Origin of the sequence: Rahnella sp. CJA17(1/100) (assembly GCF_963881615.1) — a bacterium.
GTDB classification, from domain to species: domain Bacteria; phylum Pseudomonadota; class Gammaproteobacteria; order Enterobacterales; family Enterobacteriaceae; genus Rahnella; species Rahnella aceris.
In genome coordinates, this window is the sequence record NZ_CAWOJA010000018.1 from 1 (window position 1) to 49,245 (window position 49,245).

The following is a 49,245-nucleotide window of genomic DNA, read 5'->3' on the forward strand; positions in this document are numbered from 1 at the left end:
AGGAGACAGGAGGTCAGCGAGGCTTTGAACTTCATCGGGGGCAGTAAGATTGATAATACCGAGAGCTTGTGAAAGTTCCATTTAAAAAGGGTCCATGATGAGCATGAACCCTTTTTACACGAGCCACAGGATCGGTCAACTGATCCTTAAACGATCGGCATTACGCTCAGGGCGTCCGTTTCTGTTTCTGGCGTTGCGGTCAGGCAATCTGTTTTTTACTGAGGCTGAGCATAAACAGCACCGCAGCGCACAGCACGACAGAAGGGCCAGCAGGCGTATCATAGAATGCAGAGAACGTCAGGCCGCCGGTCACCGCAATGATGCCAACCGCCACCGCGACGCAGGCCATTTGCTCAGGCGTTTTAGCGAAGCGTCGCGCTGTCGCGGCGGGGATAATCAGCAACGAGGTGATGATCAGCGCGCCGACGAACTTCATCGCCAGACCGATCGTCAGCGCTGTTACCAGCATCAGGACGATACGTGTGCGTTGCAGTTTTACGCCATCAACATGAGCAAGTTCCGGACTGATGGTCATGGAAAGCAATGCCCGCCATTGCCAGCACAGCACCGCAATCACCACCGTCACGCCAGCACCAATCATCCAGATGTCGCTGTAGGTCACTGACAGCAAATCACCAAACAAATACGCCATCAGATCCACACGTACGCCGGACATCAGGCTGACCACCACCAGACCGAGTGACAGGGCGCTGTGCGCCATAATTCCGAGCAGGGTATCGACGGCCAGATGCGGTTTACGCTCGAGCACCACCAGTAACACGGCCAGCAATAACGTGACGGCGATAACGGTATAGAAAGGATTTACATTAAGCAGCAAGCCAAACGCTACGCCGAGCAGAGAGGCGTGGGCCAGCGTATCGCCAAAATAGGACATGCGGCGCCAGACGACAAACGAGCCCAGCGGACCGGCGGCAATCGCCAGCAATACACCCGCCAGCCAGCCGGGTAATAACAGCGCGATCATGCGTCACGACCTCCGGTGTTGCGCAAAATTATCTTTCCCTTTAAATCATGACGATGGTTGTGGTTGTGACGGTAAATCGCCAGTTGCTCGGCGCCACGGTTACCGAACATCGCAATAAATTCCGGATGCGTAGAGACCACTTCCGGCGAGCCGGAACAGCAGATGTGCTGGTTCAGGCACAGCACTTCGTCCGTTTTCGCCATCACCAGATGCAAGTCATGCGACACCATCAGCACCGCGCACCCCAATTCGCAGCGCAGGCTGTCGATCAGGTTGTACAGCGCCAGTTGTCCGTTGACGTCAACACCTTGCGTCGGTTCATCGAGCACCAGTAACTGCGGGCTGTTCATTAACGCACGCGCCAGTAAAACACGCTGATTTTCGCCGCCGGAGAGTTTTTGCATCGGTTGATCCAGCAGGTGCGCAGCCTGTACGCGTTTGAGCGCGGGCAGAATATCGCTTTTCTTCACACCGGGTTTCAGTCGCATAAAGCGGCTGACGGTCAGCGGCATGGTGGGATCAAGATGAATTTTTTGCGGAACATAGCCGATACGTAAACCGGGTTCGCAAGTCATCGTGCCTTCTGTCGGCGCAATCAGGCCAAGCACAACGCGCACTAATGTGGATTTCCCTGCGCCATTCGGGCCGAGAAGGGTCAGAATTTTCCCCGGTTGCAGGCTTAGCGAGATGTTGGACAACACGCGTCGCGAACCGAAAGTCACTGAAATATTTTGGAGCGTAGCTAATGTGGGCATGTCATAGGGTCTTGCAGAACAAATCGGATGTTATAATATTGCGTTTCGCTAAAAATAACCAGTTTTCCCCCAACCTGAAGATGAGTTCACTCAGCATGATACAGAAAAAAAGCGTTAAACGGATGTTTCTGGCAGCCGCAATATTGAGTTCAGGCGCGGTTTTCAGCACGCAGGCCGTGGTTCTGGCTTCCGTACGCCCGCTGGGTTTTATCGCATCAGCCATTGCCGATGGTGTTATGCCGACGGAAGTGTTGCTGCCGGACGGCACATCTCCACATGATTTCGCCTTACGCCCTTCGGATATTGCACGCATGCGTAGCGCCGATCTGGTGGTGTGGGTGGGGCCGGAAATGGAAGCTTTCATGACCAAATCTGCGGCGCAGTTGTCGCCGAACCGTCAGGTGGCCATCGCGACGTTACCGGCAGTGAAACCGCTGCTGATTAAGGGCAGTGATGATGACGAACATGAGGCTGATCATGACCATGATCACGATGACGCTGATCATCATCATGGCGAATACAATATGCATGTCTGGCTGTCGCCGGAAATTGCCCGCGAGGCTGCTATTGTGATCCATAACAAGCTCGTAGCGCTGGTTCCGCAAAAAAAGCAACAATTAGATGCAAATTTATCTCATTTTGAAGACACCTTGACAAAAGCTGACAAAAACCTTGGTAGTATTCTGCAACCTGTTCAGGGTAAGGGATATTTTGTTTTTCACGATGCCTATGGCTACTTTGAAAAACACTTCGGCCTTTCGCCACTTGGTCACTTTACGATCAATCCCGAAATTCAACCCGGTGCACAGCGATTACATCTCATTCGAACACAGTTGGTTGAGCAAAAAGCGACCTGCGTTTTTGCTGAGCCACAATTCAGGCCGGCCGTCATAACGGCTGTTGCCCAGGGAACAAAAGTGCGTATGGGCACATTGGATCCTCTGGGGAGCAGCATTGCACTGGGTGCGGACAGCTATGTGAACTTTTTGTCACAGCTGACGAACCAGTACCTGAGCTGCCTGAAGTAAGCTAAAAGGACAGAATTTAAGTGCAGCTGATAGCCCGATCTATCGCTCTGGCGTATAGCAACCTTCCACGGCCCCATCGCATTATGCTGGGGTCTCTTACCGTCGTCACACTGGCTGTGGCCGTATGGAAACCGTTAGCTTACCACCCGGACAATGACCTTTCTGATACCCGACCGCTGGTTAAAAATATCACACTTGATAATCAGCAACTGCGTTCACTGCTTCCTGAAGCCAGCGAACCCATCGACCAGTCTCCCCCCGCTGATGATGACATTCCGCAAGATGATCTTGACGATAAAACTGTCAATGAAGCGGGCGTGCATGAGTATGTGGTTTCTACCGGTGATACCCTCAGCAGCATTCTGAATCAGTACGGCATTGATATGTCGGAAATTGCTGCGCTTTCTGACGCCAACCGTGATTTACGTAACCTGAAAATCGGCCAGCAGATTTCCTGGACACTTAACGATGCCGGCGATTTACAGCGTCTGACGTGGGAAAAATCACGTCGCGAAACCTATACCTTTGACCGTTCCGGCAATACCTTCAAATCGTCTCTGGAAACCCTGAAAGGGGAATGGAAAGACTCCGTATTGAAAGGGACGCTGAACGGCAGTTTTGTCACCAGTGCCAAAGCGGCAGGGCTGAGCAGCGCTGAAGTCAGTGCTGTCATTAAGGCGCTGCAATGGCAACTCGATTTCCGTAAATTGAAGAAAGGCGACGACTTTGCAGTACTGATGTCCAATGAAGTGCTGGACGGTAAGAACGAGCAAAGTGAATTGCAGGCAGTGCGTATGCGCACTGGCGGTAAAGACTACTACGCCGTGCGCGCCGAAGACGGTAAGTTCTATGACCGTACCGGCAGCGGGCTGGCGAAAGGTTTCCTGCGCTTCCCGACGGGCAAACAGTACCGCGTTTCGTCTAACTTCAATCCGCGTCGTCTGAACCCGGTGACCGGGCGTATTGCGCCGCACCGTGGCGTCGATTTCGCCGTACCTGTCGGTACGCCTGTTCTGGCGGTGGGTGATGGCGAAGTGGTTGTTGCCAAGAACGGCGGCGCTGCGGGTAACTATGTGGCCATTCGTCATGGTCGTCAGTACATGACCCGTTATATGCATCTGCGTAAACTGTTGGTGAAACCCGGTCAGAAAGTGAAACGGGGGGATCGCATCGCGCTTTCCGGCAATACTGGTCGCTCAACCGGCCCGCATCTGCACTTTGAAATGTGGATTAACCAGCTGGCTGTGAATCCGCTGACGGCTAAACTGCCGCGCACCGAAGGGCTGACAGGTAAAGATCGCAGTACTTACCTGGCCACCGTTCGTCAGGTTGTTCCTCAACTGAAGCTGGACTGACCTTCAGGATCCCCTTTTGCGCTTAATGTTGTGAGGCAGTGATTTATTGCAAAATAAATCACTGCACTTATCATTAAGGCAGAATTTGTCATAAGAGCCTGAGCATGCAGCCAGAAAAAGAAAAACGATCTACCGTAGAATTTATTCCGCAGTTTCAGAAAGCCTTCTATTATCCGCGTTACTGGGGCGTCTGGCTGGGCGTCGGAGCGATGGCCGCAATGGCGTATCTGCCCGCAAAGGTTCGTGACCCTATATTAGGCAGTCTTGGCCGCCTGGCCGGAAAGTTTGCGAAAGGCGCACGTCGTCGTGCGCAAATTAATCTGCTGTACTGCCTGCCGGAAACCTCTGAAGCGGAGCGTGAACATATCATCGATGAAATGTTTGCCACCGCGCCACAATCCATGGTGATGATGGCTGAACTGGCGATCCGTGACCCCAAAAAAGTCATGCAGCGCGTTCACTGGCACGGCAAGGAAATTGTCGATCAGATGCATGCCGAAGGTAAAAATGTGATTTTTCTGGTGCCACACGGATGGGCTGTGGATATTCCGGCGATGCTGATGGCCGCTGACGGACATCCGATGGCCGCCATGTTCCATAATCAGAAAAACCCGCTGACCGATTATCTGTGGAATACCGTTCGCCGTCGTTTTGGTGGCCGGATGCATGCGCGTAATGATGGCATCAAGCCGTTTATCAGTTCGGTGCGTCAGGGATACTGGGGCTACTATCTGCCGGATCAGGATCACGGTGCTGAGCACAGCGAGTTCGTCGATTTCTTCGCGACCTACAAGGCGACATTGCCTGCGGTAGGACGCCTGATGAAAGTGTGCCGTGCGTCGATCATACCGTTGTTTCCGGTGTATAACGGCCACGAACAACGTCTCGATATTTATGTGCGCCCGCCAATGGATGATCTGGCAACTGCCGATGATAACCGCATTGCGCGCCGGATGAATGAGGAAGTGGAAGTGCTGGTCGGGCCGAATCCGGAACAGTACACCTGGATCCTCAAGTTGCTTAAAACCCGCAAACCGGGTGAGCCTGAGCCCTATTCACGCAAAGAGCTTTATCCCAAAAAGTAACGGTAAAAAGATTTGAAAAAGCTGAGGCTCACACCTCAGCTTTTTTTTATGTTTTTTCAGGGACACGCTTGAGAAACACGGCAATCAGCAATGTGCCGGTGACACCGGAAATCATGCCTGCCAGCATAAAAATGCCGTTACCCAGTGCGAAATATAACTGCTTTGCCACTTCTATACCCGCCGCAAAAACCACAATGGTAAGCAGCCCAAGTGCAGCGGCGACCGTGCCTTTACCGGTCGGGCTGGAAAACAGCGTCAGGCGGTAAAGCCCGGCATTTACCAGTCCCGAGCCCAGCGCATAGAGACTCAGCCCGCCAATCATCCAGCCCCAGGCATGTACCATAAACAGCGCGGCATAGGCACTGACTGCCAGACCGAGAACTATCGGCGCGAGACCGAGCCAGACAGGCGTGCGGATATTCACTTTGCCACTGAGTTTGCTGAGCGTGATGTTACCGATAATCAATCCGGTAAATACCGGCACTTGCCACCATCCGTACTGTAACGGCGTCATTCCGCCATCCTGAATCAGTAATACCGGTGACTGCGCCACCCAGGCCAGCAACGGCAGGGTGATCAACCCGATAGACAGCGAACCGAGCACCACGCCTTTGTTGGTGAAAACTTCGCGGTAATCGGTCAGTAGCCTGCGCATTGAAAAACGCTCCCCGCGACCGCTGGCGGTTTCCGGCATACTGCGCCACAGCCCCCAGAATGAGAATGCAGAGACCAGTGAGAATAACGCAAACATGGCTTTCCATGGTGCGTAATGAATAAACGCCGCGCCAGCCAGCGGCCCGAGCAGGGGAGCGATCAGCGTGATGTTCGCCATCAGCGCCATCAGTTTAACGCTCATTGTTTCACTGAACGCTTCCTGAATGGCGGCATAACCTACCGCGCCGATAAAGCACAGGCTCATCCCCTGTAAAAAACGCATCAGAATGAACTGTTCAATGTTTCGGGTGAAAACCGTCAGCAGACAGGTGACGGTGAAAAAGGCCACGCCTGTCAGCAGCACCGGCCTGCGGCCAAGGCGGTCGGAAAGCGGCCCGAGCAACCATTGCAGCAAAATACCGCCGCACAAATAAGCGGTTAGCGAGGTTGAAACCCAGTCGGCACTTGCGCTGAAATCACTGATCACCTGCAGCATACCCGGCTGGATCATATCGTGGGCAATATAGGTGGCGAACTCGAATAGCACCAGTGACAGCGGGAACAGACACTGGCGGAAATTCAGCCGCGAAGCGGGTTCGGAAACGGACGACATAACCTTAATTCTCCGGGTCTTAAAATCGAAAAAGCGCGGCCTGTGAAAGCCGCGCTACTATTCATGGCATTAAAGCTTCATCAGATTAAACCGGGTTTTCAGTAGCGGTTAGCATAGGCCGCAATCGGGTTTTCCAGCGTGCCGGCGAATTTCAGGTTCTGCGCCGGATCTGACAGGTTGATCATCTGCTGGTTATTCGCCAGTTGCAGACGGTTCAGGCATGAGTGCGTAAACTCGGCGCCAAACATGTCATAGCGGGCAAATTTCTCCGACAGTTCCGGATACTGAATCTGATAGTCGCGTACCACTTCGGCTACCACCTGCCAGAACTGCCCGGCAGGATAATTGCCATGTTCTTCCAGAATACGGGCGATAAAGCGGAATACCCCGGCAAAGACGTCAGTGAAAATCGACAAAATTTTAAGATTTTCCGGTACGTCCACCGCCAGACGTTTGGCTTTTTCCGGCAGGCTGGCGTCGGGGTTCATCACCGCAATTTCCTCGGCGATATCCTTCATGAAAGCATTCACCGGAATATTGTTTTCGAACCGCAGGATCAGGTTTTCGCCATGCGGCATAAACACCAGGTCGTACTGATAAAAGCAGTGCAGCAGCGGGCTGAGATAGGCGTGCATGTAGCGTTTAAGCCAGTCGCCGGTGGCCAGACCGGATGATTTGATCATCTCGACAATCAGCGCATCGCCGTGTTTATCGGTGTGCAGCAGGGCGGCCATGGTCATCAGACGCTGATTTGGCTGCAACAAGGCGACCGGGTTTTCGCGCCACAACGCCGCAAACATTTTCTTGTACGCGCTGTCGCCTTTGATGGCTTGCTCGAAATAGTGATTGTGGTAACCGAGTGACGCCACTTCCTGCAAAATGCTGAAACCGGTGGATTGCAGATACGCATCGTTTTCGACCAGATCCGCCAGCCATTCATTAATGCCCGGAGTGGTCGCCATATAGTAAGGTGAAAGCCCGCGCATAAAACCCATGTTCAGGATCGACAGCGCCGTTTTAACGTAACGTCCTTTCGGACGGCTGGCATTGTAGAAGGTGCGGATTGACTGTTGTGCCAGATAGTTATCATCACCTTCACCGAGATAAATCAGAAACTGACGGGCGATATCCGGTGCGAAGACGGTCAGTAATTTGTTCTGCCACTGCCACGGATGTACCGGCATGAAGTAGTAATTTTTCGGGTCGACACCTTTATCAACCAGCTTTTGCGTGAAAGCACAAATCTGCGCTTCACCCAGTTCTTCCGCGATCAGTTTTTCATACGGTAAACCTTCGACACTGGCGAAATGTGCTTTGTCATGATGAACCGCCACCCAGACCAGTTGCAGTGGATTGGCCGCTTCCGGCGCGTAACGGACATAATCACCGGCATCAAAACCGATACGGCCGTTGTTGGCGATAAAGCTCGGATGGCCTTCGGTCATGCTGGTTTCGACGGTCTGGAAATCGGCCTGCGACAGTTGTTTCGCTGTGGTGTGATTGTTTGCCAGTTTGTAGGCACTGCTGTAAAGCGTGCTGCTGATTTCTTCCAGATAGGTTGGCAGCATGGCCTGGGAAATACCAATTTGCTCCGCGAATTCAATGATAAATTTAACCGCGTCCAGCGGCTGCGGGATAAAATTATCCAGGCGCTGAATGCTGTCGAGATCAATCATCCAGTCATTCAGAGGCAACTGGCGGGCACGGAAGCGATATTCTATTTCCGAGGCCGGTACTGCCAGCTGATAGTCAGTCCAGGTGCCGGTCGTTTTCAACGACTGCGGCGCGAGCAGACGTTCATGGGTCAGTTCCGCCAGGCATTTACGCAGCAGCAGGGCATTCGCTTTTGCCCAGATTTCCGGTTGCAGGTGCTCACCGGTTTGCAGATTTGCAGGAGTCATGGTGTGTTTTTCCTTCTGGCTTGCCTGAAAAAAATCTTCACGCTGGCAAAATGCCAGCCATGCAGTTTTATGTGTCAGTTGAATTTGTTTCTGATAGCGGAAACCGGCGCGCTTATTCAGCTTGTGAATCTTTTCGTTACGAACATCTGGCTCGACCACTACGCGGCGGACTTCGGGCTGGCTGAACAGGTATTCCATCACGGCCGAGAACACCTGCCAGCTGAAGCCTGACACCGGTTTTTCAGCCGGTGACAGCAGAATATGCATGCCCATATCGCCGGGCTGGACGTCGTAATGTTCATGCAACGGGTCATCCTGAACCGGATAGCATTCGATGAGAAATTGCGGCTGACCGTCTATTTCGCCCATCAGCGCCGCCAGCGGTTTACCGTGAGTCAGGTTGCGATAGAAGCTGTCGACTTCTGCGAGGGTACTGTTCTGCATTCCCCAGAAATGTGCGTAGGGCTGCGTCATCCAGTTATGTAAAACGGCGGCATCTTTCTCCAGCGCCAGGGGGCGTAAAGACAGTTTTCCTGCGTCGCGCTGGCAGGAGAACACGGCGGTTGAAATGGCATCAGACATGGGTAAATTCTCCGTTAGTTTGCGCCAGGGATGCGGGACCCAAAGGTCTGGAAGGCGATGGATTTCTCCAGCGGATACACTTCAGTGCCGAGCATCTCGCGGATTATGGTGCTGTTGCGATAGCACGCCATGCCCAGATCCGGAGTGACGAAGCCGTGCGTATGCAGCTCGGCGTTTTGTACGAAAATCTGGTTGTGCGCATCGATGCTGTAATTGCGGTTGACGGCGTAACGACCCGCGTCATCCCACTGAATACGGTTGTAAATGCCTTCAACAAACTGCGGTGGCTGATAGCCGTAACCCGTTGCGAGGATCACGGATTCCGTGCGGTGTTGGTATTCCTGTTGTTGTTCGTGGTGGAGCAGGGTCATTTCCAGTTCGCCGCTGCGGCAGCGGGTCAGTGCTTTCAGTTCCGAATGTGTATACAAATCGACATTCAGCGGTCCGTCGAGACGTTTGACGTACATCAGATCATAAATGTCGTTGATCAGACTGATGTTAATGCCCTTATACAGGCATTTTTGTTCACGATTGAGCTGATCGCGCTTGCTCATTGGCAGCGCGTGGAAATAATCGATGTATTCCGGTGAGGTCATTTCCAGCGTCAGTTTGCTGTATTCCAGCGGGTAGAAACGCGGGGCGCGGGTCACCCAGGTCAGGTGGTAATCGTGCTTATCGATATCAGAGAGCAGGTCATAGTAAATTTCTGCGGCACTCTGGCCGCTGCCGACCACGGTAATGGATTTCGAATTCTGTACCTGCTCTTTGTTCGGCAAATAGGCCGAAGAATGATGCACGTTCCTGCCGGCATCCCGCGCACAGGCGGGTATCCACGGCGACGGTCCTGTGCCGAGAACCAGCCTTTTGGTGCGGTAGATCTGCTTTTCGCCGCTTTTGGTTGAGCGCGTTTCAACCAGATAGCATTCCTGCACGGCATCCCAGGTGACCAGTTCCACGCGCGTGGAGAATTGCAGGCTGGTCAGTTGGCTGCATGCCCACTGGCAATACTGATTGAACTCTTTACGCATCATGAAGAAGTCTTCACGGATGTAGAACGAGTAAAGTTTCCCCTGTAATTTCAGGTAATTCAGGAAGCTGTAAGGGCTGGTCGGATCGGCGAGAGTCACCAGATCTGCCATGAACGGCGTCTGTAAATGCGCGCTTTCCAGCATCATACCGGTGTGCCAGTCAAAGCTGTCATTCTGGTCTAAAAACAGACCGTTCAGCTCTTTCACCGGTTCAGTCAGACAGGCCAGCCCGAGGTTAAACGGGCCGATGCCCACGGCGATGAAATCATACGTTTGGTCGTTTGAATGGATATTCATGGTGCGGCTCCTTTTACCGGTTTTTCGCGGCGCTCAGCGTGCTGGCAGTCAGTTCTTTGCCGTAATGCGTGATCAGGCTGAGCACATCGGCAACGTCTTCCCTGGTGGTGGTGGGGTTCAGTAAGGTGAATTTCAGATACTGACGCTGATGCACTTTGGTACCGGCGATAACGGCGCTGCCGTCGCGGAAAATGGCCTTGCGGATCCCGGCATTGATTTCGTCAATCTGTTCATGACTCATGGAGATACGCGGCACAAAACGGAATACCAGCGTGCTCAGTTCCGGTTTATGCAGCACTTCGATATTCGGATTTTGTTCCATCATCTGATGCGTTTCTGTTGCGCGTGCCAGCAGCACATCGAACGATTCTCCCAGTGCTTGTTGACCCATAATGCGCAACGTCAGCCACATTTTGAGGGCATCAAAACGTTTGGTGGTCTGGATACTTTTGTTCACCAGATTTGGCGTGCCTTCCAGTTTCGCACTCAGCGGATTCAGGTATTCAGCGTGGTGCGTGACGTGCTCCAGATGGCTGTGATCGTTAACCAGGAATGCGCTGCAGCTCACCGGCTGGAAGAAGGATTTGTGATAATCCACGGTAACGGAATCGGCCAGATGGATCCCTTCAATGCGCTGGCGATGCTGAGGTGAAACCAGCAAACCGCAGCCGTACGCGGCATCAGCATGCATCCAGATTTTTTCCTGGCGGCAGATTTCAGCGATCTCATTCAGCGGGTCAATGCTGCCAAAGTCAGTCGTACCGGCGGTTGCCACGACCGCAATTGGAATCAACCCTTCATTGTGGCAGCGCTCAATTTCCTGACGGAGCGCGGCAATATCCATACGGAAAGCGCTGTCGCAGGCGACTGGCACCACGGCGTCATAACCCAGGCCGAGCAGGGCAGCGGATTTCTGAATACTGAAATGGCTGACCTGTGAACTGAAAATACGCCAGCGGTTGGCTTCCGGCGGCAGCCCCTGGTACTTGATGCTGTGTTGCGGGCGGGTGCGTTTGCAATGACTGTCTCTTGCCAGCAGCATTGCCATCAGATTAGACTGCGTACCGCCGCTGGTGAAAATACCATCTGACTGTGCGCCAAAACCGATACGGGCGAGTGTCCAGTCAATAACTTTTTGCTCGATGAGTGTGCCGCCTGCGCTCTGATCCCAGGTATCCACCGAGGAGTTGATGGCGCTGATAAACAGTTCCGCCAGTTGGGAAGGTACTACGGTCGGACAGTTGAGATGCGCGAGGTATTTCGGATGGTGGAAATAGACCGCGTGCTGAAGATATAAATCATCCAGTTCTTCCAGCGCCAGCCGCGTTCCGTCTAAAGGTTTGGTCAGGTCAATATGGCGAAATTGCTCGGCTAATTCAGCCGGAGAAACGCCGGAAAAAGGTTTCTCAGTATGGTTAATATGGGATTTAATTAATTCGAGGCCTTGCTCAATCAGGGTCTGCCATTCAGAAGTGCTGTTCTGGTTAAAAATATAACCTTTATTTTTGCTTATATTCGCCTGAGTGATTGTCAGGTCTTGAGTGCCGGATTGCATTAATTCCCAGTTATTTATCTGGCTCATTCTGGATCCTTTTGGTTAGTCCTTTTCATCCTCAGCAGGCGTGGGGCGGCCACCCGGATAAAGTCAGGATTTAGCAGTGAACGTAAGCATCAGCAGGCAGGGCTGATGGCCATGCCTGTAAAGTGTATAGTTTAATATTTTATGTTATAAAAAATAAACAGTGATATGTCTTGTTTGGATTCCTTAGTGCGGACTTATACAAGGTTTTAACGATTGAGAATCATTATAAATGCAAATCATTATCATTCAACAACGACATTGAACATTTGCCCATAACAGAACTTTTTGATTGTTTAATGTGATGTATGTCACATAAATTTCTGAAGGATAAGTTCGGAGTACACATTCCTATGAGATGAATCTGTATTTGTTATACGTTTGCTGACTTAAAAGAAGGGTTGTCTTGCGATAAAAAGTTATATTTAAGCGCAATGTTTGTAGGTGTAATGAATTTTCATCACGCAATGTTTTATGCAGTGAACCTGATTATTTCAAACGAATGGCAAAATAATGATCAAATTAAGACTGTTCACTGACCTGCAGGAGGGGGTAATAGATTCAGGGGCAGGACGAAAATAAAAAAGGCCGATCACGATGATCGGCCATATGTTTATATCTTATTACATTTAACTATTATTCAACACGCAGTATACGGCTGGTATTGGTGGTACCGACGGTGCTCATGACATCACCCTGGGTGATGATCACCAGATCGCCTGACAAAAGGTAACCTTTATCACGCAGTAAATTCACGGCATCCTGTGCGCCCGCTACACCGTCATTTGCGCTGTCGAAGAAGACAGGGGTAACGCCGCGGTAAATCGCGGTCAGATTCAGTGTGTGTTCGTGGCGCGACATGGCAAAGATCGGCAGGCCGGAGCTGATACGTGACAACATCAGCGCGGTACGCCCGGACTCGGTCATGGAAATGATCGCCGTGACCCCTTTCAGGTGGTTTGCCGCGTACATGGCGGACATTGCAATGGCTTCTTCGATGTTATCGAATTCCACGTCCAGGCGGTGTTTGGAAACGTTAATGCTTGGGATTTTTTCTGCGCCCAGACATACGCGCGCCATGGCTGCCACAGTTTCAGCAGGATATTGACCCGCAGCCGTTTCCGCTGACAGCATGACCGCATCTGTGCCATCGAGCACGGCGTTCGCTACGTCCATCACTTCTGCACGGGTTGGCATCGGGTTAGTGATCATCGATTCCATCATCTGGGTCGCAGTGATCACCGCGCGGTTCAGCTGACGTGCACGACGAATCAGTTTTTTCTGGATACCCACCAGCTCAGGGTCGCCGATTTCAACGCCCAGGTCACCGCGGGCCACCATCACGACATCGGATGCCAGAATGATGTCATCCATTGCTTCATCTGACGCCACCGCTTCAGCGCGTTCGACTTTAGACACGATTTGCGCATTACAGCCTGCATCGCGTGCCAGACGGCGCGCGTAGTTAAGATCTTCGCCGGTGCGTGGGAATGAAACTGCCAGATAATCTACGTCCATTTTGGCCGCAGTAATAATGTCTGCTTTATCTTTCTCAGTCAGCGCTTCGGCAGAAAGACCTCCGCCCAGCTTATTGATGCCTTTATTGTTAGACAGCGGGCCGCCCACGGTCACTTCCGTGAACACTTTCATGCCCTGAACTTCGAGCACTTTCAGCTGCACACGGCCGTCATCAAGTAACAGAATATCACCCGGCACCACATCAGCAGGGAGACCTTTATAGTCGATGCCGACTTTTTCTTTATCGCCTTCACCCTTGCTCATGTTGGCATCGAGCAGGAATTTGTCACCGATATTGAGGAAAACTTTACCTTCCTTGAAGGTCGATACACGGATTTTCGGACCTTGCAGATCGCCAAGAATCGCGACGTGGCGGCCGAGACGCGCGGCTATTTCACGCACTTTGTTAGCGCGAAGAATGTGATCTTCAGCGGTTCCGTGGGAGAAATTCATACGCACAACGTTCGCACCAGCAGCAATGATCTTCTCAAGATTATTGTCGCGGTCAGTTGCAGGGCCGAGCGTGGTAACAATCTTCGTTCTTCTGAGCCTTCTGGACATGCCTAACTCCGTTAACTGATGAAACATGGTAATGCAAAAAAACAGCGAGCCCACATTGGGTTTAGGTGTAATTGTAATACAAAAGGGTTTCACCTGTGTGACCCGCTGACCTCATGTCTGACATTTACCCTGCGCACTTTGCGCGTAGATTTCCCGCCAGACTCCCTATTAAATCAATGATGATTTGTTCATATATTCTATGAATGATTTGATGTGCCGACTCGCATGACGAGCTTACTCCGGCAGGTTAGGGACGACCATTCCCTTATCAAAGCGCGATTCTTTCAACGCTTCTTTGACCCGCTTCAGGTTATCTCTGAATTTTGCACCACGACGCAGCGTAAACCCGGTAGCCAGCACATCAATCAACGTCAACTGAGCGATTCGAGAAACCATCGGCATGTAAACGTCGGTATCTTCCGGAACATCCAGTAACAGAGCCAGCGTGGCCTCATGCGCCAGTGGCGTATTAAAGGACGTGATGGCAATGACCGTAGCGTCGTTTTCGCGGGCAAGTTGCGCCAGCTCGACCAGATTTTTGGTGCGGCCGGTGTGGGAAATCAACACCACCACATCGCCTTCGCTGGAATTCATGCAACTCATGCGCTGCATGACGATGTCATCGAAATACACCACGGGAATGTTAAAGCGGAAGAATTTGTTCATGGCATCATGCGCCACTGCGGCCGATGCGCCCAGCCCAAAGAAAGAAATCTTTTTCGCCTGGGTGAGTAAATCGACTGCGCGGTTGATGGCAGCGATATCGAGAGTATTTTTCACCTGATCGAGGCTGGCCATAGCGGATTCGAAAATTTTGCTGGTGTAAGCGCTGACGCTGTCGCTTTCATCCACGTTACGGTTCACATAAGGTGTGCCGTTTGCCAGACTTTGTGCCAGATGTAATTTAAAATCTGGAAACCCTTTTGTGTCGAGGCGACGGCAAAAACGGTTTACAGTAGGTTCACTGACGTCCGCCATGCGGGCGAGAGTGGCAATACTGGAGTGGATTGCAATGTGTGGGGATGCCAGGATCACTTCGGCGACTTTGCGTTCTGACTTGCTCAGAATGTCAAGGTGGGTCTGGATTTTTTCCAACGTATTCATAAGCATGACACTCATAGGTTTCAACGATTTCTTTGAAAAGAGGAAATCGTGTTGATTTGATGAAAATATACTACGCGCTTAATGCTGTTGGCAGCGTCAGTCAGGCGAAAAAACGCTTTTTTTGTCAGAGTTTGACCGGGATCTAACTTTCAGTATGGTAAATTCTGTTCAGTTTTGTCATAAAATTACAGAATGTGGTGGGTTTTGCTATCCGCTGAGACATTTATGATAAAAACAAGCTTTTCCGCAGAGTTATCCCCCTGTCAGAACATGGTTTACGGCTCACGGACAATCAGAGTACATTGTTGCTGAAATAAAATTACAATATGTACCCGAGATAATTCGAGTTGCAGCTCACGCACAGCAACCAGAAATATGTTAGGTATTCCTGCATTGAGGAGAAGAACATGGCGGTAACTCAGACAGCCCAGGCTTGTGATCTGGTAATTTTCGGTGCAAAGGGCGATCTTGCGCGCCGTAAGCTGTTGCCTTCCCTGTATCAGTTAGAGAAAGCGGGTCACATTCACCCGGACACCCGCATCATCGGTGTCGGACGTGCGGAATGGGACAAAGCGGCCTATACCGAAGTGGTCAAAGAAGCTCTGACCACCTTCATGAAAGAAAAAATTGATCCGGAACTGTGGGATAAGCTCAGCGCCCGTCTTGATTTCTGTAACCTTGATGTCAACGATGTGAAGCATTTCAAAGTGCTGGGCAAAATGCTTGACCAGCAAAATCGCGCCACCATTAACTACTTTGCGATCGCGCCAGGCCACTTCGGTGCGATTTGCCGCGGTCTGGGCGAAGCAGGGCTGAACAAAGAACCTGCGCGCGTCGTGATGGAGAAACCACTGGGACACTCTCTGGAGTCTTCTCAGGTTATCAACGATCAAGTCGCGGAATACTTCGCTGAGTCCCAGGTTTACCGTATCGACCACTATCTGGGTAAAGAAACGGTACTGAATCTGCTGGCACTGCGTTTCGCTAACAATCTGTTTGCCAGCAACTGGGATAACCGCACCATTGATCATGTGCAGATCACGGTCGCTGAAGAAGTCGGTATCGAAGGCCGCTGGGGTTACTTTGATGACGCCGGTCAGATGCGCGACATGATCCAGAACCACTTGCTGCAAATTCTGACCATGATCGCCATGTCACCTCCGGCTGATCTGAGCACCGACCGTATCCGTGACGAAAAAGTGAAAGTGCTGCGCTCACTGCGTCGTATCGACCAGTCAAACGTGCGTGAAAACACCGTGCGCGGCCAGTACACAGCCGGTTTCGTACAGGGCAAAAAAGTCCCTGGCTATCTGGAAGAAGAAGGTGCGAAAAAAACCAGCAGCACCGAAACTTTCGTGTCTATTCGTGTGGATATCGACAACTGGCAGTGGGCGGGCGTGCCATTCTACCTGCGCACCGGTAAGCGTCTGCCGAGCAAATGTTCTGAGGTCGTGGTGTATTTCAAAAACCCGGCATTGAACCTGTTCCGTGATTCTTACCAGCAGTTGCCGCAGAACAAACTGACTATTCGTTTGCAACCGGACGAAGGTATCGAGATCGAAGTGCTGAACAAAGTGCCGGGTCTTGAGCACAAACACCGTCTGCAAACCACCAAGCTGGATCTGAGCTTTACTGAAACCTTCAATGAACAGCATATTGCCGATGCTTACGAGCGTCTGCTGCTGGAAACCATGCGTGGAATTCAGGCGCTGTTCGTCCGTCGTGACGAAGTGGAAGAAGCCTGGAAATGGGTCGACTCCATCATGAACGCATGGGCTGCGGAAAGCGAAGCACCAAAACCGTATCAGTCAGGGACTTGGGGGCCGGTAGCTTCCGTGGCGATGATCACCCGCGACGGCCGTTCCTGGAACGAGTTCGAGTAACGAATAATTTATTGAGTCATTACTCCCCAAAATAATTGGAGTTGCAGCAAGGCGGCAAGTGAGTGAGTCCCGATGAGCTGACATGAGTCAGTGATTCGGGTGAACAAGCGCAGCCAACGCCGCTGCGGCTTCAAGTATGACGGGGAGAGTAGTATCGTCCAATCGGGTGTGGTCGGTTACTGGCAGGGTTTAAATTCTGCTGGTCCCTGTGGCAGGGGCGCGCCATCAATCACAACGGTGCCTGCGGGCATGAATGGAGAACAAGATGAAAAACTGGAAAACAAGCGCGGAACAAATTCTGACCTCAGGGCCGGTTGTTCCTGTGATTGTTATCAACAAACTGGAGCATGCGGTTCCGCTGGCTAAAGCGCTGGTTGCGGGTGGCGTCCGTGTGCTGGAAGTGACGTTGCGCACCCCATGCGCGATGGATGCGATCCGTGCCATTGCTCAAGAAGTGCCGGACGCTATCATTGGCGCAGGTACGGTACTCAATCCTGAGCAACTGGCTGAAGTGACCGAGGCGGGTGCCCAGTTTGCGATTAGCCCTGGCCTGACTGATGCTTTGCTGAAAGCAGCCAATGCCGGTTCTATTCCTTTAATCCCGGGGATTTGTACGGTATCCGAACTGATGATGGGTCTGGATGCTGGTCTGCGTGAATTTAAGTTCTTCCCGGCTGAGGCCAATGGCGGCGTGAAAGCGTTGCAGGCGATTGCCGGTCCGTTCCCGCAGGTGCGTTTCTGCCCGACTGGCGGAATTTCGCCAGCGAACTACCGTGATTACCTGGCGCTGAAAAGCGTGCTGTGTATCGGTGGTTCATGGCTGGTGCCAGCCGATGCGCTGGAAAGCGGTGATTACGCACGCATTACTGAGCTGGCGAAAGAAGCGGTCGCCGGTGCAAAGATCTAAAACAGCGACGTGCTGAAAATGAAAAACCTCCCGCGGGAGGTTTTTTTATGTCTGCTGATCAGTGCTTAGCGTGCGGCAATGATCTTGATTTCAATTTTGTATTTCGGATTCATCAGGTTAGCCTGAACCGTGCAGCGTACCGGTGCATTGCCCGGTGATATCCAGGCATCCCAGGCTTCATTCATCGCCGGGAAATCTTCTTTATTGACCAGAAACAGTGTGGCATCGAGAATTTTGCTCTTATCCGAGCCCGCTTCCGTCAGCGCAGCATCGATAATGGCCAGCGTTTCTGCGGTCTGGTCTTTTGCATTCGCGTCCAGATTTTCCGGCACTGCCGTGTAATAAATGGTGTTGTTATGGATAACGATGTCGGACATCCGTGGCTCAGGTCGGATACGCTCGATGGTCATATTATGGCTCCAGTTAGTCACTTTTTTATGATGCCGCTAAGGGTATCACAAAGGATGAATACGTTGGATTGGCAGATGGCGGTGGTAGTCGGGGCGAGGGATTGGCATAATCACTGCTGATCCGTACAGGTAGAGAGACAGAGTGACAGACGATTTCGCAACAGACGGCGCACTGGCGCAGAAAATTGAAGGTTTTAAACCCCGTGAACCTCAGCGTCTGATGGCGCAGGCTGTCAGCAAAGCCATCAGCGGTAAGCAAGGGCTGGTGGTGGAAGCCGGTACTGGTACCGGTAAAACCTACGCGTATCTGGCACCGGCATTGCGCTCCGGCAAAAAAGTCATTATCTCCACCGGTTCGAAAAACTTACAGGATCAGCTTTATTCCCGCGATTTGCCCAAAGTTGCCAGCGCGCTGAATTTCAAGGGCCGTCTGGCGCTGCTGAAAGGGCGCTCAAACTATTTGTGTCTGGAACGTCTGGAGCAGCAATCGCTCTCCGGCGGCGATCTTGCCAGCCAGGCGCTCAGCGAACTGGCGCATCTGCGTCACTGGTCGAGCAGCACGGAAGAGGGCGATATCAGCACCTGCACCGTGGTACCTGAAGACAGCTTTGTCTGGCCGCTGGTGACCAGTACCAACGACAACTGTCTGGGGAGTGACTGCCCGCTTTACAAAGAATGTTTCGTGGTAAAAGCCCGCCGTAAGGCGATGGACGCCGATGTGGTGGTGGTGAACCATCATCTCTTTATGGCGGACATGGTGGTGAAGGAGAGCGGCTTTGGTGAGCTGATCCCCGAAGCTGACGTGATGATTTTCGACGAAGCCCATCAGATCCCTGACATCGCCAGCCAGTATTTTGGCCAGCAGGTCACCAGCCGCCAACTGCTTGATATGGCAAAAGACATTACTATTGCTTACCGCACGGAAGTCCGTGACTCTGTGCAGTTGCAGAAAAGCGCTGACCGGCTTAGCCAGAGCACGATGGATTTCCGTCTGGCGCTCGGCGAGCCCGGTTTTCGCGGCAATCTTCGCGATGTTCTCAGTCAGCCTGCCATTCAGCGTGCCTTACTGTTGCTCGATGACGCGCTGGAACTTTGCTACGACGTGGTTAAATTGTCCCTCGGCCGTTCTGCGTTGCTGGATGCGGCTTTCGAGCGCGCCACGCTTTACCGCAACCGTCTCAAACGCCTGAAAGACGTGTCGATCCCCGGTTACAGTTACTGGTACGAATGTAATTCACGCCATTTCGTCCTGGCGCTGACTCCCTTGTCGGTGACCGACAAATTCAGCGAGATGATGAAAGAAAAACCGGGGGCGTGGATTTTCACCTCGGCAACGCTTTCGGTGAACGATCAGCTGCATCATTTTACTGAGCGTCTGGGGCTGGATGAGGCAGAAACGTTGCTGCTGCCGAGCCCGTTCGATTACGCCAAACAGGCGCTGTTGTGCGTTCCGCGTTTTCTGCCTGAATCAAATGTGCAGGGCAGTTCGAAACAGCTGGCGCGGATGTTGCGCCCGCTTATCGAAGCTAATAAAGGCCGCTGTTTTTTCCTGTGTACGTCTCACAAAATGATGCGTGAACTGGCGGAAGAATTCAGGGCCAGCCTGACGCTGCCGGTTTTGTTGCAGGGCGAAACCAGCAAGGGCCAGTTGCTGGCGCAGTTTGTCGAAGCCGGTAACGCCTTACTGGTCGCCACCAGCAGTTTCTGGGAAGGCGTGGACGTGCGCGGTGACGCGCTGTCGTGCGTAATTATCGACAAACTGCCGTTCACGTCGCCTGACGATCCATTGCTCAAAGCCCGTATTGAGGATTGCCGTCTGCGCGGCGGAGATCCGTTCAATGACGTACAATTACCGGATGCTGTCATTACGCTTAAACAGGGTGTCGGACGTTTGATCCGTGATACGGATGATCGCGGGGTGATGGTGATTTGCGATAACAGGCTGGTAATGCGTCCGTATGGTGAAGTTTTTCTCAACAGCTTGCCGCCGACGCCACGCACGCGAGATCTGACGCAAGCGATCCGCTTTTTACAAAACGCTGAAGAGCAGAATTAGCCCTTTGTTTATGCTAAGATGCCGCCCCGAAAAAGGCTCTTGTACCCGTCATATTTCACGTTGCAGATGCGTTGACTGCGCGCGAGGTATTGAGGGTATAACTTATTAATTTCCCGCCTGAGGTTTGGCATGTCCACGCGAATTTTAGCAATTGATACGGCGACAGAAGCCTGTTCGGTTGCGCTTTACGATCAGGGCGAAACGCTCGCTCATTTTGAACTCTGCGCCCGCGAACATACGCAGCGCATTCTGCCGCTGGTGCAGCAGATCCTCGCCGAAGCGGGGCTTTCCCTGAAACAACTCGACGCACTGGCCTTCGGCCGGGGACCGGGGAGTTTCACCGGCGTGCGCATCGGCATTGGTATCGCGCAAGGCTTATCGCTCGGCGCGGAACTGCCTTTGTTGCCCGTCTCCACCTTACTCACCATGGCGCAGGGTGCTTACCGCCAGACCGGCGCGGAACAGGTGCTGGCAGCCATTGATGCCCGCATGGGCGAAGTGTACTGGGGTGAATTTACCCGCAATACACAAGGTGTCTGGAGCGGTGAAAATACCGAGACGGTCATCAAACCTGAACAACTGATGGCGCGTACCGTTGAGCTAAACGGGCGCTTTGCCACCGTGGGTACGGGCTGGGAAGCCTATCCGCATTTACTGGGTGAATCCCCGGCGGCAGATTTATTTGATGGAAAAATGTTACTGCCGCAGGCGGAAGATATGTTGCCGCTGGCGCTGCAGCTCTGGGAAAACGGTATTCGCGTTAATCCGGAAGATGCTGAACCGACTTACCTGCGTAATGAAGTTACGTGGAAAAAGCTGCCAGGCCGATAAGTCATGGCAACTTGTGCATCAAAAGACGGTCAAAATGAAGAGTTTGCACAGGAGTCATCGTAATGCGTAAGTGGTCTGTTGTTCAGCAGTTATCAGGTGTAACGGGTAAGAAAATGGTGCTGAGTGCTGTTGCACTCAGCGTGTTGGTAATATCAGGGTGTGTCACCGTGCCCGATGAAATTCGTGGGACCACGGCTACGCCGCAAATGAATTTACAGGCCGTGCAGGGCGCGCCGAATTTGTACGTCGGGCAGGAGTCGCGTTTTGGCGGCAAAGTGATTGCCGTAACCAACCTGCAAAACAAGACGCGTCTGGAAATCGCAACTGTTCCGCTGGATGACGGTGCTCGCCCGATTTTAGGGGCAGCATCACGCGGACGCATCATGGCTTACATTAACGGTTTTGTGGATCCGGTGGATTACCGCAATCAGTTAGTGACCGTCGTCGGGCCAATTACCGGCGTGGAAAAGGGCACCATCGGCCAGACGTCTTATGATTTCGTTACCGTTAATGTCAACAGCTACAAACGCTGGCGGATACAGCAACAGGTCGTCATGCCTCCGCAACCTATCGGCCCGTGGGGCTATGGTTTTGGCGGACCGTATGATTCCTGGGGGCGGGGGTTTGGGCCCGGTTGGGGTCCCGGCTGGTATAATACAGCACCGGCCCGGGTCGAAAGCGTCGTCACCGAATAGACCGCCGCCGCCGCGTGGAGCTCCGCCTTCTCATGGCGCGCTTCCCCCGGCAACAGTAAAACCGGCAGCGACGCATTCTGTTGTGCCGCTGCCCGGGAAATGACCTGAAGAGAAGCGTTGTTAAGGCGGCTTAATTGCCGCCTTTTTATTTTCTGCCATGGACGGTTGACAAAGTAAGGGCACAGAAAAAGTGACCCGCCTCTCAACCTCGACATTGTTTGAAACGCAACTGGTAAGCTGAGTTAAAATATTGTTAAAGACGTGATAAAACTCGTCGAATAGAGACGGCAACAGAACATGATTTCAGGAGTGATACCTTGGAAAAGGTTTGGCTAAAACGATATCCGGCAGATGTTCCTGAGAACATCGACCCTGACCGCTACAGTTCGCTGGTCGAGATGTTTGAAAATGCTACGTTGCGTTACGCTGACAATGCGGCATTTATCAACATGGGCGAGGTGATGACTTACCGCAAGCTCGAAGAGCGCAGCCGTGCTTTCGCCGCCTATTTGCAAAATGAGCTTGGGCTCAGGAAGGGCGACCGCGTTGCCCTGATGATGCCGAATCTGCTGCAATACCCGATTGCCCTGTTTGGCGTATTGCGCGCCGGCATGGTGGTAGTCAACGTCAATCCTCTGTATACGCCGCGTGAACTCGAGCATCAGCTCAACGACAGCGGTGCCAGTGCCATTGTGATTGTTTCAAACTTTGCACATACCCTGGAAAAAGTGGTGTACAAAACCCAGGTTAAGCATGTGATCCTGACCCGAATGGGCGATCAGCTTTCTGCGGCGAAGGGGACGCTGGTTAACTTTGTGGTGAAATATATCAAACGGCTGGTGCCTAAATACCACTTGCCGAACGCGATTTCCTTCCGCACCGCCTTACAGCGCGGACGTCGTCTGCAATACATCAAGCCCGATATCATTAATAATGATCTGGCGTTCCTGCAATATACCGGCGGAACGACGGGCGTGGCGAAAGGGGCGATGCTGACCCACCGCAACATGCAGGCGAATCTCGAGCAGGCGAAAGCGGCCTACGCGCCGTTGTTACAGCCGGGACATGAACTGGTGGTAACCGCACTTCCGCTGTATCACATTTTCGCACTGACAGTGAATTGCCTGCTGTTCCTTGAACTGGGCGGTAAAAGCCTGCTCATCACCAATCCGCGCGACGTGCCGGGGATGGTCAAAGAACTCGGGAAATATCCTTTCACGGCTATCAGCGGCGTGAATACATTGTTCAATGCGTTGCTCAATAATGAAGATTTCCGTGAGCTTGACTTCTCCTCGTTGCGTCTTTCTGTCGGCGGCGGAATGTCGGTGCAGAAATCAGTGGCAGAGAAGTGGGAAAAACTGACCGGTAAACATCTGCTGGAGGGTTACGGACTGACAGAATGTTCACCGCTGGTGTCGGGTAACCCGTATGATTTGAAACATTACAGTGGCAGTATCGGTCTGCCAGTGCCGTCCACGGAAGTCCGTCTCGTGGATGATAACGGCCAGGATGTCGGGCCTGGTCAGCCTGGCGAGCTGTGGGTTAAAGGCCCGCAGGTTATGCTGGGTTACTGGCAACGGCCTTCCGCCACCGATGAGGTGCTAAAAGATGGCTGGTTATCGACGGGCGATATCGTTACAGTGGATGAGCAGGGCTTCTTACGGATTGTTGACCGTAAAAAAGACATGATTCTGGTTTCCGGTTTCAACGTTTACCCTAACGAAATTGAAGAGGTGGTTTCACAACATGACAAGGTACTCGAAGTTGCCGCCATTGGCGTGCCGGATGAGTCGTCGGGTGAAATCGTCAAAATTTGCGTGGTGAAGAAAGACCCATCACTGACCAGCGAAGAGCTTCTCGCACATTGTCGTCGGTTATTAACCGGTTACAAAGTACCGAAGATTGTCGAGTTCCGCGACGAGTTGCCGAAGTCAAATGTCGGTAAAATTCTCAGAAGGGAACTTCGTGATGAGCAGCTGAAACCGAAAGCCAGTCCGAAGCAGGATGCGGCATAGCGGATTGCCTGTTCAGTCAGAAAGAGTCAGATTCTTAACGCCGGCGATGTCCGGCGTTATCACGTTATAACGCAGTAATGATTAAGAGAATGATGTTTTGAATTATGAGTTGATCACCACCAATGACGCGCTGGAGCAAGTTTGTCTTCAGGCCAAAGCGCACAGTAAAATTGCGCTGGATACCGAATTTGTCCGTACCCGCACGTATTATCCGCAACTGGGGCTCATACAGTTATTCGATGGCGAACGGCTGACGCTGATCGACCCATTGCCAATCACCGCCTGGCAACCCTTCATTGATTTGCTGGTTGATCCTGATGTCATCAAATTCCTGCATGCCGGCAGCGAAGATCTGGAAGTTTTCCTGAATGCCTTTGGGGTGATGCCTTCGCCGCTGATTGATACGCAGATCCTCGCTGCTTTCAGCGGACGCCCGTTGTCCTGTGGTTTTGCACGTCTGGTGGCTGAAACCACCGGCGTTGAGCTGGATAAAAGCGAATCGCGCACTGACTGGATAGCCCGTCCCCTGAGCGAAAAGCAATGCGTCTATGCTGCGGCTGACGTGTGGTATCTGCTGCCGCTGGCCGATCAACTGATGCGTGAAACACAAGAAGCTGGGTGGATGGATGCCGCGCTGGATGAATGCCTTGCTCTGTGCCGCCGCCGTAAGGAAGTGCTGCAACCGGAACTGGCTTATCTGGAAATCAGTAACGCTTTTCAGTTGCGTCCACGCCAGTTGGGATGCCTGAAGTTGTTAGCCGCGTGGCGCCTGAACCAGGCCCGTCAGCGTGATCTGGCCGTTAATTTTGTAGTCCGTGAGGAGAACCTTTGGCAGGTGGCGCGCTATCAGCCAACGTCGCTGGGCGAGCTGGAAGCGCTTGGTCTGAGTGGCCCGGAGATTCGCTATCACGGGCGTACGTTGCTGGCGCTGGTGGAGGAATCGAATGCACTGGATGAAGCTGAACTGCCCGCACCGATTTTGAACCTGATTGATCAGCCGGGTTACCGCAAAGTCTTTAAGGATATTAAGGCACTTATTCAGACTGTCAGTGAAGAGAGTAAACTGAGCGTTGAAATGCTGGCATCACGTCGCCAGATTAATCAGTTACTGACCCATCACTGGAAGTTAAAAGATAAAGAATCACAACCTGAATTAATCAGTGGCTGGCGCGGGAAGTTGTTAGCTGAAAGACTGAATGAAATTTTGAGCAATTATTGATTCCTTCTTTTAAGAAGGAAAGTGAATACGCGTTAAAAAGAGCGGGCAATTGTCCCGCTCTTTTTATTTTATATTTCCCGATAACGCTTAATCCTAAAATAGCGGCAATCAGGCCAGTCTGGGGATATTAAATTCCAGCCAGAATGAGAGAAGTCTTAATCAAGAATTATCAGGAATAAGCGCAAACAGACAGAAAAAGAACCTGTTTAATGGGGTTATATACAGTGGTTATTTCGGGGCGGGAAGAGAATAGCGGAAGGGAACGAGATAAAAAGCAGTAGCCCCCTGAAAAAACAGGGGGCGCTATGCTGAAAAAAACACCTGCGAACAAGGCAAACAGACTGCTGTCATTTAGGCGTTTCTTCCGATTCTGGCAGGGTGACGTTAAGTTCCAGTACGGAAATATCGTCACCTTTTTGCTCGAACTGAACCTGCAACATTTCTGGGTCAATCTTAATGTACTTACAGATGACTGCCAGAATGTCACGTTTCAGTTCAGGCAGATATGATGGTTCACTATCCCCTCGACGCCGTTCGGCTACGATGATCTGTAGCCGTTCCTTGGCTATATTGGCTGTCGATTTTTTGCGGGACAGAAAGAAATCTAACAATGCCATGGTTTATCCCCCAAAAAGGCGTTTCAGGAAACTCTTCTTCTCTTCCTCAATGAAACGGAATGCACGTTCTTCCCCAAGCAGACGGCTGACAGTATCGTCATACGCTTTCCCTGCATCGGATTCCTGATCCAGAATGACCGGCTCGCCCTGGTTGGACGCGCGCAGTACAGACTGATCTTCCGGGATAACCCCGATCAGAGGAATACGCAGGATTTCCAGCACATCTTCCATGCTCAGCATGTCGCCACGGCTGACACGGCCCGGGTTGTAACGGGTAAGAAGCAGATGTTCTTTGATAGGCTCTAAGCCTTGTTCCGCACGGCGAGATTTTGAAGACAAAATGCCCAGAATGCGGTCGGAGTCACGAACGGAAGAGACTTCTGGGTTGGTGGTGATCACGGCTTCATCGGCGAAATACAACGCCATCAGTGCGCCGGTTTCGATGCCCGCAGGGGAATCGCACACCACGAAATCAAATTCCATTTCGGCTAAATCGTTCAGGATCTTCTCAACGCCTTCGCGGGTCAGTGCGTCTTTATCACGTGTTTGCGAAGCCGGAAGAATAAACAGGTTTTCGGTGCGTTTATCTTTGATAAGCGCCTGATTCAGCGTGGCATCACCCTGGATCACATTAACGAAATCATAAACCACCCGGCGCTCACAGCCCATAATCAGGTCGAGATTACGCAGACCGATATCGAAATCGATAACTACAGTCTTTTTGCCTTTTTGAGCTAAACCGGTAGCAATGGCCGCGCTTGAAGTGGTCTTGCCAACGCCCCCTTTACCCGATGTAACAACTATGATGCGTGCCATGAATGGATTCCTTGTCAAAAGGGCTTAGTTTAAAGGTTGTATGGTTAACACATTATTTAACAGGCTGAGGCGCGCTGCCTGACCGAGATAATCGGCCGGGATTTGATCACTCAACCAGTATTGCCCTGCGATAGAGACTAGTTCAGCGCCTAACTGCGTGCAAAAAATCTGACAATTTGCATCGCCTGCGGCGCCAGCCAGCGCTCTGCCTCGCATCATGCCGTAGATGTGGATATTGCCATCGGCAATCAGTTCCGCACCTGCGCTAACACTGTTGGTCACGATGAGGTCGCTGTTACGGGCATAAATTTGTTGGCCGGATCTGACCGGAGTACTGACAATGCGGGTTTTAGCCGGTGCATTGTCGGGCACGACAGGAACCGGTGGTTCTGCAGCGATACGCTGTGCGCGGCCTTCACTCAGCAGCGGTAAACCGGTGCGGGAAAGTGCGCGTTTTTGCGCCTCATCTTTGCAACCACTGATGCCAACAATGCGAAAGCCTGCAGAAGCGACAGCCTGTTGAATGTCTTTCCAGTTTGCTTCACCGGTCAGTGAGGCAACGTTGATAACAACAGGGGCATTTTTCAAAAAGGCTGGAGCTTGCTCCACTTTTTCCTGTAATGCCTGGTAAATAACCTCAGGTTGTGAACTATGTAAATGAACAACCGATAAGGTAAAACTGCTGCCTTTTAGTTCTATTGGCGATTGTGACATCTATCCTGACTCAGTCTCAGCAACTCTAAATCCCCGGAATACCACTCGGGGGGCGATATTCCGATGTACGATAAGCATGTTATAGTTACAGTTATATCTAGGCAAGCCACCGTTTCAATTAAATAGAGTTAAAAAAATGCTTTGTGTGATCTATAGAAGTACTAAACGCGACCAGACTTATCTGTATGTCGAAAAAAAAGACGATTTTTCCCGTGTGCCTGAAGAATTACTCAAAGGTTTTGGCGTGCCTCAGTTCTCAATGATGCTAAACCTGGCAAACCGTGAAAAACTTGCCACAGCAGATATTGCTAAAGTGCGTCAGTCGCTGGAGGAGCAGGGTTATTATCTGCAGGTTCCACCGCCGGTAGAAAGTTTATTGAATATTCATCTGAACGACGCCAGTAAATAACGCATTCCTGACATTTGTCTCGGCACTCCTCGAACTTTCAGACGGCATGACTTGCATTCATCTTGGTCGTGCTCAAAGCTTATAGCGATGAATCACTTGCAGAAGTCAAAAGGAAGAAATTGATGAAATTGTCGGCACTGGCCGTGTTAACACCGCTGATCATCCTCAGTGGTTGTGCAGCACAGAAAGCTACCTCAGGGCAACCCTCTACACCATCCACTGCGGCAACACAGCCTGCTGCTGCCGCACCGGCAGCGCCTTCTGGCAAAACGTCTCTGGCTGAACAGGGGCGGGACCCCGCGGAATTCCCGGCTTATGTCGAACAACTCAAAGCACAGGCGCTCTCACAAGGGATCAGCCAGCAGACCATCGACAGCACCTTCGCCAACATTCATTTTGTTGACCGCGTAATCAATTCAGATCGCAATCAGCTCGAAAAGAAAATTACCCTCGACGATTATCTGACACGCGTTCTGCCTGAATGGAAGATTAAACAAGGGCAGGAACAGCTTCAGAGTAATTTGCCTGCGCTGACAAAAGCCAGCGAACGTTATGGGGTTCAGCCGCAGTACATTGTGGCGTTATGGGCGATGGAAAGCAGCTTCGGCAAAATTCAGGGTAAAGAGGATGTATTCTCTGCGCTGGCCACACTGGCCTTCGAAGGACGTCGTGAAGCCTTCTTCACCAAAGAATTTATGTCGGCGCTTAAAATTGTCGATTCCGGTAAAGCCACCAGCGACATGATGAAAGGTTCCTGGGCGGGTGCGATGGGGCAGTCGCAGTTTATGCCAAGTTCTTATCTGACTTACGGCGCTGACGGTAACGGCGACGGCAAGATAGACATCTGGGCAAACACCGATGATGTTTTTGCTTCCACGGCCAATTATTTGGCGAAAGAAGGCTGGAAAGGCGATCAGGGCTGGGGCCAGGAAGTGAAATTACCGGCTAACTTTGATGGCGCTCTGTCGGGGCTGAAAAATAACCAGATGCATCCGGCCAGCTACTGGCAGCAGCGCGGCGTGACGCAAGTTGACGGCAGCCCGCTGATGTCGACAGCGACCCGTTCATGGATTATCACACCGGATGACACGCAGGGGCGCGCGTTCCTGGTTTACGATAACTTCCGTACGATCATGCACTGGAACCGTTCAACCTATTTCGCGCTGAGTATCGGCATGATGGCGGATGGTATTATGGGCTCGCAGTCACCGGTGGTTTCCGGCGATTTAGCACCGGCGACAACTCCGGCGCCTTCTGCACCGTTAGCGCCAGCACCGCATAATCCGTTCAGCGGCTGAAATTCCTAACTTCAAGGAGTAGCTGTATGTACCAACACAGAGACTGGCACGGCGCGTTACTGGATTTTCCGGTCAACAAAGTCGTGTGTGTCGGCAGTAACTACGCCGATCATATTAAAGAGATGGGCGGGCAGAAAGCGGCGGAACCGGTGTTATTTATCAAGCCGGAAACCGCTTTGTGCGATTTCCGCCAACCCATCGTCATCCCGAAGGATCTCGGTGCGGTACATCATGAAGTCGAACTGGCGGTACTTATCGGCACACCACTGAAGCAGGCGACGGAAGATCGCGTCGCCAATGCTATCGCTGGTTACGGGCTGGCACTTGACCTGACGCTGCGGGATTTGCAGTCGACGTTCAAACAAGCCGGACAACCCTGGGAAAAAGCCAAAGGGTTTGACGGTTCCTGCCCGATGAGCGGATTTATTCCGGTAAGTGAATTTGGTGATGCACAACAGGCTGAACTGCGGTTAGAGATCAATGGAGAAGTGCGTCAGAGCGGGAATACCCGCGATATGCTGACGCCGCTTCTGCCGCTGATTGCCTATATGAGCCGCTTCTTCACGCTGCGCGCGGGCGATATCATTCTGACCGGTACACCACACGGCGTCGGCCCGCTAAAAGCGGGTGATGAAATTGTGGCTACACTTAATGGTAAACAGGTAAGTTCCCGCGTGATCTGACGGCGTTTTTCCTCTCCGCCGGAACCCATTTCCGGCGGCTTTACTTGCATCTGCAGGCTAAAGCGTCTATATAAGCACCCTCATTTTCTTTATACCGGATGCACATTATGACTGAACCCGCTTTTTGGCAGCACAAAACGCTGCCTGAAATGACCGACGAAGAATGGGAAGCATTGTGCGACGGCTGCGGACAATGCTGCCTGCATAAGCTGATCGACGAAGACACCGATGAAATCTATTTCACCAACGTCGCCTGTAACCAGCTCAACATCAAGTCTTGCCAGTGTCGTAACTATGAACGTCGTTTCACGCTGGAAGAAGATTGCATTAAACTGACCCGCGAAAACCTGACAACCTTCGACTGGCTGCCGCCAACCTGCGCCTATCGCCTGATCGGCGAAGGACGCCCGCTGCTTCCCTGGCATCCGTTGCTGAACAAAGCATCGAAATCGGCCATGCATACAGCGCAGATCTCCGTACGTTACATCGCCGTGCGTGAAGACGACGTTGAAGACTGGCAGGATCACATTCTGAATAAGCCAAGCTGGGCCAGATAACCGATTTTGCCCGCAATCAGAAAACAAAAAGCCCCGGCAATCATTGCCGGGGCTTTTTATTACGAATTTTTACACTAAATCTCAGAGTCGGGTCTGACACCGTTCATGGCGCTGAGAGCCTCGGCATCCAGTTCAGGATCTTCTTTATCAATCAGTCGGGTCAGTTCAATGAGTGCCTGGAATTGCTCGAACAAAATCTTAGCGTCTGATTTAAGCATCTCATCAGCAGAGTCCAGCACTGAGTTGATGGCTTTGTTTACGCTTTCGATAATTTCCTGGGGGCCGCCATTTTTGCCGACAGTTAAAAATATAGCACTCAGTAAAAGGGACTGAGCCTCAACCTGTGCGGTAAGTTGCTTGGAATCCGCTTCCATGTGGGAGATTTTTGCGACCATACTTAAGATGATATTTTTCATTCATTGCCCCTTCAGACAAAGAGTATCTATTGCTTCTTATTTCTACGCCAGGTTATGAAAACTTCATAATCATATTTGGTAAAACTCGGTAGATTGTCGCAGTTGCTGAGAGCCTCAGGCATCTGGATGGTTTTTCCCTTCTTCGATAAAGTCTTCATTAATCTCATCGGTATTGTTCTGATGATCCCGGCCGGAAAGAATGTTCCAGCAGGCGATGAATAACGCGGCAATCAGCGGTCCAATCACGAAGCCATTGATGCCATACACTTCCATACCGCCAAGTGTGGTGACCAGGATAAGATAATCCGGCATTTTGGTGTCTTTGCCGACCAGCAGCGGACGTAACACGTTATCCACGATGCCGATGACCACCACGAAGAAGGCCACAATAAAGATCCCCTGCCACAGCATCCCGGAGGCGAAGAAATAAATCGCCGCAGGCACCCAGATAATGGCTGAACCCACTGCCGGAATGATCGACAGGAACGCCATCAGAGCACCCCAAAGCAGGCTTCCATCCAGACCGGCGATGTAAAACGCAATACCGCCCAGTGCGCCCTGTACAACCGCCACCACAACGGTGCCTTTTACTGTCGCGCGAGAAACGGCTGCAAACTTCATAAACAGATGGTGCTTTACATACCGTGACAACGGCAGGGTGGCGAGTGTCAGATTGACCAGGTAAGCGCCATCCTTGATCAGGAAGAACAGGACATACAGCATGATGCCGAAACCCACGACAAAGCCGAATGTGCTCTTACCTATTACGAAAACGCTGCCGGCCAGATACTGACTACCTTGCAGTGCCACATCAGAAAGTTTTTTCTGAATCTCAGCGGTGCTGTCGAGATCATGGTCTGACAGGAAGTGCCGTGCCCATCGTGGTAAATGATGGATGAAATCCGCCAGGATCACGGGCAGCTGTGTCTGATTTCCCTGCAGTTTGGTATAAACCGCATTGAATTCAAGTGCCAGCGACGAGGTTATAATCGCCAGAGGGGTGAAGACAATCAGACAAATTATCAAAACGGTCAGCAGAGAGACCACACCGTTGCGATCACCGACAACCTGTTTCAGCCGATTTTTTAACGGATTGAAGATGACGGCGAGAATAATGGCCCATAGTACGGAAGAGTAGTAAGGCCTTAATACATCGAAAAAAGCCAAAGTTACGATAAAAAGAATTGCGATGAAAAAGCCTTTTGAAAAACCTTTAATGAACATTTTTGTTCCTCTGATAAATCTTTTAGCCCTCGTAGCATAGAATGCATTGACGAATTTACAAACGTAGGTCTTTTTTTGTGCAGTGTGTTGTGTGCAGAAGGGGGAAGGGGGAAATCTTACCTCTGATCAAAAGCAACGCCGGGATTAATGGAACTCCGCCATTGCACCCGCGTTAATACCTGTCATTCCATTTCCGTTAAACGTCACTGTCGATTTCTATCCCTGATGTTTAAATTTTATTTAAACAGACCGTATAACACGAAACCAGCGACGACCCAGAAGGCGACGCAGGCTCCAACACAAATGATCCAAATGGCCCAGACGGGAAGATTTTTCATTGCACGTTCCAATAATGGTAATAAAAAGCACAGAGGCAGAAAGCCCGTGTTGAGCGGGCGCTGCAGATAATACATCACGTCTGTTTTGGAAAACATCTTCTCCTCCACAGACATAAAAAAAGCGCCATCAGAGGCGCTTTTCCGTGTCAGCAAGGACTGAATTAACGACCAAATAAATCGCGACGTTTTGGTTTAACGAACTGAGCCAGTAGCACCAGAACAGCAATCACCATAAACACGCTGAAAATCACGACCAGCCACTGTGGCATGCCCAGTGACAGGAATTCCCACTGTTTTTCTGCACAATCACCGCTGGCGATAAACATCCACGGGAACCATTTGTCCAGTGGCAACCAGCTTGGGAAACGCGCGGCAAAATCACAGGTGGCGAACGGAGAAGGGTGCAACTGAATCATGGTGTGTTCCCATGACAGGCGGATACCTTCGTAAGCACTGTAGAGCCAGATGAGGATCCCGGCATAGCGTAACCATGTGGAAGGTGCGATAGCACCGACGAGGCCAGCCAGCAGAATACCCATCAGAGCACAACGTTCATAAATACACATGACACAGGGCTTAAGTAACATCACGTGTTGGAAATACAATGCAACCAGCTCAAGTGCCAGTGCAGTCAGAGCCATCAGAAGCCATGCACCGCGACCTTGTGAACAGCGGTTAAGATATTGCAACATAGAAAATTTTCCCTGCAGTTAGCTACTGACACGCAGTGTAAACCAATTGCTTGCTGCTGCCAGCCTGTCCGAATCAATATTCGGTAAATAATTAATATAAATCGGACAATTCGACTTTAAATTCTGTAATTTCCTGAGTGAAGGTGCTTACAGGAGATTACTGACTCAATCTTTCCTTCATCAATGCACCGGCATGATCTCAGTTACCGGGGGCAAACTCAGCCATCCCATGTCGCTGTACCACTGGGTCATATCGGGCAACAGATACTGAACACACAACAGGCCGACGAGTGTCATGACCACAGTGTACGGCAATGCCATCCAGACCATCCTTCCGTAAGAAAGCCGGATCAGCGGTGCAAGGGCAGAAGTCAGCAGGAACAGGAAGGCTGCCTGACCATTGGGTGTCGCCACTGAAGGCAGGTTGGTGCCGGTATTAATGGCCACGGCCAGCATCTCAAATTGTTTCAGATCGATAATGCCATTTTCCAGCGCCGATTTGGCTTCATTGATGTAGACCGTACCGACGAAAACGTTATCTGAAACCGATGAGAGCAAACCGTTGAACAGGTAAAAGAGTGAAAGCTGGTTGGACGGTGCAGCCTGAAGTACAAAATGAATGATCGGGCTGAACAGATGCTGTTCGACGATCACGGCAACAATGGCAAAAAATACCGTCAGCAGGGCAGTGAACGGCAGTGAATCCTGGAATGCCTTGCCGATGGCATGTTCATCCGTCACACCACATAACGCGGTTGCAAAGATAATCACCGTCAGGCCGATCAGGCCAACCTCAGCGAGATGGAATGCCAGCGCAACAATCAGCCACACACCAATCACCGCCTGCACAGCCAGTTTTATACGCTCCTGCTTCGTGTTGTTCTCGCTGTTCTTTTGATCAAACTTTTTAAGCACTTCATACACCGGATGTGGCAGTTGCGCGCCATAACCAAACCAGCGGAAGCGTTCTACCAGCGCACATACAATAAACCCGCAGAAAAAGACCGGCACGCTGACCGGCGACATGCGGATCAGAAAATCGATGAATTGCCAGCCTGCGCTTTTCGCGATGATCAGGTTTTGCGGTTCGCCGACCATCGTCATCACGCCACCCAGCGCGGTACCGACACCGGCGTGCATCATCAGGCTGCGTAAAAATGCGCGGAATTGTTCAAGCACAGCCTGATGCTGCTGATTGCCGGTAAAAGAGCTGTCGTCATTGACCTCAGTATTTTCATTCTGATTTGAAGCAACGTTGTGATAAATGGAATAAAAGCCCACTGAAACGCTGATCACCACGGCAATAACGGTCAGTGCGTCCAGGAATGCGGAAAGAAAGGCGGCAGCAAAACAAAACGCCAGTGAAAGGGCAATTTTATTGCGCAGATTCAACAACAATTTGGTGAACACGGTTAACAGCAACTGCTTCATGAAATAGATGCCAGCGACCATGAAAATCAGCAACAAGATGACTTCCAGATTAGCAGACACTTCTTCGCGGATCCGTCCTGCGCTGGTCATGCCGATCATGACGGCTTCGATGGCGAGCAATCCACCCGGCTGAAGCGGGTAGCATTTAAGCGCCATACCTAATGTGAAAATGAACTCAATCACCAGCAACCAGCCCGCGATAAAGGGACTGATGAGGAAGAAAATCAGCGGGTTAACAATCAGAAAAACCAGAATTGCTATTTTGTACCAGTTTGGCGACTGGCCAAGAAAATTCTTTATGAATGCGCGGCTGTAGGTTGTTTCCATATTGCCCAAAGGTCCTTTATATATATTTTATTAATGTTTCAAAAAGATAGGTAAGTTTAATCGTCTGCCTGGATTTTTCAATAATAAAGGGCGATGCAATAAATCCATGAAAAATGTGAAATTCTGTCAGCCCACCCACAGTTTCAACATTACTTCCGCCCGGACGCTATAACAGGGCATTTTCATCTGGTATGATGAGATGAACTATATCCCTAATAAAAGCCCCACACGGAACGACAAACACATGGTTATTAAGGCACAAAGTCCTGCCGGTTTTGCCGAAGAGTATATCATCGAAAGTATCTGGAATAGCCGCTTCCCTCCGGGTTCAATTTTGCCTGCTGAAAGAGAGCTTTCAGAACTCATTGGTGTAACCCGAACCACATTGCGTGAAGTGTTACAGCGGCTTGCCCGCGATGGATGGTTAACCATTCAGCACGGTAAACCGACGAAAGTGAATAATTTCTGGGAAACATCCGGCCTGAATATTCTTGAAACGCTGGCGCGTCTGGATCATGACAGCGTACCGCAGCTGATTGATAATTTGCTGTCTGTGCGTACCAACATCGCGACGATCTTTATCCGCAAGGCGATGCGTACCAACCCGGAAGAAACCCAACAGGTTCTCGCGAAAGCGACTCAGGTTGAAGATCATGCCGAAGCCTTTACGGCGCTCGATTACGGCATTTTCCGTGGTCTGGCATTCGCCTCTGGCAACCCGATTTATGGTTTGATCATCAACGGACTGCGTGGTCTTTATACCCGCGTCGGACGCTATTATTTCTCCAATCCTGAAGCGCGCAAACTGGCGATCACTTTCTATAAAAAGTTGTCTGATATCTGCCACGAGAAAAGCTACGAGCAGATTGTGGATTGTGTGCGAAATTATGGCCGTCAGAGCGGTGAAATCTGGCACAGCATGCAGGGTGCTATGCCGGGTGACCTGGCCGAACAAAAACATCGTTAATTCCCTTTATCCTTCAAACAGTCTCATCGTTGGCTGCCTCGATATAATTTGAAGGATTGAGGGAGCCAGTAATAACAAAAGGGCGCTTAGCGCCCTTTTTTAATGCCTGAAAATGGAAATTTTACAGCGGTATCGGACGTGGCGGGCAACGTTCGAGTAACTCGACGCTGCCGTCTTCATTGAGTTGCTCGATAAAGACATCGAAGCCCCACAGGCGGTGGACGTGTTTCATCACTTCACGGCGGCTTTTATCAAGCGGTGCCCGGTCCTGCGGAATGTAGCGTAATGTCAGCGAGCGGTCTCCGCGCAAATCCACATTCCAGACCTGAATATTCGGTTCGTGATTACTCAGATTATACTGCGCCGACAACTCCTGACGAATTGCACGGTAGCCTTCCTCATTGTGGATCGCGGCGATTTCCAGATAATTATTGTGATCGTCATCGAGCACCGTAAACAGACGGAAATCACGCATCACTTTCGGTGACAGGAACTGGCTGATGAAGCTCTCGTCTTTAAAGTCACGCATCGCAAAATGCAGCGTGTCGAGCCAGTCTGAACCAGCGATATCCGGGAACCAGTAACGGTCTTCCTCCGTCGGCTCCTGACAGATACGCTTGATATCCTGCATCATCGCGAAACCCAGAGCATACGGGTTGATACCACTGTAATACGGGCTGTTATAAGGCGGCTGATACACCACATTCGTGTGACTGTGCAGGAACTCCAGGATGAAACGGTCGGAGACTTTTCCTTCGTCATACAGATGATTCAGGATGGTGTAATGCCAGAATGTCGCCCAGCCTTCGTTCATGACCTGAGTTTGTTTCTGCGGATAAAAATACTGGCTGATTTTACGCACAATGCGCAAAATTTCTCTCTGCCAGGATTCCAGCAAAGGCGCATTTTTTTCCATAAAATACAACAGGTTTTCCTGCGGTTCCGGCGGGAAACGTCGCGCCTGTTCCGGTGCGTCTACACTGTCTTTGCGTGGCAGCGTTTTCCACAGAGAATTCACCTGACTTTGCAGGTATTCCTCACGGCTTTTTTGCCGCGCCAGTTCTTCCTGCAGGGAGATTTTTTGCGGACGTTTATAGCGGTCAACGCCGTAATTCATCAGCGCGTGACAGGAATCCAGCAACCGTTCAACTTCATCGACACCATAGCGTTCCTCGCATTCACTGATATAACGCTTGGCGAACAGCAGGTAATCGACGATGGAACTGGCATCGGTCCAGCTTCTGAACAGATAGTTATTTTTGAAGAAAGAGTTATGCCCGTAGCAGGCATGGGCCATCACCAGCGCCTGCATGGTGATCGTATTTTCTTCCATCAGATAAGCGATACACGGGTTGGAGTTAATGACGATTTCGTACGCCAGACCTTGTTGTCCGTGCTTATACAGCTGTTCGGTTTCGATGAATTTCTTGCCGAACGACCAGTGAGTGTAATTGATCGGCATGCCAATGCTGGAATAGGCATCCATCATTTGTTCGGAAGTGATGATCTCGATTTGATGCGGATAAGTTTCAAGCCGGTAGGACTTCGCCACCCGGTCAATCTCTTCGAGATAGGTTTGCAATAACTCAAACGTCCAGTCCGGTCCATCGCTAAGACGTTTGTCCTCAGTTTTTTGCTTTTGGGTCACTGTCGTCATAAGCCGCACCCTCATTCAGTTATGGACGCTACAGAGTGTTTGATTCACAACCTTTTCTTAAGATTTCGCACGTCCATTGATAATCGTAGCTCAATCTGAGTGTGTCGTTAGATAAACACCATGAATCCATTCCTCAACAAATCTATATCCTTAAGGCAGGAGACTGTCAATCGGCGGGCAATAAAGAGCCCAAAGCCGCGTACAGTCTGGCTTTGGGCGAACAATATCAGGAGACAGGCGCAAACAGCGGGGGATTAACTGCGGATAAATTCTAACAAATCCTGATTTATCTGATTCTTGTGTGTGCTGCACAGACCATGAGATGCGCCCGCATAAACCTTACCTTTGCCATTTGGCAACAACTTAAGCGCAGCTTCGCTGGAGGAGGCGGGTGGCACAATCTGGTCATCATCACCGTAAATCACCAGCGTCGGGATCGTCATCTTCTTCAGGTCTTCGCGCTGATCGGTTTCAGAAAACGCTTTAACACAATCATAAAGTGCTTTTATTGAACCCTGCATACCCTGGAGCCAGAAACTTTGGCGTAAACCTTCTGACACCTCAGCACCGGGGCGGTTGAAACCATAAAATGCGTCGGGCAAGTCCAGGAAAAATTGGGAACGATCTTTTGTCACACCGCCACGGATACCGTCGAAAACAGAAAGAGGTAATCCACCGGGATTGAAATCTGTTTTGATCATAATCGGTGGCACTGCACCAATTAATACCGCTTTTGCCACCCGCGAGATGCCGTGCCTGCCAATATAACGGGCAACTTCGCCGCCGCCGGTAGAGTGCCCGACGTGTATCGCGTCTTTGAGATCCAGATAAGCCGTCAGTTCGGCCATGTCATCTCCGTACTGGTCCATATTATTGCCTTCCCATGACTGGGAAGAACGCCCGTGTCCGCGGCGGTCGTGGGCAATAACGCGATAACCATGTTCTGCCAGAAACAGCATCTGATCTTCAAAAGCATCCGACGACAGGGGCCAGCCGTGGCTAAAAACCACCGGCTGTCCGCTGCCCCAATCCTTATAAAAAAGTTGTGTACCATCTTTAAGCTTCAGAAAGTTTGAGTTATTCACAATCGACTCCTTATTGCTGAAAATTGCTGAAATGAACGGTGCAAAACAGAAACCGATTGAAGTGTAGGTCAGTAATTGCGTCGTTGCGATATGAGTCACATTTTTAAAATGGCAACGTGGCGGGACAGGGTATGAAATTTAACCTGATACTTAGCAGGGTTTATATATTGAAACTTAATTTTTACGGGTATAGCATTAACCCGCTATTGTTTGTTATTGATGCTTTAGGAGGTCAAGAAAATGGTAAATACCTTTACTTATGATAGATATAGAAATCGTATCGGCCAGGGCGTTCGTGTAATGGATGCCGAAACGGGCGTTACCGGCAAAATTACCGCGTTCAGGGTGAAATCGAGTTCACCGGAAGAAATTCGCCGCGAAAGTTGCGTACAACTGGAAGGGCAGACGGGCCTGTTTAAACCTGTCTCTCTGATGAGACTGGAAACGACGTCTGCCTGATTTTTTCTGTTACGCCGGTAAATTCCCGCAATATAAGGCCACTATGAATAGTGGCCTTAATGTTTTACGCAGCCACCTCCGCTTTGCCTCGTTTTATAAATCCCCGTTCAACCTGAACGTCAATTCTCCGCGCAGCGTGAGGGAATATCACATGCCTGTTTGTTTGTGGTGTTTTGTGCTGATGCATGGCTTGTATGCAAGAATAAAAACCTGCAACAAAACTGACCCTGAAGCGTCGGGAGTCTTGTGACATCAATGCAATCAATGCTGTCATTACGCCATAAATTTCTTGCCGCATGGCCGGAATGTTGCGGAATATCGTTATTTATTTCTGGCTATTGAAATAAATGCTGTCATGAACGATAAATAAATGTGAAAGACCTCACGGTTGTGAGTGCCTGTGTTGGTGATTTTTCTCAGTCAGGTTAATTTCCTGTCATCAGAATATTATGCTTTGTTTTGTCGTGGAGTGGAGTCGATATGCGTGTGGTGATTTTAGGCAGTGGTGTGGTCGGTGTCGCCAGTGCATGGTATCTGGCTAAAGCGGGTCATCAGGTGACGGTTATTGACCGCCAGTCCGGCCCGGCAGAAGAAACCAGTGCGGGTAATGCAGGACAGATCTCACCGGGCTATGCTGCGCCGTGGGCGGCTCCGGGGGTTCCGGTCAAAGCCGTCAAATGGATGTTCCAGAAGCACGCGCCTCTGGCGATTCGCCTCGACGGAACACAGTTCCAGCTTAAATGGATGTGGCAAATGCTGCGTAACTGCAACATGGACCACTATCAGACCAACAAAAGCCGCATGGTGCGTCTGGCGGAATACAGCCGTGACTGCATGAAAGCGTTACGCGAAGATACCGGCATTCAGTACGAGGGTCGGCAGGGCGGCACGTTGCAGCTTTTCCGCACCGCGCAGCAGTTTGAAAGCGCAGCCAAAGACATTGCGGTGCTGGAAGACGCCGGTGTGCCGTATCAGTTACTCGAATCCAGCCAGCTGGCGACTGCAGAACCGGCGCTGGCTCAGGTTGCGCACAAACTGACCGGCGGCCTGCGTTTACCCAATGATGAAACCGGCGACTGCCAGATGTTTACCCGCAAGCTGGCAGACATGGCGCGTCAGGCGGGAGTTATCTTCGAATTTAACCGCACGGTGGATAAGCTGCATATTGAAAACGGCGAAATCACTGGCGTGCAGTGTGGCAATGAGGTCGTCAGGGCGGATGCATACGTGGTGGCATTCGGTTCGTATTCCACCGCGTTGCTGCGTGATCTGGTCTCCATTCCGGTTTATCCGCTGAAAGGCTATTCCCTGACGATTCCGATTACTGATCCGGCTTCTGCGCCGGTGTCTACCGTACTGGATGAAACCTATAAAATTGCTATCACCCGTTTTGATGACCGCATCCGCGTCGGCGGTATGGCGGAGATTGTCGGCTTCAACCTGAAGCTGGCGCAGGCGCGCCGCGAAACGCTGGAGATGGTGGTCAAAGATCTCTATCCGAACGGCGGCAACGTCGAACAGGCCACGTTCTGGACGGGGTTGCGTCCGATGACGCCGGATGGCACGCCGATTGTCGGGCGTACGCGCATTAAGAATTTGTATCTCAATACCGGCCACGGCACGCTGGGCTGGACGATGGCCTGCGGCTCCGGGCAGTTGCTCTCGGACATTATGTCCGGCGTGACGCCTGCGATCCCATCCGATGATCTCTCGGTTGAGCGTTACAGCCCGGATTTCATTGCCCGTCCGGCTGGCCCGCACAAAATGCATCCGGTAGGCTGAACCTGCTGTAATCCGATCCCATGCGGGGTTTGATGCCGCATGGTTTTTACTTTGCTTATTGCCGGAGCTGGTATGCCTCGCCCGATTTCAGCCACATTGTCTCAGTCTGCGTTAACTCAAAACCTGAACATCATTCGCGGTTTTGCCCCCAACAGTAAAGTCTGGACGGTGGTGAAAGCCAACGGCTACGGCCACGGTATATCCCGTATCTGGCGCAGTTTATCCGCCACTGACGGTTTCGCTTTACTTGATTTCAATGAGGCGATTTTACTGCGTGAGTCCGGCTGGCAGGGACCGATATTACTGCTTGAAGGTTTTTTTACCGCCGAGGATCTGGCTATTGTTGATCAATATCGCCTGACCACGGCCGTACACAGCGAATGGCAGATAAAAGCCCTTGCGCAGGCCAGCGTCAGCCTGCCGGTCTGTATCTACCTGAAAGTGAACAGTGGCATGAACCGCCTGGGTTTTGCGCCTGAGCGCGCCGGTGCTGTCTGGCAGCAGTTACGCGAGCTGAAGCAGGTGGGGGAGATCACGCTGATGAGCCATTTCGCCACCGCTGACAGTGTGGAAGGTGTCGATGCGCAGATGAGTGTGATTAACCTCGCCGGGCAAAACATTCGCGGCCCGCGATGTCTGGCCAATTCCGCTGCGACGCTGTGGCATCCGCATACACATCATGACTGGATCCGTCCGGGAATTATTATCTATGGCGCGTCGCCAAGCGGTGAGTGGAAAGATATTGCGCATACCGGTCTGCAACCGGTAATGACGCTTAAAAGCGAGCTGATTGCCGTACAGGAACTTAACGCCGGTGCGCGCGTGGGTTACGGCGGGCGTTACAGTGTAACTCGTCCTCAGCGTATCGGCGTGGTGGCCTGTGGCTATGCGGACGGATATCCGCGCCATGCGCCTTCCGGTACACCGGTTTGGGTAGACGGCGTGCGAACGACGACGACGGGCACGGTTTCAATGGATATGCTGGCTGTGGATTTAACGCCATGCCCGCAGGCGCAGATGGGTGCGCCGGTTGAGTTGTGGGGGAATAATTTACCGGTGGATGACGTGGCAACAGCGGCCGGTACGCTGGGTTACGAACTGCTGAGTGCGCTGGCACCCCGCGTACCGGTGTCGACAATCGGTTAAAAAACGTATTACTGTCCCAGGCGGGTCAGCTGGCCCGTCGATTTTTTGCTGGCGCGTCGAGCCAGCATCGCCAGACATCCTCCTGCCAGCATCACCAGCGACAGACTCAGCTTAGGCTGTAACGGTAATGCCATCGCGATAAAACCAAGTAGTGCACCGCCCGCCATTTGCACCGAACCTGCCAGTGCCGAAGCCACGCCTGCTTCACCGGAGAACGGTTCCAGCGCATAACTGGTGGCCGGGCCCATCAGGAAAGCCAGACCGGCACAGGCGCTGGCGACTGGCACCATATACAGCCAGGTTGCTGTTTGTTCCGCAGGCGGAACCAGCGTGATCCCAGCGATTAGCCCGAGGCAGCCAATAAACATCAGGATGCCGCCTGTTTTCAGACATATCGGACGCCCCACTTTACGGATAATCCGGTTGGCGATAAAGCTCATCCCCATGATCCAGAATCCGTTTGCGCCGAATACCAGTGAAAACTGCAGTGGCGTCAGCCCGGCAGTGTTCATCAAAACGGTCGGCGCCAGCGAGACATAGGTCAGCGCCATACCCATTGCACCTGCATTCACCAGAGCAAAAGTAATGAAACGCGCATTGAATAAAATGCGGGCGTACTGACGGAATGGCAGGCCGGTGTTGGTCTGCGTATCAGCAGGGCGAGTCTCAGGCAGTTTGAATATAACCAGCAGTAAGACTGCCAGTGTATAACCGGTTAATGCCCAGAACGGCGCACGCCAGCCATAATATTGCGCGATCAGGCCGCCGATCAGCGGTGCCAGTGCCGGAATGATATTCAGCGTGCCATTGAGGAAACCATACGCACGGGCGGCATCGTTGCCACTCATCCGGTCGCGTACGCCGCTGAAAATCACCACGGAAGTGCAGCACACTGCCAGTCCCTGAATGACGCGGGATAATAAAAACATCCACGGTGTTACGGAGGTCGCAGCAACTATCGCCCCTGCCAGATACACCATGACGCCGATAATGGCGATCGGGCGACGACCAAATTTATCCACCAGCGGACCGGCCACCAGTTGTCCCAGCCCCATCACCAGAATAAATAAGGAAATCGAGGACTGAATGACCGCCTCGGTGCTCTGTAAACCGAGCGCGATGGCGGGAATGGCGGGCAGGTACAAATCAATACCTAAAGGGCCAAGCAGCACCATGCTCAGCAGCAGGAAAAGGAATTTTTGCATTGAAAACATCACTGTCAGTCATCCGAAAGGACGCTAAGGGTAATGATTTCGTTAATGAATGGAAAGAAGCTTGTGATAATCAGAGCGGCGGGCGCTGTGAATAAAAACGGACACCCGCAGGTGCCCGTGATCTAAGCGGTGACGAAAGACTTATTTTTTCTTCCAGAAATCATCAAACACCGTGACCGGCGGCTGACGTTTATGTTCAGTGCGCAGGTACCAGCCCTCAATGATGGTGGCATATTTATCGTCGATTTTCTTGCCTTCCAGATAGTCGTCGATCAGTTCGTAAGTCACGCCGAGCGCAGCTTCATCTGGCAAGGCAGGGCGGTTGTCTTCAAGGTCAGCGGTCGGGGCTTTCGTATAGAGATGTTCCGGGCAACCCAATTCTTTGAGCAGGGCTTTTCCCTGACGCTTGTTCAGACGGAAAATCGGGTTAATGTCCGTGCCGCCATCACCGTATTTAGTGAAGAAACCGGTCACGGCTTCGGCAGCATGATCAGTCCCGACCACCACGCCTTTTTTCATCCCGGCGATGCTGTACTGCGCTTTCATGCGCTCGCGGGCCTTTTCGTTGCCTTTAATGAAATCGCTCAGTTCAATACCGATTTCACGTAAGGTCGCTTCGCTTGCCAGGACGGCATTCTTGATATTAACGGTCAGAACCTGATCTGGCTGGATGAACGCAATGGCATCCTGGCAGTCCGATTCATCAGCTTGCACGCCATATGGCAAGCGCACCGCAATGAACTGGTAAGCGCTATCATTTGTTTGTGCGCGTAATTCGCTAATTGCTGTTTGGCAAAGTTTGCCGGTAAGAGTAGAATCTTGCCCGCCGCTGATACCCAGAACCAGTGTCTTGATGAACGGGTGGGCCAGCAGATAACTTTTGAGAAAATCGACGCTGACACGAACTTCCTGTGCGGCATCGATGTGGGGTTTGACGTGCAGAGCCTGAATAATCTCTTGTTGTAAAGCCATGACCACTCCTCCTGAAGGCTGCCTTCGAGGAACCCGAGGCAAAAATAAGACGTTATCAGGACAAAACTACCCCGCATCGCTCAAAAGGACAAGATTCAGCGACGAGTTAGGCGGAAATCTGTACGCTGCCGGCTCGCAATATTTCGAACCAAAGTGGCCGGAAGACGTAAAGTGTGGCGCGTAATGAACCATTTCCATTCCTCATTGAAATAAGAAATCAATGCAAGAAAGGGTAATGATTTTGTATGTTTCTATTGCCGGAAATATATGTCACTCGGAACTATCCAAAAAAGCCGCTTTATTAAGATATTCCGGGCTGAGTGCGTTATATTTGTTGCGGTAGAAATATTTGTATGCATATGCCATCGAAATGGAGTTGCCAGGCTTGATTAACGGATCCTAATTAATGGCATAAATCGTGTGGTTCCAGTCTCGTTATTTGCCTTAAGTCTTATTGGGGAAACAAAATGTTTTTTCGGGTTGTACGTCGTTTACCAGCTTGTGCCGTAGTCTGCGGTGCAGCGCTGTTCAGTATTTCAAGCCTTGCAGACACCACCATCTTCACCGCGTTAGATGATCCGGCTCAGGCGAAAAAGCCGTTCGAGGGCAATATTCAGGCGGGTTACAGTGCGCAAACCGGTAACACCAGCAACTCCACGCTGAATGCTGATACCACCATGACCTGGTTTGATACCAACACGGCTAACAGCCTGTGGGGTTCTGCGCGTAACACCTCTTCTTCCGGTGTGCGTTCATCCGAGAAGTATCAGGCCGGTGCCCGTACGCGTTATAACCTTGACAACGCGAACTATATTTTCGGTCAGGGGAGCTGGCTGAGCGACCGTTATAACGGTTACCGTTCGCGGACTGTGGGCGCTGTCGGTTATGGTCGTCAGATCTGGAGCGGCCCGGTTCATACGCTGAACCTGGAAGCAGGTCCTGGTGTTCGTCATGATGAATTCGAACAGGGCGGTAACACCACCCGTGCGCTGGCTTACGCTTCAGGCACTTACGGTTACCAGATCAGCGACACTGCGCGCTTCACGCAGGGTGTTTCTGTATTAGCGAACGACGAAACTACGCTGAACTCAGAAACCGCGCTGACCGTTGCGATCAACTCCCACTTCTCGTTGAAAGTGGCGTATGACGTAACCTATAACACCAAACCACCAGCCAGTGCGCCGGATAAAACCGACACCGTGACGTCTGTAAACCTGGTGTACGGTCTGTAATTTCCCCCGGGAAATTATGCAGAAAAGCCGGAGGAGAAATCCTCTGGCTTTTTTATGGGTTATTTTTACCAGCATCTTGCACTGAATTTTAAATAAGCGGATGGCTATTAAGCCTCTCAATTATATTCCCTGTATCCTGCTTGTAAGCCAGAAGAAAATATCCCTGCAGGCCACAAACGGCGCAGGCAGGGGCAACAGGATGAATACCCCTATAAACCATGATTTCTTATGTTTCGCGCTATGCTTCTTGCAGAATTTTTTTTATAAACTTAAAAAAAACCTAAAGTAAATCTTATCCCTGCCGATAGAAACCGAATGTTTAATCTTAAATCAATGCCATAGCCACTTCTGATGCTGTGTTTTTGAGGCGTACAGGAAAGCGGTTCAGGCCATAGAAAACACCGGATATGGAAATCATAAGCTTTCTTACACCATTAGCCCGCACTGTTTCGGCGTGCGCGTGTCTTTCCCTGCGGTGGCGAGTTTCCTGCCTGCTGGTACTTACCGGAATATTTTCCCTCACTGCGCAGGCCGCGCCGCTCAGCCCCGCCGACCGCGGCAGTATCGAACAACAGCAGCGGCAACTTCTGCAGCAGAACCAGCAGCAGCGTCAGGAACTGGAGCGCAGCACGTCAGTCGCCCCCGCACCGCAAACCCCAGCGCAACCCGGCGGCCCGTGCTTTGATATTCACGACATTACCCTCAGCGGCGCAGACCATATGCCCGCGCGAATACAGCAAAAACTGACCCAACCCTATCTGCAACAGTGCCTCGGCATTGGCCAGATTAATGCCCTGGTGAAACAGGTCTCCGACTGGTATATCGGCCAGGGCTATATCACCAGCCGCGCGTTTCTCACTGAACAGGATTTGTCTTCCGGCGCGCTCAGTCTGACGGTGATGGAAGGCAAGCTGGAAGCCATCAAAATGGAAAACCAGCGCGGCGCAATGCTGGCGATGGCGTTTCCGTGGCTGACCGGCAAAATTCTTAACCTGCGCGATATCGAACAGGGGATGGAGCAGATTAACCGGCTGCGCAAAACGCCGGTACAGATTGAAATCCAGCCCGGCAGCCAGCCGGGATACTCCATCGTCAACCTCACCTCAAAGCCTGAGTTTCCCCTGCAGGCCAGCGCCGGTTTTGATAACTCAGGGCAGAAAAGCACCGGCACCGGACAGGTCAGCGGCTCGCTGACCGGCAATAACCTGCTCGGGCTGGCGGATCAGTGGTTTGTCAGTGCGTCACGCAGCAGCGACGGCGCAAGCGACCATGACGCGAAAAGCGTGCAGGCGGGCGTTAATCTGCCTTACGGCTATTCGGTTAGTGATCAAACCGGGGATGCGCTATCCCACTACGGTGTGGGGACGCGTTTAGGTGGCCTGACGCAATTTACCGCCGGGGAACTCCAGGCGGTGGGTGGGGCAGCAATATGCACGACCACCGCGGGTGTAGCTTGCCTGGCAGGCGGTTATCTGGCAGCCTCAGGGATAGATACGGCTAATGCAGGCTTTAACACCTTCCTGTCTGGTGTCAACCAGAAAACCAGCGGTGCGTATTTGCTGGAAGGGTTGGGAGTCTCTCCACAGTACTCGGAAGGGATTTACGGCCTGACGCAGGTGGGCGCGGCGGGGATTGGCGGAGTAGGAAAAGCGACGTCAGTTACTGCCGATGTGGGTGCAAAAGGCGCTGGCAGTGTCACATTCCATGCGGCTGATGATATTCGGTTCTCGCAAAATAGCTTTTCATTCAATAAAACTGACCGAGACACGGGTAAAAATTACACATACGACGATTTGGTACAAAGCATGCGGACTAATGGTTGGAAAGGTGATCCAGTTGACGTCGTTAAAATGCCTGATGGCAAGCTGACTAGCATGGATAACACTCGAATTGCCGCGGCCAGAGAGTCGGGGATCGACGTTAAAGCTAGCGTCCGTGGATTTGATGATCCATTGACGCCAGCTATTCAAGAGGCTAGAGGGTGGCAGAATTTTAATACTTGGGGTGAGGCCATTACTGGTCGTATAAACAAACAGTCAGGGGGGGGTTCTACTTCTAATCCTTACGGTTCAACAGAACCACCACGTATTTCTGGAGGTGCTAAATAATGAAGCCTTTTTTGTACGACCTTCCAATTTTACCCAATAGTTTTGAATTCCCTGTTGATTATTTAGATGTGGTTTTAGCTGATGAGTTTTTAGATATAGAGCCTTGGCGGCTTCTATCGAAAGATATGGCGACATCTCTTTTTTATTACAGCTCGATGCTTTTGAAGTTTTCGGGGGCTGCCCTGGTTCCCTTTGCAATTATTCAAGATGAGTCAGGGCTGTATAATGATGGCTGGGTTGTTCTTGCTTGTTTTGATGGGGGAGGTAAGGATGGCACTACGGGTGTCCGGATTTATGATTATTCAAAACCGAAGTTAAGTCCTTGGGATAATTTGTCTTATTCTGGTTTCTCTGAATGGTTTAGTGCTGCCAAAGAAGAGTCTTCCCGCTATAAAGCCGAGCAAGTCGAAGACAAAGACAATGGCTATTCCTGATATATGAAAAAATTGGGGACATGGTTCGTTAACCATACGCCATTCTCAGCCTGAAAAAAGTTGAATCCCTGTTGGTGCATCCGCAGGGCTTCAACTTTTAGCACCGCAGGCTTTCCATATCGCTGTCCGACAGCTACGGCTGTGGTTATGTCTTGTGATAGATGCACATGGTGACGTGAACCTGCAATCAATCCTTGCTGAAGAATAGATTCAAGAAAGCGTGTTGCAGTGCCATGGTAGAGGAATTCTGGCGGTTTTTTCTCCATATGTTGAAGGTTCACGTCTGGTGTAGAATGTCCCTGAACTGCACGAATACGCTGGCCATCTTCGGAGAGAGTAAAACGTTTCTTATCACTGCTATTTACTACTGTCTGAATTATTGCCTGATCAAGTACGCGGCCTTCTTTCGCCGCGCCGAGAATCAAAGAATTGATATCTGCCCAGCCTTCTACATCAAGTTGCAATCCGATGGTGTCAGGTTTATGACGTAAAATATAACTTAGAAATTTACTTATTTCGTTAAGCATCTTGCTGTCCATGATTGCCCTAATTATGTTTGCCATGGGTGTGATGCCTGAGATATTAGCACACCCAAAACACGTCTCTTCCACGTTTTGTAATGCACACTGAATAGACGTCCCTGCCCATAATTCTGCATAATCCCAACATCCAAATTAAATCTTCAAACTCCGTCAGACGTTGACTTTAAAAAACATCGCTGGCGCACTCAAAATCCTGCTGAACGAATGGTCTTCGAGATCTGCCGGAGACAACGCAGGCAGCGCCGTGACCGCCAAAGGCGACGCCACGCTGGCGGCAGTTAATGACATCAACCTCAACACGATGGACAAGAGCAGCCATCAGACCAGCGGCAAAAATCAGGCTGACAGCAACAACGCCACCCGCACGGTGGTGAGCAGCGGCGGCGACCTGACGCTGAGCGCCGGGCGCGACCTCAACTCGCAGGCGGCGCAACTGACCGCCGATCTCAACGCCTCACTCAGCGCCGGTCGCGACGTCAACCTGAACGCGCAGCAGACCAGCACCTACAGCGAAACCCACGGCAGCAAAAGCGTGAGTATCCGTGAAAATGTCGGGCAGGAAGGGACAGCAGTGGTGAGCAGCGGAAGCACCAGCATTGCCGCCGGGCGTGACATTACGACACTGGCCGCGCAAGTACAGGCCACCGGCGACCTGGCCCTGAACGCCGGTCGCGACGTGAATATCACTACCGCACAGGAAAGCCAGTACAGCTACGACGAAAAAACCAAAACCAAAAAACACCTGTTCTCCGGCACGACCACGCACACCGTTGCAGAGGACTATGCCACCACAGAGAAAGCTTCACAGCTGAGTGGCGACAAGGTGTCAGTTGTTGCCGGACAAGACCTGACGGTGAAAGGCTCGTCCGTGGTCGGTGACGGGGATGTGACGCTGAAAGCGGGGAAAGACCTCAACATCGCGGCGGCGACAGAGGAACAATCCAGTTATCGCCTGAGTGAGACCAAAACCAGCGGCATGTTCAGCGGCGGCGGACTGGGCGTGACGTTCGGCAGCAAATCCTCGCGTCAGCAAATCAATCAGGACGGTACCACCCAGAGCCAGA

The 49,245-nt window shown here is 51.5% G+C and carries 44 protein-coding genes; 22 read left to right on the forward strand and 22 right to left on the reverse strand.

Going from position 1 to position 49,245, the window contains the following annotated elements; translation table 11 throughout:
- Positions 1-199: 199 nt before the first annotated feature.
- Positions 200-985: a zinc ABC transporter permease subunit ZnuB gene (gene znuB, locus AACU55_RS10575; RefSeq protein ID WP_013575304.1), complete on the reverse strand. Its 786-nt coding sequence runs from the start codon at positions 983-985 to the stop codon at positions 200-202.
- A complete protein-coding gene (gene znuC, locus AACU55_RS10580) occupies positions 982-1,740 on the reverse strand; it encodes a zinc ABC transporter ATP-binding protein ZnuC (RefSeq protein ID WP_013575305.1) in 759 nt (252 codons plus the stop codon). The genes znuB and znuC overlap by 4 nt, the downstream gene beginning before the upstream one ends.
- Before the next feature lie 95 nt (positions 1,741-1,835).
- Between znuC and znuA the strand changes: the two genes are divergently transcribed.
- The 3 genes from znuA to lpxM all read left to right on the forward strand — a co-directional run bounded on the left by znuA (position 1,836) and on the right by lpxM (position 5,208).
- Positions 1,836-2,768, forward strand: coding sequence for a zinc ABC transporter substrate-binding protein ZnuA (gene znuA / locus AACU55_RS10585; RefSeq protein ID WP_015689879.1), 933 nt, complete (start codon positions 1,836-1,838; stop codon positions 2,766-2,768).
- Positions 2,769-2,788: 20 nt separating this feature from the next.
- Positions 2,789-4,123, forward strand: a complete 1,335-nt coding sequence (gene mepM, locus AACU55_RS10590) for a murein DD-endopeptidase MepM (RefSeq protein ID WP_013575307.1) — start codon at positions 2,789-2,791, stop codon at positions 4,121-4,123.
- A 104-nt stretch (positions 4,124-4,227) separates the two neighbouring features.
- A complete protein-coding gene (lpxM, locus tag AACU55_RS10595) occupies positions 4,228-5,208 on the forward strand; it encodes a lauroyl-Kdo(2)-lipid IV(A) myristoyltransferase (RefSeq protein ID WP_037034697.1) in 981 nt (326 codons plus the stop codon).
- A gap of 46 nt (positions 5,209-5,254) precedes the next feature.
- Here the strand turns inward: lpxM and AACU55_RS10600 are convergent, their stop codons facing one another.
- The 6 genes from AACU55_RS10600 to AACU55_RS10625 all read right to left on the reverse strand — a co-directional run bounded on the left by AACU55_RS10600 (position 5,255) and on the right by AACU55_RS10625 (position 15,045).
- Positions 5,255-6,475 (reverse strand): MFS transporter, encoded by a 1,221-nt coding sequence (locus tag AACU55_RS10600; RefSeq protein ID WP_134706995.1) that lies wholly within the window; start codon positions 6,473-6,475, stop codon positions 5,255-5,257.
- Positions 6,476-6,573: 98 nt separating this feature from the next.
- Entirely contained in the window at positions 6,574-8,958 is a 2,385-nt protein-coding gene (locus tag AACU55_RS10605) for a GNAT family N-acetyltransferase (protein ID WP_134706996.1), read from the reverse strand.
- Positions 8,959-8,972: 14 nt separating this feature from the next.
- Complete coding sequence (locus tag AACU55_RS10610; protein ID WP_134706997.1) at positions 8,973-10,283, reverse strand: lysine N(6)-hydroxylase/L-ornithine N(5)-oxygenase family protein; 1,311 nt, start codon at positions 10,281-10,283, stop codon at positions 8,973-8,975.
- 13 nt (positions 10,284-10,296) lie between these two features.
- A complete protein-coding gene (locus AACU55_RS10615) occupies positions 10,297-11,865 on the reverse strand; it encodes a pyridoxal phosphate-dependent decarboxylase family protein (RefSeq protein ID WP_134706998.1) in 1,569 nt (522 codons plus the stop codon).
- A 633-nt stretch (positions 11,866-12,498) separates the two neighbouring features.
- Positions 12,499-13,941 carry a pyruvate kinase gene (pyk, locus tag AACU55_RS10620; protein ID WP_013575313.1) on the reverse strand — a complete coding sequence of 481 codons (1,443 nt, stop codon included), beginning with the start codon at positions 13,939-13,941 and terminating at the stop codon, positions 12,499-12,501.
- Positions 13,942-14,175: 234 nt separating this feature from the next.
- Entirely contained in the window at positions 14,176-15,045 is an 870-nt protein-coding gene (locus AACU55_RS10625; RefSeq protein WP_013575314.1) for a MurR/RpiR family transcriptional regulator, read from the reverse strand.
- 407 nt (positions 15,046-15,452) lie between these two features.
- On the opposite strand from AACU55_RS10625, the gene zwf reads away from it, so the two are divergent.
- Positions 15,453-16,928, forward strand: a complete 1,476-nt coding sequence (gene zwf, locus AACU55_RS10630; protein WP_013575315.1) for a glucose-6-phosphate dehydrogenase — start codon at positions 15,453-15,455, stop codon at positions 16,926-16,928.
- Between the two features lie 265 nt (positions 16,929-17,193).
- A complete protein-coding gene (locus AACU55_RS10635; protein WP_013575316.1) occupies positions 17,194-17,835 on the forward strand; it encodes a bifunctional 4-hydroxy-2-oxoglutarate aldolase/2-dehydro-3-deoxy-phosphogluconate aldolase in 642 nt (213 codons plus the stop codon).
- Between the two features lie 65 nt (positions 17,836-17,900).
- On the opposite strand, the gene AACU55_RS10640 is transcribed toward AACU55_RS10635, so the two are convergent.
- On the reverse strand, positions 17,901-18,245 hold the full coding sequence (locus AACU55_RS10640) for a RidA family protein (protein WP_134706999.1): 345 nt from the start codon (positions 18,243-18,245) through the stop codon (positions 17,901-17,903).
- Between the two features lie 142 nt (positions 18,246-18,387).
- Between AACU55_RS10640 and AACU55_RS10645 the strand changes: the two genes are divergently transcribed.
- The 5 genes from AACU55_RS10645 to rnd all read left to right on the forward strand — a co-directional run bounded on the left by AACU55_RS10645 (position 18,388) and on the right by rnd (position 25,061).
- Positions 18,388-20,301 (forward strand): ATP-dependent DNA helicase, encoded by a 1,914-nt coding sequence (locus AACU55_RS10645; protein ID WP_037034682.1) that lies wholly within the window; start codon positions 18,388-18,390, stop codon positions 20,299-20,301.
- 129 nt (positions 20,302-20,430) lie between these two features.
- Entirely contained in the window at positions 20,431-21,132 is a 702-nt protein-coding gene (gene tsaB / locus AACU55_RS10650; protein ID WP_134707000.1) for a tRNA (adenosine(37)-N6)-threonylcarbamoyltransferase complex dimerization subunit type 1 TsaB, read from the forward strand.
- A 62-nt stretch (positions 21,133-21,194) separates the two neighbouring features.
- The gene (locus AACU55_RS10655; RefSeq protein ID WP_134707001.1) at positions 21,195-21,827 is read left to right on the forward strand and encodes a Slp family lipoprotein; all 633 of its coding nucleotides are present in this window, start codon (positions 21,195-21,197) and stop codon (positions 21,825-21,827) included.
- 317 nt (positions 21,828-22,144) lie between these two features.
- Positions 22,145-23,842, forward strand: coding sequence for a long-chain-fatty-acid--CoA ligase FadD (fadD, locus tag AACU55_RS10660; RefSeq protein ID WP_134707002.1), 1,698 nt, complete (start codon positions 22,145-22,147; stop codon positions 23,840-23,842).
- A 97-nt stretch (positions 23,843-23,939) separates the two neighbouring features.
- A complete protein-coding gene (rnd, locus tag AACU55_RS10665; RefSeq protein WP_134707003.1) occupies positions 23,940-25,061 on the forward strand; it encodes a ribonuclease D in 1,122 nt (373 codons plus the stop codon).
- A 347-nt stretch (positions 25,062-25,408) separates the two neighbouring features.
- Here rnd and minE read toward each other — a convergent pair whose 3' ends face one another.
- From minE to minC, 3 genes are read right to left on the reverse strand one after another with little or no spacing between them, the layout of a single operon-like run.
- A complete protein-coding gene (minE, locus tag AACU55_RS10670; RefSeq protein ID WP_013575323.1) occupies positions 25,409-25,678 on the reverse strand; it encodes a cell division topological specificity factor MinE in 270 nt (89 codons plus the stop codon).
- A gap of 3 nt (positions 25,679-25,681) precedes the next feature.
- Positions 25,682-26,494: a septum site-determining protein MinD gene (minD, locus tag AACU55_RS10675; protein WP_013575324.1), complete on the reverse strand. Its 813-nt coding sequence runs from the start codon at positions 26,492-26,494 to the stop codon at positions 25,682-25,684.
- Between the two features lie 24 nt (positions 26,495-26,518).
- Complete coding sequence (minC, locus tag AACU55_RS10680) at positions 26,519-27,208, reverse strand: septum site-determining protein MinC (RefSeq protein WP_013575325.1); 690 nt, start codon at positions 27,206-27,208, stop codon at positions 26,519-26,521.
- 136 nt (positions 27,209-27,344) lie between these two features.
- Here minC and AACU55_RS10685 point away from each other — a divergent pair, with 136 nt between their 5' ends.
- The 4 genes from AACU55_RS10685 (at position 27,345) to AACU55_RS10700 (ending at position 30,155) form a co-directional block, all read left to right on the forward strand.
- Entirely contained in the window at positions 27,345-27,617 is a 273-nt protein-coding gene (locus tag AACU55_RS10685; RefSeq protein WP_013575326.1) for a YcgL domain-containing protein, read from the forward strand.
- Between the two features lie 122 nt (positions 27,618-27,739).
- The gene (locus AACU55_RS10690) at positions 27,740-28,915 is read left to right on the forward strand and encodes a lytic murein transglycosylase (RefSeq protein ID WP_134707004.1); all 1,176 of its coding nucleotides are present in this window, start codon (positions 27,740-27,742) and stop codon (positions 28,913-28,915) included.
- Positions 28,916-28,941: 26 nt separating this feature from the next.
- A complete protein-coding gene (locus AACU55_RS10695; protein ID WP_013575328.1) occupies positions 28,942-29,598 on the forward strand; it encodes a fumarylacetoacetate hydrolase family protein in 657 nt (218 codons plus the stop codon).
- 107 nt (positions 29,599-29,705) lie between these two features.
- The gene (locus tag AACU55_RS10700) at positions 29,706-30,155 is read left to right on the forward strand and encodes a YcgN family cysteine cluster protein (RefSeq protein ID WP_134707005.1); all 450 of its coding nucleotides are present in this window, start codon (positions 29,706-29,708) and stop codon (positions 30,153-30,155) included.
- 74 nt (positions 30,156-30,229) lie between these two features.
- Here AACU55_RS10700 and iraP read toward each other — a convergent pair whose 3' ends face one another.
- The 5 genes from iraP to nhaB form a co-directional block, all read right to left on the reverse strand.
- Complete coding sequence (gene iraP / locus AACU55_RS10705) at positions 30,230-30,571, reverse strand: anti-adapter protein IraP (RefSeq protein WP_013575330.1); 342 nt, start codon at positions 30,569-30,571, stop codon at positions 30,230-30,232.
- A 114-nt stretch (positions 30,572-30,685) separates the two neighbouring features.
- Positions 30,686-31,795, reverse strand: coding sequence for an AI-2E family transporter (locus AACU55_RS10710; RefSeq protein WP_037034663.1), 1,110 nt, complete (start codon positions 31,793-31,795; stop codon positions 30,686-30,688).
- Positions 31,796-32,031: 236 nt separating this feature from the next.
- Positions 32,032-32,229 (reverse strand): hypothetical protein, encoded by a 198-nt coding sequence (locus AACU55_RS10715; protein ID WP_112151906.1) that lies wholly within the window; start codon positions 32,227-32,229, stop codon positions 32,032-32,034.
- A 65-nt stretch (positions 32,230-32,294) separates the two neighbouring features.
- A complete protein-coding gene (dsbB, locus tag AACU55_RS10720) occupies positions 32,295-32,825 on the reverse strand; it encodes a disulfide bond formation protein DsbB (RefSeq protein ID WP_013575333.1) in 531 nt (176 codons plus the stop codon).
- 180 nt (positions 32,826-33,005) lie between these two features.
- Complete coding sequence (nhaB, locus tag AACU55_RS10725) at positions 33,006-34,583, reverse strand: sodium/proton antiporter NhaB (protein WP_013575334.1); 1,578 nt, start codon at positions 34,581-34,583, stop codon at positions 33,006-33,008.
- A gap of 244 nt (positions 34,584-34,827) precedes the next feature.
- Here nhaB and fadR point away from each other — a divergent pair, with 244 nt between their 5' ends.
- A complete protein-coding gene (fadR, locus tag AACU55_RS10730) occupies positions 34,828-35,550 on the forward strand; it encodes a fatty acid metabolism transcriptional regulator FadR (protein WP_013575335.1) in 723 nt (240 codons plus the stop codon).
- A 121-nt stretch (positions 35,551-35,671) separates the two neighbouring features.
- Here fadR and AACU55_RS10735 read toward each other — a convergent pair whose 3' ends face one another.
- The gene (locus AACU55_RS10735) at positions 35,672-37,207 is read right to left on the reverse strand and encodes a SpoVR family protein (protein ID WP_134707006.1); all 1,536 of its coding nucleotides are present in this window, start codon (positions 37,205-37,207) and stop codon (positions 35,672-35,674) included.
- A gap of 254 nt (positions 37,208-37,461) precedes the next feature.
- Positions 37,462-38,292, reverse strand: a complete 831-nt coding sequence (locus AACU55_RS10740; protein ID WP_134707007.1) for an alpha/beta fold hydrolase — start codon at positions 38,290-38,292, stop codon at positions 37,462-37,464.
- A 240-nt stretch (positions 38,293-38,532) separates the two neighbouring features.
- On the opposite strand from AACU55_RS10740, the gene ydfZ reads away from it, so the two are divergent.
- The 3 genes from ydfZ to dadX all read left to right on the forward strand — a co-directional run bounded on the left by ydfZ (position 38,533) and on the right by dadX (position 41,679).
- A complete protein-coding gene (gene ydfZ, locus AACU55_RS10745; protein ID WP_013575338.1) occupies positions 38,533-38,751 on the forward strand; it encodes a putative selenium delivery protein YdfZ in 219 nt (72 codons plus the stop codon).
- 480 nt (positions 38,752-39,231) lie between these two features.
- Positions 39,232-40,533 carry a D-amino acid dehydrogenase gene (locus tag AACU55_RS10750; RefSeq protein WP_037034652.1) on the forward strand — a complete coding sequence of 434 codons (1,302 nt, stop codon included), beginning with the start codon at positions 39,232-39,234 and terminating at the stop codon, positions 40,531-40,533.
- Positions 40,534-40,605: 72 nt separating this feature from the next.
- Positions 40,606-41,679: a catabolic alanine racemase DadX gene (dadX, locus tag AACU55_RS10755; protein ID WP_134707008.1), complete on the forward strand. Its 1,074-nt coding sequence runs from the start codon at positions 40,606-40,608 to the stop codon at positions 41,677-41,679.
- Positions 41,680-41,687: 8 nt separating this feature from the next.
- Here dadX and AACU55_RS10760 read toward each other — a convergent pair whose 3' ends face one another.
- Positions 41,688-42,884: a multidrug effflux MFS transporter gene (locus AACU55_RS10760; protein ID WP_134707009.1), complete on the reverse strand. Its 1,197-nt coding sequence runs from the start codon at positions 42,882-42,884 to the stop codon at positions 41,688-41,690.
- A 150-nt stretch (positions 42,885-43,034) separates the two neighbouring features.
- Positions 43,035-43,865, reverse strand: coding sequence for an ammonia-dependent NAD(+) synthetase (gene nadE, locus AACU55_RS10765; protein WP_013575344.1), 831 nt, complete (start codon positions 43,863-43,865; stop codon positions 43,035-43,037).
- Positions 43,866-44,332: 467 nt separating this feature from the next.
- Here nadE and AACU55_RS10770 point away from each other — a divergent pair, with 467 nt between their 5' ends.
- From AACU55_RS10770 to AACU55_RS10780, 3 genes are all read left to right on the forward strand, one after another.
- Complete coding sequence (locus tag AACU55_RS10770; protein WP_013575345.1) at positions 44,333-45,097, forward strand: DUF481 domain-containing protein; 765 nt, start codon at positions 44,333-44,335, stop codon at positions 45,095-45,097.
- 407 nt (positions 45,098-45,504) lie between these two features.
- Positions 45,505-47,205 (forward strand): ShlB/FhaC/HecB family hemolysin secretion/activation protein, encoded by a 1,701-nt coding sequence (locus tag AACU55_RS10775; RefSeq protein ID WP_167686177.1) that lies wholly within the window; start codon positions 45,505-45,507, stop codon positions 47,203-47,205.
- A complete protein-coding gene (locus tag AACU55_RS10780; protein WP_013575348.1) occupies positions 47,205-47,639 on the forward strand; it encodes a hypothetical protein in 435 nt (144 codons plus the stop codon). The genes AACU55_RS10775 and AACU55_RS10780 overlap by 1 nt, the downstream gene beginning before the upstream one ends.
- Here AACU55_RS10780 and AACU55_RS10785 read toward each other — a convergent pair.
- On the reverse strand, positions 47,630-48,178 hold the full coding sequence (locus AACU55_RS10785) for an RNA 2'-phosphotransferase (RefSeq protein WP_013575349.1): 549 nt from the start codon (positions 48,176-48,178) through the stop codon (positions 47,630-47,632). The genes AACU55_RS10780 and AACU55_RS10785 overlap by 10 nt on opposite strands.
- 247 nt (positions 48,179-48,425) lie before the next feature.
- Here AACU55_RS10785 and AACU55_RS10790 point away from each other — a divergent pair.
- Positions 48,426-49,245: hemagglutinin repeat-containing protein (locus AACU55_RS10790; protein ID WP_205960160.1), on the forward strand; the 820-nt coding region annotated here is incomplete at its 3' end.

Excerpts from the sequence above, each read along its gene's own strand:
- znuC (WP_013575305.1), bottom strand. The coding sequence starts at position 1,740 with ATGCCCACATTAGCTACGCTCCAAAATATTTCAGTGACTTTCGGTTCG.
- AACU55_RS10615 (WP_134706998.1), bottom strand. The coding sequence starts at position 11,865 with ATGAGCCAGATAAATAACTGGGAATTAATGCAATCCGGCACTCAAGAC.
- dsbB (WP_013575333.1), bottom strand. The coding sequence starts at position 32,825 with ATGTTGCAATATCTTAACCGCTGTTCACAAGGTCGCGGTGCATGGCTT.
- AACU55_RS10700 (WP_134707005.1), top strand. The coding sequence starts at position 29,706 with ATGACTGAACCCGCTTTTTGGCAGCACAAAACGCTGCCTGAAATGACC.
- tsaB (WP_134707000.1), top strand. The coding sequence starts at position 20,431 with ATGTCCACGCGAATTTTAGCAATTGATACGGCGACAGAAGCCTGTTCG.
- znuB (WP_013575304.1), bottom strand. The coding sequence starts at position 985 with ATGATCGCGCTGTTATTACCCGGCTGGCTGGCGGGTGTATTGCTGGCG.
- AACU55_RS10640 (WP_134706999.1), bottom strand. The coding sequence starts at position 18,245 with ATGACCATCGAGCGTATCCGACCTGAGCCACGGATGTCCGACATCGTT.
- minE (WP_013575323.1), bottom strand. The coding sequence starts at position 25,678 with ATGGCATTGTTAGATTTCTTTCTGTCCCGCAAAAAATCGACAGCCAAT.
- AACU55_RS10775 (WP_167686177.1), top strand. The coding sequence starts at position 45,505 with ATGGAAATCATAAGCTTTCTTACACCATTAGCCCGCACTGTTTCGGCG.
- AACU55_RS10655 (WP_134707001.1), top strand. The coding sequence starts at position 21,195 with ATGCGTAAGTGGTCTGTTGTTCAGCAGTTATCAGGTGTAACGGGTAAG.
- minD (WP_013575324.1), bottom strand. The coding sequence starts at position 26,494 with ATGGCACGCATCATAGTTGTTACATCGGGTAAAGGGGGCGTTGGCAAG.
- AACU55_RS10735 (WP_134707006.1), bottom strand. The coding sequence starts at position 37,207 with ATGACGACAGTGACCCAAAAGCAAAAAACTGAGGACAAACGTCTTAGC.
- AACU55_RS10760 (WP_134707009.1), bottom strand. The coding sequence starts at position 42,884 with ATGCAAAAATTCCTTTTCCTGCTGCTGAGCATGGTGCTGCTTGGCCCT.
- znuA (WP_015689879.1), top strand. The coding sequence starts at position 1,836 with ATGATACAGAAAAAAAGCGTTAAACGGATGTTTCTGGCAGCCGCAATA.
- AACU55_RS10710 (WP_037034663.1), bottom strand. The coding sequence starts at position 31,795 with ATGTTCATTAAAGGTTTTTCAAAAGGCTTTTTCATCGCAATTCTTTTT.
- dadX (WP_134707008.1), top strand. The coding sequence starts at position 40,606 with ATGCCTCGCCCGATTTCAGCCACATTGTCTCAGTCTGCGTTAACTCAA.
- AACU55_RS10600 (WP_134706995.1), bottom strand. The coding sequence starts at position 6,475 with ATGTCGTCCGTTTCCGAACCCGCTTCGCGGCTGAATTTCCGCCAGTGT.
- minC (WP_013575325.1), bottom strand. The coding sequence starts at position 27,208 with ATGTCACAATCGCCAATAGAACTAAAAGGCAGCAGTTTTACCTTATCG.
- AACU55_RS10685 (WP_013575326.1), top strand. The coding sequence starts at position 27,345 with ATGCTTTGTGTGATCTATAGAAGTACTAAACGCGACCAGACTTATCTG.
- fadR (WP_013575335.1), top strand. The coding sequence starts at position 34,828 with ATGGTTATTAAGGCACAAAGTCCTGCCGGTTTTGCCGAAGAGTATATC.
- AACU55_RS10715 (WP_112151906.1), bottom strand. The coding sequence starts at position 32,229 with ATGTTTTCCAAAACAGACGTGATGTATTATCTGCAGCGCCCGCTCAAC.
- AACU55_RS10750 (WP_037034652.1), top strand. The coding sequence starts at position 39,232 with ATGCGTGTGGTGATTTTAGGCAGTGGTGTGGTCGGTGTCGCCAGTGCA.
- AACU55_RS10780 (WP_013575348.1), top strand. The coding sequence starts at position 47,205 with ATGAAGCCTTTTTTGTACGACCTTCCAATTTTACCCAATAGTTTTGAA.
- iraP (WP_013575330.1), bottom strand. The coding sequence starts at position 30,571 with ATGAAAAATATCATCTTAAGTATGGTCGCAAAAATCTCCCACATGGAA.
- AACU55_RS10635 (WP_013575316.1), top strand. The coding sequence starts at position 17,194 with ATGAAAAACTGGAAAACAAGCGCGGAACAAATTCTGACCTCAGGGCCG.
- AACU55_RS10690 (WP_134707004.1), top strand. The coding sequence starts at position 27,740 with ATGAAATTGTCGGCACTGGCCGTGTTAACACCGCTGATCATCCTCAGT.
- AACU55_RS10785 (WP_013575349.1), bottom strand. The coding sequence starts at position 48,178 with ATGGACAGCAAGATGCTTAACGAAATAAGTAAATTTCTAAGTTATATT.
- ydfZ (WP_013575338.1), top strand. The coding sequence starts at position 38,533 with ATGGTAAATACCTTTACTTATGATAGATATAGAAATCGTATCGGCCAG.
- AACU55_RS10695 (WP_013575328.1), top strand. The coding sequence starts at position 28,942 with ATGTACCAACACAGAGACTGGCACGGCGCGTTACTGGATTTTCCGGTC.
- nadE (WP_013575344.1), bottom strand. The coding sequence starts at position 43,865 with ATGGCTTTACAACAAGAGATTATTCAGGCTCTGCACGTCAAACCCCAC.
- AACU55_RS10770 (WP_013575345.1), top strand. The coding sequence starts at position 44,333 with ATGTTTTTTCGGGTTGTACGTCGTTTACCAGCTTGTGCCGTAGTCTGC.
- zwf (WP_013575315.1), top strand. The coding sequence starts at position 15,453 with ATGGCGGTAACTCAGACAGCCCAGGCTTGTGATCTGGTAATTTTCGGT.
- AACU55_RS10605 (WP_134706996.1), bottom strand. The coding sequence starts at position 8,958 with ATGTCTGATGCCATTTCAACCGCCGTGTTCTCCTGCCAGCGCGACGCA.
- AACU55_RS10625 (WP_013575314.1), bottom strand. The coding sequence starts at position 15,045 with ATGAATACGTTGGAAAAAATCCAGACCCACCTTGACATTCTGAGCAAG.
- pyk (WP_013575313.1), bottom strand. The coding sequence starts at position 13,941 with ATGTCCAGAAGGCTCAGAAGAACGAAGATTGTTACCACGCTCGGCCCT.
- nhaB (WP_013575334.1), bottom strand. The coding sequence starts at position 34,583 with ATGGAAACAACCTACAGCCGCGCATTCATAAAGAATTTTCTTGGCCAG.
- AACU55_RS10610 (WP_134706997.1), bottom strand. The coding sequence starts at position 10,283 with ATGAATATCCATTCAAACGACCAAACGTATGATTTCATCGCCGTGGGC.
- lpxM (WP_037034697.1), top strand. The coding sequence starts at position 4,228 with ATGCAGCCAGAAAAAGAAAAACGATCTACCGTAGAATTTATTCCGCAG.